General features: G+C 41.3%; 45 protein-coding genes and 1 pseudogene. 24 read left to right on the top strand and 22 right to left on the bottom strand.

Annotated elements, in window-relative coordinates:
* Positions 1-9 precede the first annotated feature (9 nt).
* The 5 genes from V7K60_RS14935 to ssuD form a co-directional block, all read right to left on the bottom strand.
* Positions 10-957 carry a D-2-hydroxyacid dehydrogenase gene (locus V7K60_RS14935; protein ID WP_334926658.1) on the bottom strand — a complete coding sequence of 316 codons (948 nt, stop codon included), beginning with the start codon at positions 955-957 and terminating at the stop codon, positions 10-12.
* Between the two features lie 121 nt (positions 958-1,078).
* Entirely contained in the window at positions 1,079-1,582 is a 504-nt protein-coding gene (locus V7K60_RS14930; protein WP_334926657.1) for a GNAT family N-acetyltransferase, read from the bottom strand.
* A gap of 453 nt (positions 1,583-2,035) precedes the next feature.
* Positions 2,036-2,806, bottom strand: coding sequence for an ATP-binding cassette domain-containing protein (locus tag V7K60_RS14925; RefSeq protein ID WP_334926656.1), 771 nt, complete (start codon positions 2,804-2,806; stop codon positions 2,036-2,038).
* Between the two features lie 100 nt (positions 2,807-2,906).
* Positions 2,907-3,731 (bottom strand): ABC transporter permease subunit, encoded by an 825-nt coding sequence (locus V7K60_RS14920; RefSeq protein WP_334926655.1) that lies wholly within the window; start codon positions 3,729-3,731, stop codon positions 2,907-2,909.
* Between the two features lie 95 nt (positions 3,732-3,826).
* The gene (gene ssuD / locus V7K60_RS14915; protein WP_334926654.1) at positions 3,827-4,975 is read right to left on the bottom strand and encodes an FMNH2-dependent alkanesulfonate monooxygenase; all 1,149 of its coding nucleotides are present in this window, start codon (positions 4,973-4,975) and stop codon (positions 3,827-3,829) included.
* Positions 4,976-5,467: 492 nt separating this feature from the next.
* Between ssuD and V7K60_RS14910 the strand changes: the two genes are divergently transcribed.
* From V7K60_RS14910 to V7K60_RS14880, 7 genes are all read left to right on the top strand, one after another.
* Positions 5,468-6,178, top strand: a complete 711-nt coding sequence (locus V7K60_RS14910) for a TVP38/TMEM64 family protein (protein ID WP_334926653.1) — start codon at positions 5,468-5,470, stop codon at positions 6,176-6,178.
* A 107-nt stretch (positions 6,179-6,285) separates the two neighbouring features.
* Positions 6,286-7,293, top strand: coding sequence for a glycosyltransferase family 2 protein (locus V7K60_RS14905; RefSeq protein ID WP_334926652.1), 1,008 nt, complete (start codon positions 6,286-6,288; stop codon positions 7,291-7,293).
* Positions 7,294-7,673: 380 nt separating this feature from the next.
* Entirely contained in the window at positions 7,674-7,901 is a 228-nt protein-coding gene (locus V7K60_RS14900; protein ID WP_334926651.1) for a hypothetical protein, read from the top strand.
* Between the two features lie 514 nt (positions 7,902-8,415).
* Complete coding sequence (locus V7K60_RS14895) at positions 8,416-10,251, top strand: iron uptake porin (RefSeq protein WP_334926650.1); 1,836 nt, start codon at positions 8,416-8,418, stop codon at positions 10,249-10,251.
* A gap of 533 nt (positions 10,252-10,784) precedes the next feature.
* Positions 10,785-12,407: an FAD-binding protein gene (locus tag V7K60_RS14890; protein ID WP_334926649.1), complete on the top strand. Its 1,623-nt coding sequence runs from the start codon at positions 10,785-10,787 to the stop codon at positions 12,405-12,407.
* Positions 12,404-12,733, top strand: coding sequence for a ferredoxin family protein (locus V7K60_RS14885; RefSeq protein ID WP_334926648.1), 330 nt, complete (start codon positions 12,404-12,406; stop codon positions 12,731-12,733). The genes V7K60_RS14890 and V7K60_RS14885 overlap by 4 nt, the downstream gene beginning before the upstream one ends.
* A gap of 161 nt (positions 12,734-12,894) precedes the next feature.
* Complete coding sequence (locus V7K60_RS14880) at positions 12,895-13,953, top strand: ABC transporter substrate-binding protein (RefSeq protein WP_334926647.1); 1,059 nt, start codon at positions 12,895-12,897, stop codon at positions 13,951-13,953.
* On the opposite strand, the gene V7K60_RS14875 is transcribed toward V7K60_RS14880, so the two are convergent.
* Positions 13,950-14,339, bottom strand: coding sequence for a hypothetical protein (locus tag V7K60_RS14875; protein ID WP_334926646.1), 390 nt, complete (start codon positions 14,337-14,339; stop codon positions 13,950-13,952). The two genes, V7K60_RS14880 and V7K60_RS14875, sit on opposite strands and share 4 nt — an antisense overlap.
* A gap of 67 nt (positions 14,340-14,406) precedes the next feature.
* Here V7K60_RS14875 and V7K60_RS14870 point away from each other — a divergent pair, with 67 nt between their 5' ends.
* The 10 genes from V7K60_RS14870 (at position 14,407) to V7K60_RS14825 (ending at position 27,281) form a co-directional block, all read left to right on the top strand.
* Positions 14,407-15,897: an amidohydrolase family protein gene (locus V7K60_RS14870; RefSeq protein WP_334926645.1), complete on the top strand. Its 1,491-nt coding sequence runs from the start codon at positions 14,407-14,409 to the stop codon at positions 15,895-15,897.
* Between the two features lie 124 nt (positions 15,898-16,021).
* Complete coding sequence (locus V7K60_RS14865; protein WP_334926644.1) at positions 16,022-17,509, top strand: amidohydrolase family protein; 1,488 nt, start codon at positions 16,022-16,024, stop codon at positions 17,507-17,509.
* A gap of 175 nt (positions 17,510-17,684) precedes the next feature.
* A complete protein-coding gene (locus tag V7K60_RS14860) occupies positions 17,685-18,866 on the top strand; it encodes an acyl-CoA dehydrogenase family protein (protein ID WP_334926643.1) in 1,182 nt (393 codons plus the stop codon).
* 86 nt (positions 18,867-18,952) lie between these two features.
* The gene (locus V7K60_RS14855; RefSeq protein ID WP_334926642.1) at positions 18,953-19,774 is read left to right on the top strand and encodes a class I SAM-dependent methyltransferase; all 822 of its coding nucleotides are present in this window, start codon (positions 18,953-18,955) and stop codon (positions 19,772-19,774) included.
* A 311-nt stretch (positions 19,775-20,085) separates the two neighbouring features.
* Positions 20,086-21,192 (top strand): aliphatic sulfonate ABC transporter substrate-binding protein, encoded by a 1,107-nt coding sequence (locus V7K60_RS14850; protein WP_334926641.1) that lies wholly within the window; start codon positions 20,086-20,088, stop codon positions 21,190-21,192.
* Positions 21,193-21,228: 36 nt separating this feature from the next.
* Positions 21,229-22,092 carry a TauD/TfdA dioxygenase family protein gene (locus V7K60_RS14845; protein WP_334926640.1) on the top strand — a complete coding sequence of 288 codons (864 nt, stop codon included), beginning with the start codon at positions 21,229-21,231 and terminating at the stop codon, positions 22,090-22,092.
* A 283-nt stretch (positions 22,093-22,375) separates the two neighbouring features.
* Entirely contained in the window at positions 22,376-23,566 is a 1,191-nt protein-coding gene (locus tag V7K60_RS14840) for an aliphatic sulfonate ABC transporter substrate-binding protein (RefSeq protein WP_334926639.1), read from the top strand.
* A gap of 87 nt (positions 23,567-23,653) precedes the next feature.
* Complete coding sequence (locus tag V7K60_RS14835) at positions 23,654-24,742, top strand: sulfonate ABC transporter substrate-binding protein (protein ID WP_334926638.1); 1,089 nt, start codon at positions 23,654-23,656, stop codon at positions 24,740-24,742.
* 213 nt (positions 24,743-24,955) lie between these two features.
* Positions 24,956-25,993 (top strand): aliphatic sulfonate ABC transporter substrate-binding protein, encoded by a 1,038-nt coding sequence (locus V7K60_RS14830; RefSeq protein ID WP_334926637.1) that lies wholly within the window; start codon positions 24,956-24,958, stop codon positions 25,991-25,993.
* A 244-nt stretch (positions 25,994-26,237) separates the two neighbouring features.
* Positions 26,238-27,281, top strand: coding sequence for an aliphatic sulfonate ABC transporter substrate-binding protein (locus tag V7K60_RS14825; protein ID WP_334926728.1), 1,044 nt, complete (start codon positions 26,238-26,240; stop codon positions 27,279-27,281).
* A 22-nt stretch (positions 27,282-27,303) separates the two neighbouring features.
* Here V7K60_RS14825 and V7K60_RS14820 read toward each other — a convergent pair whose 3' ends face one another.
* The gene (locus tag V7K60_RS14820) at positions 27,304-30,342 is read right to left on the bottom strand and encodes a hybrid sensor histidine kinase/response regulator (protein WP_334926636.1); all 3,039 of its coding nucleotides are present in this window, start codon (positions 30,340-30,342) and stop codon (positions 27,304-27,306) included.
* Between the two features lie 501 nt (positions 30,343-30,843).
* Here V7K60_RS14820 and V7K60_RS14815 point away from each other — a divergent pair.
* Positions 30,844-31,128 carry a hypothetical protein gene (locus V7K60_RS14815; RefSeq protein ID WP_334926635.1) on the top strand — a complete coding sequence of 95 codons (285 nt, stop codon included), beginning with the start codon at positions 30,844-30,846 and terminating at the stop codon, positions 31,126-31,128.
* A gap of 190 nt (positions 31,129-31,318) precedes the next feature.
* Positions 31,319-33,517, top strand: coding sequence for a CHASE2 domain-containing protein (locus tag V7K60_RS14810; RefSeq protein WP_334926634.1), 2,199 nt, complete (start codon positions 31,319-31,321; stop codon positions 33,515-33,517).
* 36 nt (positions 33,518-33,553) lie between these two features.
* On the opposite strand, the gene V7K60_RS14805 is transcribed toward V7K60_RS14810, so the two are convergent.
* Positions 33,554-35,293 carry an NB-ARC domain-containing protein gene (locus V7K60_RS14805; RefSeq protein WP_334926633.1) on the bottom strand — a complete coding sequence of 580 codons (1,740 nt, stop codon included), beginning with the start codon at positions 35,291-35,293 and terminating at the stop codon, positions 33,554-33,556.
* Between the two features lie 200 nt (positions 35,294-35,493).
* On the opposite strand from V7K60_RS14805, the gene V7K60_RS14800 reads away from it, so the two are divergent.
* Positions 35,494-36,051 (top strand): calcium-binding protein, encoded by a 558-nt coding sequence (locus V7K60_RS14800; protein WP_334926632.1) that lies wholly within the window; start codon positions 35,494-35,496, stop codon positions 36,049-36,051.
* Between the two features lie 444 nt (positions 36,052-36,495).
* Here V7K60_RS14800 and V7K60_RS14795 read toward each other — a convergent pair whose 3' ends face one another.
* From V7K60_RS14795 to V7K60_RS14785, 3 genes are all read right to left on the bottom strand, one after another.
* Positions 36,496-37,479 carry an RNA polymerase sigma factor, RpoD/SigA family gene (locus V7K60_RS14795; protein ID WP_334926631.1) on the bottom strand — a complete coding sequence of 328 codons (984 nt, stop codon included), beginning with the start codon at positions 37,477-37,479 and terminating at the stop codon, positions 36,496-36,498.
* Positions 37,480-38,120: 641 nt separating this feature from the next.
* Positions 38,121-39,851 carry an ATP-binding protein gene (locus V7K60_RS14790; RefSeq protein WP_334926630.1) on the bottom strand — a complete coding sequence of 577 codons (1,731 nt, stop codon included), beginning with the start codon at positions 39,849-39,851 and terminating at the stop codon, positions 38,121-38,123.
* Positions 39,852-40,095: 244 nt separating this feature from the next.
* Positions 40,096-40,890 carry a glutathione S-transferase gene (locus V7K60_RS14785; RefSeq protein ID WP_334926629.1) on the bottom strand — a complete coding sequence of 265 codons (795 nt, stop codon included), beginning with the start codon at positions 40,888-40,890 and terminating at the stop codon, positions 40,096-40,098.
* A 748-nt stretch (positions 40,891-41,638) separates the two neighbouring features.
* On the opposite strand from V7K60_RS14785, the gene V7K60_RS14780 reads away from it, so the two are divergent.
* The gene (locus V7K60_RS14780) at positions 41,639-42,505 is read left to right on the top strand and encodes a fasciclin domain-containing protein (protein WP_334926628.1); all 867 of its coding nucleotides are present in this window, start codon (positions 41,639-41,641) and stop codon (positions 42,503-42,505) included.
* 76 nt (positions 42,506-42,581) lie between these two features.
* Here the strand turns inward: V7K60_RS14780 and V7K60_RS14775 are convergent, their stop codons facing one another.
* Together V7K60_RS14775 and hemL are read right to left on the bottom strand one after the other, a co-directional pair.
* Positions 42,582-43,502 (bottom strand): polysaccharide deacetylase family protein, encoded by a 921-nt coding sequence (locus V7K60_RS14775; protein WP_334926627.1) that lies wholly within the window; start codon positions 43,500-43,502, stop codon positions 42,582-42,584.
* A 723-nt stretch (positions 43,503-44,225) separates the two neighbouring features.
* Positions 44,226-45,524, bottom strand: coding sequence for a glutamate-1-semialdehyde 2,1-aminomutase (hemL, locus tag V7K60_RS14770; RefSeq protein ID WP_334926626.1), 1,299 nt, complete (start codon positions 45,522-45,524; stop codon positions 44,226-44,228).
* A gap of 229 nt (positions 45,525-45,753) precedes the next feature.
* Between hemL and hisIE the strand changes: the two genes are divergently transcribed.
* On the top strand, positions 45,754-46,404 hold the full coding sequence (gene hisIE, locus V7K60_RS14765; protein ID WP_334926625.1) for a bifunctional phosphoribosyl-AMP cyclohydrolase/phosphoribosyl-ATP diphosphatase HisIE: 651 nt from the start codon (positions 45,754-45,756) through the stop codon (positions 46,402-46,404).
* Between the two features lie 110 nt (positions 46,405-46,514).
* Here hisIE and V7K60_RS14760 read toward each other — a convergent pair whose 3' ends face one another.
* Positions 46,515-47,789, bottom strand: a complete 1,275-nt coding sequence (locus tag V7K60_RS14760) for an MFS transporter (RefSeq protein WP_334926624.1) — start codon at positions 47,787-47,789, stop codon at positions 46,515-46,517.
* Positions 47,790-48,260: 471 nt separating this feature from the next.
* On the opposite strand from V7K60_RS14760, the pseudogene V7K60_RS14755 reads away from it, so the two are divergent.
* Positions 48,261-48,452 (top strand): annotated as a pseudogene (locus V7K60_RS14755) (DUF2811 domain-containing protein); the annotation flags it as partial.
* A 671-nt stretch (positions 48,453-49,123) separates the two neighbouring features.
* On the opposite strand, the gene V7K60_RS14750 reads toward V7K60_RS14755, so the two are convergent.
* Entirely contained in the window at positions 49,124-49,843 is a 720-nt protein-coding gene (locus V7K60_RS14750) for a response regulator transcription factor (protein ID WP_334926623.1), read from the bottom strand.
* Positions 49,844-50,492: 649 nt separating this feature from the next.
* On the opposite strand from V7K60_RS14750, the gene V7K60_RS14745 reads away from it, so the two are divergent.
* On the top strand, positions 50,493-51,119 hold the full coding sequence (locus V7K60_RS14745) for a CPP1-like family protein (RefSeq protein WP_334926622.1): 627 nt from the start codon (positions 50,493-50,495) through the stop codon (positions 51,117-51,119).
* 155 nt (positions 51,120-51,274) lie between these two features.
* Here V7K60_RS14745 and V7K60_RS14740 read toward each other — a convergent pair whose 3' ends face one another.
* The 7 genes from V7K60_RS14740 to V7K60_RS14715 all read right to left on the bottom strand — a co-directional run bounded on the left by V7K60_RS14740 (position 51,275) and on the right by V7K60_RS14715 (position 57,183).
* A complete protein-coding gene (locus V7K60_RS14740; protein ID WP_334926621.1) occupies positions 51,275-51,967 on the bottom strand; it encodes an HAD family hydrolase in 693 nt (230 codons plus the stop codon).
* 197 nt (positions 51,968-52,164) lie between these two features.
* A complete protein-coding gene (locus V7K60_RS14735; RefSeq protein ID WP_334926620.1) occupies positions 52,165-52,713 on the bottom strand; it encodes a hypothetical protein in 549 nt (182 codons plus the stop codon).
* A gap of 246 nt (positions 52,714-52,959) precedes the next feature.
* On the bottom strand, positions 52,960-54,042 hold the full coding sequence (gene hppD, locus V7K60_RS14730) for a 4-hydroxyphenylpyruvate dioxygenase (protein WP_334926619.1): 1,083 nt from the start codon (positions 54,040-54,042) through the stop codon (positions 52,960-52,962).
* A 106-nt stretch (positions 54,043-54,148) separates the two neighbouring features.
* Positions 54,149-54,853 carry an SDR family oxidoreductase gene (locus V7K60_RS14725; RefSeq protein WP_334926618.1) on the bottom strand — a complete coding sequence of 235 codons (705 nt, stop codon included), beginning with the start codon at positions 54,851-54,853 and terminating at the stop codon, positions 54,149-54,151.
* 81 nt (positions 54,854-54,934) lie between these two features.
* On the bottom strand, positions 54,935-56,086 hold the full coding sequence (locus V7K60_RS14720; protein WP_334926617.1) for an NYN domain-containing protein: 1,152 nt from the start codon (positions 56,084-56,086) through the stop codon (positions 54,935-54,937).
* Between the two features lie 8 nt (positions 56,087-56,094).
* The gene (locus V7K60_RS35280; RefSeq protein ID WP_442944404.1) at positions 56,095-56,217 is read right to left on the bottom strand and encodes an IS1/IS1595 family N-terminal zinc-binding domain-containing protein; all 123 of its coding nucleotides are present in this window, start codon (positions 56,215-56,217) and stop codon (positions 56,095-56,097) included.
* A gap of 186 nt (positions 56,218-56,403) precedes the next feature.
* Positions 56,404-57,183 carry a phosphate ABC transporter ATP-binding protein gene (locus V7K60_RS14715; protein ID WP_334926616.1) on the bottom strand — a complete coding sequence of 260 codons (780 nt, stop codon included), beginning with the start codon at positions 57,181-57,183 and terminating at the stop codon, positions 56,404-56,406.
* Between the last annotated feature and the right edge of the window lie 488 nt (positions 57,184-57,671).

Genomic DNA, 57,671 nt, shown 5'->3' with positions numbered 1-57,671 from the left:
TTTAATCATTTAGTATCCTGCTTTTTTATCTACTACATTTCGTAAAGGCTGACCAGCTTGGTAACGCTTTAGATTGTCGATAAATAGAGCTATTGAACGCTGTTGGCTTTTAGGTGAATGACCGGAAGTATGAGGTGTGATAAAGATGTTAGGAAGTGACCACAAAGGACTTTCTGGTGGTAACGGTTCGGAGTTAACTGTGTCTAACGCTGCACCTGCAATCCAACCTTCTTTGAGCGCTTTTATTAATGCCGATTCATCGATTACGCCACCGCGAGCAATATTAATTAGGTAGGCATGATTTGGGAGCGATCGCAATACAGATTCATCAATAAATTCTTTTGTTTCTGGAGTTAGGGGTGTTGCAATAACTACATAATCAACTCCTGGTAGGAGCGATCGCCATTCATCAGCACCCACTACTTTATCAAAATTTGGTAGCTCTTGGGGATGACGGCGACTGCCAATAATTCTTAAGCCGAAGGGTTTAGCACGTGCGGCAATTTCTTGACCAATACCACCAGCGCCAATAATTAGCAAGGTCGCATCTGTCAACTCTTGGATGGCAAAGCCTCTTTTCCAGTGACGTTCTGCTTGTAAAGCATATAATTCTGGCAGGTGTTTGGCATGAGCCAGTATATAAGTAATTACAAATTCTGCGATCGGAATTCCATGCACTCCCGCCCCATTTGTGAGAATAATATCTCTTTGCAAATAAGTTGGTGTCAGAATGTGATTCACCCCTGCATTTGGTGCATGATGCCAATGCAGTGCAGGTGCTGCTTCTAGTACTTTATGCAGCGTCAGACTTCTGGATAAAAACCAACTGAAATAAACTTCAGCATCGCTAGCATCGCCGTCTAAATTTCCTTCAATATCTACGCTGACAACTTCTGTATCAGGCGGTAAATGAGGCTTAATATCAGCAATGAGATCGAGCGGTAAAATCAGCTTCATTGTAGATTACCTCTTCTTTCTTTACAGGGCTATTTTTAAAAATTGTCTCTGGTTGATTAAACAAATTAAATGTCTTTTTTCTTAGTCTAAATCATGATATTTAGTAGAAATTAAAATTTTTTTATTTAACCTGTAAACGCATAAACTCCAGATCAAAATATTGATGATTAGATTTATATGCCATTTCCTTTATTCCATATATTTCAAATCCCAATAATAAATAAAGTTGTTTTGCTGAAAAATTACTTTTAACAATATCAAGTAATAATAGTTCTACCTCGTTAATAGCTTTTGCTTTTTCAATTAATTCATTTAATAATAATTTACCTATACCTTTTCTTCGATATTCTTGTTGAACATACATACTACTAATATATGCTTTATGCCTGAGTTTTATTCTTAATTCTTGGTGAAATGCAACTATTCCAATTAACTTTTTATCCTCAAAGCAGCCCAAAATAAAGTTATTATTATTTTCTGGTATTCTATCCCGAAATTGTTCTGTCATCTTAACTTTTTCTTCAGAATACGATGTGCCAAATGAATCTGGATTTTTATATAAAGCTTCTAATCTGATCTGTCTATAATCTTCTGCATCATGCTTTGTTAATTTTTTAACTATCATTAAATTAAATATAAATAATAGATATTGATGTTTATTTCAAATAAAGCTATGTATCTTCATTATTTAGTATGCTAAATCGGTTTCATAAAAAGCATGAAATCCATGCTAGGCATCAATAGCAGTTGTTATTACTAGTATTTTATACTTATGCGCGAAATTTAGGCTTCTAACCTAGATTTTAAAGTCAAGTTCTGATACTTAGCTAAAAATTCAACATAACAGGTACGGAAGATCCAAAGCTATATAAGTTAACAATTATTATGTTTTACTTTGTCTAGTTTGTGAATATAGAAAAAATCACCCAGAACCGCAGAGAGGAGAGTTATTTTAAGTATTCATAAATAATTTTCGATTTCTATAGCTGCTTTTTAAGAGGAAGTTTTAATCTCGAAGTAGCCTATTTTACCGCAGCTACCTCAAGCATGATATTAATCAACTAATGAAAGCTAAATCTTAACTACTCAACTGCAACAATTGATTAGTTGGCTGAGTACCTTCATGGCTCATTACTCGCTTGAGAATTGCTTCTCTGACATTGACAAACACTTCGCTACTTCGATCTCGGGGGCGTGAAAGTTTCACAGGCAAATCCAGAGTAACCTGTCCTTCTTCAATCAGTATCACTCGGTCTGCCAACGCCACAGCCTCTTCTACATCGTGAGTAACTAAAAATGCAGTAAATCTTCGTTCTTGCCATAAGTTTTCAATCAAACCCTGCATCTCTAATCGAGTTAGAGCATCCAATGCTCCTAAAGGTTCATCTAGCAACAACAAACGGGGCTGACTGACTAAGGCTCTCGCCAATGATACCCGTTGCCGTTGTCCTCCAGACAAAACAGAAGGCCACTCATCAGCCCGATCTTTGAGTCCGACTTTATTGAGTGCCCACAAAGCTTTTTCATGCCAATTACCTTCTAAGCCCAACCCCACATTCTGAACAACGCGCTTCCACGGCAGCAAACGAGAATCTTGAAACATCATTGTTACGAAGCGGCTGAGTTTATGCAGTGGTTCTCCATCCAGCAGTATTCCACCTGAAGTTGCTCTATCTAATCCTGACACCAGACGCAATAAGGTACTCTTACCACAACCACTTCGTCCGACAATAGCGACAAACTCACCTGCTTCAACTTCTAAATTTAACGAGTTTAAAACATTTTTCTTACCAAAAGCTTTCGTCAAATCCAAAATACTTAGTTGTGTACCCTGTACATTTGAACTCACTTGCAAAATCTCCTTTTTAAGAACAACTGGAATTTAATTATTTGATGAGACGTTCAAGAAAGCAAACCACATTCTTTAATTCTGGTGAATTTAGCATTTATCACTTTTGATAATTGGGGTTCCAAGCCAGGAATTTTTTTTCTAATCCTCTAGCAATAGCATCTGCTAATTTACCTAGTAGTGCATAGATTACAATACTCAAAACCACAACATCAGTTTGCATAAACTCACGGGCATTCATTGCCATATAACCAAGACCGGAATCTGCCGCGATCGTTTCTGCCACAATTAATGTCAACCACATAATCCCCAAGGAAAAACGGACACCAACGAGAATCGAAGACAAAGCTCCTGGAAAAATGATTTGCCACAGAAGTTGTGGTGTTTTTAATCCATAGACTTTTCCCATTTCAATCAGTCCAGGGTCAACACTGCGGATTCCATGAAATGTATTGAGATATAACGGAAAAAATACCCCCATAGATACTAGAAATAATCTGGCTTGATCGCCAATCCCAAACCAGAGAATCACTAGCGGAATTAATGCCAAATTAGGGATAGTACGGAGCATTTGCAGGGAACTATCCAATAACTTTTCTGCTACAGGGGAAAAGCCATTAAGTAATCCTAAACCGAACCCAATACTGCCACCAATTATAAAACCAGATATCGCCCGCCCAGCACTAATGCCTATATTTTGGAACAATTCTCCGGTGGAGGCTAGTTTTATGGCTGTAGCGATTACGCCACTAGGGGCTGGTAAAATTCTGGTTGAGAGTAAACCCGTTCTGGAAGCAAGTTCCCAAAGTACTAGAACTAAAACAGGCACAATCCAGGGAACTATTTTTTCGATTTGCGGGTTTTCTAACACCTCGCTTAGGGATATATGATTGTTGCTTTTGGTACTTTTAAAAGTAATAGTCATGGAATTTGGTATTTTAAATTGTTCCAAAGGATAGAATCTAGAAGCATCACCAACGTAATTCGTAATTTGCTATTTAGTTACGAATTACGAATTAGTCATGAGGCACTCGTTAGTTGTTTAGCAAATTTTTCATTGGCGACGATTTCACCAATGGGACTCAAAACTGGTGGCGTTAAAGGTGCAGATTCACTTTGCAAAGGTAGACGGGGAAATAATAATTCAGCGGTGCGATAGGCTTCTTCTAAATGGGGATATCCAGAGAAAACGAATGTTTCTATGCCCAAATTGTGATATTCCAGCATCCTAGCGGCAACGGTGTCAGGATCTCCAACTAAGGCCGTACCAGCACCACCCCGCACCAATCCAATTCCTGTCCACAGGTTAGGGCTAATCTCTAAGGCTTCTCGACTACCACTATGTAGTTGACTCATGCGCCGCTGCCCTTCAGAATCAGAATGAGCTAAGTCTTTCTGAGCTTTTGCGATCGCATCGTCATCGACATACTTAATTAGCTCATTGGCAGCATCCCAAGCAGATGACTCGGTTTCTCGCACAATTACATGTAAGCGAATCCCAAAACGGACTGTTCTACCTTGTTCAGCCGCCAATTTTCGGACTTCGGCAATCTTTTGGGCAACTTGTTGTGGAGGTTCACCCCAAGTCAGGTAAACATCTATATGTTTAGCAGCAACCCGCTTGGCAGCAGCAGATGAGCCACCAAACCACAAAGGCGGATAGGGTTTTTGAACTGGTGGGAATAAGAGCTTACCACCTTTAATATCCAGGTAGTTTCCTTTAAAATCGACTGTTTCTCCACTGACAATACCCCGCCAAACTCTGAGAAATTCATCGGTTAAATCATAGCGATCGTCATGATTAAGATGCAAGCCATCTCCAGCCAGCTGCACAGGATCTCCACCTGTCACTACATTAATTAACAATCTTCCTTTAGAAATCCGGTCAAATGTTGCTGCCATCCGTGCAGCAACACCTGGGGAAGTAATTCCTGGACGAATTGCCACCAGAAATTTCATCTGCTTAGTGACAGATATGAAAGCGGCGGCAGTTATCCAAGCATCTTCACAAGAACTCCCTGTGGGTAACAATGCGCCCGTGTAGCCTAAACTATCCACAGCTTGGGCAATTTGTTGTAAATAATCAGGTGTGACAACACGAGAGCCAATATCTGTGCCTAAATAGCGTCCGTCATGAGATCCAGTAGGAATAAACCAAAGAATTTGCATTTGTATCAAGCAGGGTACAAGGATATCTTATACGGTAGATCGATCAAATTGCCGTAGTTTATAGTCAGCATTTTACAGGAAATTATTTAAAACGCCAGTATAGATTAACGATTCATAAAGAAAACTGCCCACAAAATAGATGTTATTATGCACAATCCCGATAATCATGACACTTTTTTTGCAACAATGACTGTCGTGAAGAATACAAGTTTTGTGTCAATTACCCACATTGTTGCGACTTTGAAGTGTTCACTTCTGGTTTCATCGACACAAGCCTTGCTAGCTTGCACTTTCTAGGTCTGTGTTTGGATAAAGGTTATGATTGCTGATGACTGGACTCCTTTAATACATAACAGCAGTGTGGTAACACTACGAATTTATCAAAATTAATGTGTTGGAGTACTAGTTTCCAGAACCAAAGTTTTCAAGAATTAATTAAAGGGTAAGTTTAAGAAAGATGGGTTGGGTTACAAAAAAAGTAGGAGTATTCTGGTGTGGAATTTGAAAGCTGGTATCTTGCTACTCACACTGAGTTGCATCATTGCAACTGGTATAGCAGTATATCTTCTTGGCGGCATTGAACCAGCACAAATCCAAGCATTGCTGAAATCTTCTGGGATCTGGGCACCTATTATTTATATTGCTTTGTACGTTGTGGCAACTATGTTAGTTTTGCCCTCAACAGTGCTTAATTTGACTGGAGGTGCAATTTTTGGCCCTTGGCTGGGTACTGTCTGGACTAGTGTGGCAGCAGTCATTGCGGCAATAATTGCCTTTGTTTTTACTCGGACTATTGGACGCCAAACAGTTGCAAAACGATTAGCTGGACGTTGGCAAGCTATGGATGCTGAGGTGCGTCGTGGAGGGCTTTTCTATATGTTTGCCATCCGATTAGTACCGATCATGCCCTATGGTTTGGTCAACTTTGTCGCTGGACTAACTTCGATCGGTTTTAAAGATTATGTTCTTGGTACAACACTTGGTACTGTTCCTAGTGTCTTACCTTTTGTACTACTAGGTAGTTCTGGTCTGAAGGCAGTGAATACAGGCGATTTTTTGCCGCTAGTACTTGCATTAGGCTTAACTGGAACGCTGGTAGCAGGGTCTACTTGGTACCGCCATCGTCGGACTTTTCCCAAAAAAGCTGTAGAAAGTCTTAAAAAATCAGACTCTTCAGATAACATCAATCCGAAGAATAAATAAATTATGAGAATGAAACTTGAGTCTTGCTAGGTATACTGTGAACCAAACCTTTACGATCGCAAGCAGTTTGTTAGCTTGGCTGTTCAAAAATTAAACCATATTTCTAAATGCTACCAAAGTATTCATTCATTGTTCCAATTTATAACGAAGAAGAAATTATTCCAGAACTATACCGTAGACTGAGTGCAGTAATGAATCGGATGGATGGGCTTGTCGAATTAATTTTAATCAATGATGGTAGCCGCGATCGCTCTCTACAATTACTGCGAGACCTTCATCAAAAAGACCCACGCATCTGCTATCTGAGTTTTGCTCGTAACTTTGGTCATCAAATTGCAGTTACTGCTGGTCTCAATTTTGTCCGAGGTCAAGTTATCGTCATCCTTGATGCTGATCTACAAGATCCACCAGAACTAATTCCCGACATGGTTGAAAAATGGCGACAGGGCTATCAGGTCGTCTACGCTCAACGCACTCAACGCCTTAAAGAAGGATGGTTTAAGCGTTTTACTGCCTATTTCTTTTATCGCATCCTTAAGAAGCTGGCAGATGTAGAGATTCCTACTGATACTGGTGATTTTTGTCTAATAGATCGGCAGATTGTAGATATTCTCAATTCTATGCCAGAACGCACCCGCTATATTCGTGGTCTGCGTTCTTGGGTTGGCTTTCAGCAAACAGCAATTCGGTTTGAGCGCAACCCCCGCTTTGCTGGGGAAGTTAAATACACTTTTAGTAAATCCTTAGCCCTTGCTATCAATGGTCTAGTGTCCTTTTCAATAGTGCCACTGCGGTTATCAACTTACTTAGGGTTAGTAGCGGCGGCGGCAGCTATCTTCATGGCTTTATTAGTCTTGTATTGGCGTCTTTTTGTCCCCCATTCGCCTTTAACCGGGTTTACGATTATTTTGATGGCAATTTTCTTCCTCGGATCTGTGCAGTTAGTCAGTGTTGGCATCTTAGGCGAATATATAGGGCGTATCTACGAAGAAGTTAAAGCCAGGCCTCTCTATACTTTGGCAGAGGTAGGTGGTTTTTATCACAAATCCTCTAACTCAACGAGCAATTCCGACAAACTAGATAATTTAGAAGATCCTAAAAAGCCCTCACCCTAAATCCCTCTCCCAAGCTTGGGAGAGGGACTTTGAAATTGGCTCCCCTTCTCCAAATTTTGGAAGAAGGGGTTGGGGGATGAGAGCGAATTTTGCATTTGTACAAGAAGTCTATTCGTTTTTACTGACTAACTATAGCGGTTCTCGAATGGAAGCAATACACTTTGACCTCACTTCCATTCCTCTCTCCTAAAAGGCTACGGTGTATACACAAGTCTCAAATAGCTTACTCACCTGGTTTTTCGCGTCAGTTTTACCCTACCCTAACCCTCCCCGATGCATTGGGGAGGGAACAGGATTTTTTATTTCCCCCTTTAGAAGGGGGGATTAAGGGGGGTAATTTGACTTGTGTATACACGGTAGCTCCTAAAAGGAGAGAGGCTTTGAATCTTGCTCCCCTTCCCTGCAAGGGAAGGGGCTGGGGGTTAAGTCTGTATTGGACTCAAGCAAGAAGCGCTATATTTCCGGCGATGTCTACGACGGGCTACGCCTACGCAGTTGCTGGAATTGACTTAACCAAGAATTTTGACATATTTTCGCCTTATGGAAAAATACTAGGTCTTGCATTGTACCAAGCTCTATGCAAAGATAATTCTACTAAAGTACGGTAAGTCGATAGAACTATCGTAATTAAATAGTGATTGATGCTGTCAAAATATAGCTGATTACAAAATAGTGTTTTCAACTAATGTTAATTGGCAAACAATCACTTGCATCCAAATCAAGCTTTAGTCAATGTCATTAGCCATTGATGAACTTTGTACAGCATAACCCAAAAAAACGGCATTAAGATGTCTCAGAAGTATCAGTTTACATAGCGTGTGGTTGAGTTTCCCTTAAAAGAATAGAAGTCTTTACTAAGGCAGTAAGTGTCTCATTCAAGACGTCACTAGGATTCTTTCAAGCGTCAGAACTCTAGTTTTCTGCGAATTTTGGATTGTACATTCAACGACTTAGTACTGAATTCGATATTTATTAGATGCTTGTGCTTTGATTAGTAGCAAAACCTTTGCTAAATCTGTGTTCTAAGCGGTTATAAAAAAATTAGAGCAAGGATTTTTAACGGTTTTTCTGTCTAATTGAGAGCTAATTTATTCATCTTTAAGGTTGAGGAGTTAAGGAGTCATGTCAAATTTTCGCTGGAATTATAGATCCATAGTGTTTCTACTTTCGTTGCTAGATATTCTAGCTATCCTAGTTTTTTATCCAGCCAAAAGTCAGGCTGAACTACCTAAATCTGATGTATCTACTATTGAAGTAGAAGAGAACAAAGCTCCAGAAACAGTTGTCAATCAAACAGTAAATACTTCAATTCCACCAGCCACTGGTAAAAAAGCTCCAAACGAGCTTCAAGATCGAGTGACACCTTTCTCGCAATTGTTGCAAGCTACACCGCCAACTAACCAAAAAGCCCCAAAGAATGGAGCAGGGCAAGTTACATCTGTCTCACAACTATCAGATATTAAGCCGACAGACTGGGCATTTCAAGCATTACAGTCTCTAGTTGAGCGCTATGGTGTAATTGCAGGATATACAGATGGTACATTTAAAGGTGATCGCTCTCTAACGCGCTATGAATTTGCAGCTGGGTTGAATGCAGCTTTAGATCGCCTCAATGAACTAATAGCGACTTCAACAACAGATTTAGTCAAACGCGAAGACTTAGATACCATCAAAAAACTACAAGAACAATTTTCTCCAGAACTCGCTCAACTTCGGGGACGCGTAGATAGCTTGGAAGTACGAAATGCGAAGTTAGAATCAACTCAGTTTACGACCACAACCAAACTTATAGCTCGATCTCAGATTGTCCTTGGCGAACTTATAGCAGGCAATAACGTCGTCACTAAGAGACCAGCACCTCACAATGTCACACTTCAAGGCTCAACTTCTTTACGGTTAAACACCAGTTTTAACGGTAAAGATTCACTAGGGATAACAATAGGAGGTGGAAATATTGAATCATTGGGACAAGCACCACCTACTCCGCTAAATCCAACAGGTGGATTATTGGGAACTTATGAGGGGAGAACTGCTGATAACTCCAGTATTACTTTTCCACGCAATACTATTATTCTCAGTGGTGTTCGCTATCGGTTTCTACCTTTTCCAAATACTCAAGTCAACATTTATCCCTTGTCTGACGGAGCTAGTGAGATAGGTCTTTCTGGTCCGGTTAACCCATATTTTGAATCGTCTTCTGTGACTGGTGCTAATGGGATTTCACGATTTTCACGGCGGTCTTTGGTCTATAACTATGGAGATAGCGGCCCCGGAATTGCCATACTCCAGGGATTAGGCAAACAGGTTCAATTCGGGATAGCGTACAGCGCACCAAACGGTGGTAATCCCACACCTAATAACGGCTTATTTACAGGCAGATATTTAGCTTTAGCACAGTTAATATACTACTCCGGTAATCGGAATTTTCGGGTAGCTGCAACTTACGTTAATACCTATAGTCCACCAAATACCATAGGTTTTAGCGGAACAAATTTCGGCCCAGCAGTCGGGAGTAACCTGGTAAACAGCACCGTGCCTGGAGTAGCAACTCTAGGCAACCTTTATGGCCTACAGGCGTTCTATCAAGTTAGTCCCAAGTTGGCAATCAATGCGTGGGTAAGTTATGGGGTACACCGTTATTTAGGACGCGGAGATGCTGAAGCTATGGATTGGGCCGTAGGACTGGCATTCCCGGATCTTTTTAGTGAAGGTGCTTTAGGGGGGGTTTTAGTTGGTATGGAACCAAAACTCACCAGTCTTAGTAATAATGTAAATTTGGGAAAAGGTCTAGGACAAGCTGACAGAGATACTTCTCTGCACGTTGAGGCATTCTACCAATATAAAATCGGAGATCATATTGAGGTTACGCCAGGTGTGATCTGGATTACTGCACCTGATTCGGATGCCAGCAATCCTGATAGTTTATTTGCTTGGATTCGTACTGTCTTTAGGTTTTAACCGAATGGCACTCCCCGGACTGAATAAAAATTTTTACATTTGTTTAATTAAAAGTCCGGGGATTCTTGAGTCTTAAGGGAGCGATCGCCCTTAACCCACGAAGAGACACGTTAGCGCCGCAAGACAAAGCCTAATCAAATTTTGCGTCTCTACTATCTAGACAATACCGATTAGAAAAATTTATCAAACTACGGTACACTTATCGAAATTAAGTATTTTATGAACGAAAATTGGAAAATCACATAAAAGACGGTAAAAAGCAAGTTATTCAGAAAAATAACTCCGTTGATTTTACATAAATTTACGTTTGAAGTTGTTTGGTAAAATACTTGCTTTTTATCGAAAACTGTGAAAGACTCTATTATACTATAAACTACGGTTTGTCGATAAAGATAAAGTACTTAAATAGTATCAAGCTAGTGAGAACCAGTATTAAGGGATTCACAATTTCTGGATTTTTAAATATTTATTTTGCAGCATGGATGGGGTGAAGACTTGATGCTTAAAACTTTATAGATGGGGGGAAATGGTAGATGCTGAAGACGTTAACAAACGATTTTGAACTCGACTTAGAAGCAGATGTGCTTGTAATTGGAGGTGGGCCAGCTGGAACTTGGGCAGCTTGGAGTGCTGCATCAAGTGGAGCTAGAGTTGTCCTGGTAGACAAAGGATACTGTGGTACGACTGGATGCGCTGCTGCATCTGGTAATGGTGTGTGGTATGTGCCACCAGATCCAGAAGCACGGGAAACAGCAAAGGCGAGTCGGGAATCGTTGGGTGGGTTTTTAGCTGATCGCAACTGGATGGATCGGGTACTGAATCAGACTTATATAAACGTCAATCAGTTAGCAGAGTGGGGTTATCCCTTTCCCACCGACGATGAAGGCAAACCCTACCGGCGATCGCTGCAAGGGCCGGAGTATATGCGGCTGATGCGGCGGCAAATTCAACGTGCTGGAGTCAAGATTTTAGACAACAGCCCCGCCTTAGAATTACTGGTAGATGACGATGGTGCTGTTGCTGGTGCAACAGGTGTAAACCGTCAGACTGGTGAAAAATGGATAGTGCGATCGCAGTCCACAATTATCGCAACAGGTGGCTGTGCGTTTCTCAGTAAAGCGTTAGGATGCAACGTCCTGACAGGGGATGGTTACTTAATGGCGGCAGAAGCAGGAGCCGAGATGTCGGGTATGGAATTTTCCAACGCTTATGGCATCTCCCCCGCCTTTTCTTCAGTTACCAAAACCCTGTTTTATAATTGGGCAACCTTTACCTACGAAGACGGTACTGTGATTCCGGGGGCAAGTTCTCATAGACGTTCAGTAATTGCTCAGACATTGCTGCAACAGCCAGTTTACGCCATTATAGACAAAGCGGCAGAATCAATGCGGGCATCTATGCGTTTAGCACAGCCCAACTTCTTTTTACCCTTTGATCGTGCAGGTATTGATCCATTTACCAAACGTTTCCCTGTCACCCTGCGCCTAGAGGGAACTGTGCGCGGTACGGGAGGAATTCGGATTGTAGATGAGAGTTGTGCCAGTTCTGTACGCGGACTCTACGCTGCTGGAGATGCCGCTACACGAGAACTGATTTGTGGCGGATTTACTGGCGGTGGTAGCCATAACGCAGCTTGGGCAATATCTTCTGGCTATTGGTCGGGGAAATCGGCTGCTGAATATAGACGTAGTTTGGGAGAACATAAAACTCAACGACAAGTTAAGGCTGTTGGAGAGGTAGGATTACAGAGTGGGAGCGATCGCTCTCAAACCTTGGCAACTGATGAAATTATTCAAGCAGTCCAAGCCGAAGTATTCCCTTACGAAAAAAACTATTTCCGTACAGAACAAGGCTTAACTGAGTCTTTGAGTAAGTTAAATCATCTTTGGCAAGAACTCCGCAGTAGCCAGGTAAAATCAGATAAAGAGCTAATCCGGGCGCGAGAAGCTGCGGCAATGGTAGCCACAGCGCGATGGATGTACAGCAGTGCCATTGAACGTAAAGAAACTCGTGGTATGCACAAACATCAAGACTATCCAGAACAAGATGCTAACCAGCAACATCACTTGATTAGTGGCGGATTAGACCAGGTTTGGGTGAAGAGTCAGCCGCTAAGTACAGAAAAGCCTTTATCTAAAATAGGAGCAGCAGTGTGATTGAGTTGGTCAGCGAATCGCGGTGCATAAAATGTAATATCTGCGTGAATATTTGTCCAACCAACGTGTTTGACCGTGTACCTAATGCGCCGCCAACCATTGCTCGACAGAGTGACTGCCAAACCTGTTATATGTGCGAATTGTATTGTCCAGTTGATGCTCTTTATGTGGCACCAGAAAGCGATGTGACGACTTCAGTCAACGAGGCAGAATTGGCAGAAGTTGGGCTACTGGGTAGTTATCGGGAAAACATCGGTTGGGGATACAAACGTACATCAACAGCAAAAGCCGATGAAACATTCCAAATTTTGAAGCAGATGAAATAGTAATGCAATGTGCAACTTATCCTTAGAACCCCACTTCCATTCCTCTCCCCCACAGGGAGAGAGGCTTTGATTCTTGCTCCCCTTCCCTTCTAGGGAAGGGGTTGGGGGTTAGGTTGGAGAGAAAGTTGCACACGGCGTATAGTACGGCGGAGAAAAAAGTCATGCTGTCGTTTTCAGTAGTAACAGGTTCTATCAGTAAAAATAAACTTACTTGCAGATTATCAACCTCAGTGGCTTGTGTTCTACTGCTACTAACTACAGCATGTAGCCAAGGCGAAACTAAATCTGCTCAATCTATTGAGGCTGTTAATGTCAATAACGCTGTTGCTGCATCCAATAACATTGCTACCCTACGAATAGGTTATGTAGGTAGTTCAGAACCGACAGGACCACTTGGTTGGGCAAAGAAAAAGGGAATTTTAGATCGTCAGTTGCAAAAAGCGGGATTTAAAAATATTACTTTTGCAAGGTTTCCTAACGGGCCGGATCTAAATGAGGCGCTTGTTGCAGGGCAATTAGATGTTGGCTCTTTAGGCGATACACCAGCCATAGTTTTGAGAGCAAGGGGTCAGGAAACACGACTGCTGCGGATTACTCAATTTAATACAACCGCCTGGTTAGTGGCGAAAAAGAATGGGCCGCGATCGCTTGCTGAACTTAAGGGTCAGAAAATAGCTACCCAAAAAGGTTCTTATATGCATCGATACCTACTGGGTCTATTAGCTGAAGCTAAAATTGCCAAGGATGTAAAAGTTGTTCACTTAATGACTACTGAGGCAAAAGCGGCTTTAGAACGTGGTGATGTAGCAGCTTATGCAACCTCAAGCGATTTGGGGCCTTATTTGAAATCACAAGGGTTTCCAGTGATTGATTCTTCGGCGAATCATAAAGGTCTGTCAGGGACATCATTAGTTGTCGCAACCGAAAGCTTTCTGGCTAAACAGCCTGATTTTCCCCAAAAATTTAATGCAATTCTCACAGAAGCAGCCAAGGATTTAAAAGCTAATTCTGAAGAATATTATCAGTACCACGCCCAAACTACTAAATATCCCATTGAGATCATCAAAGTATCGTTACCACTTAAACAGATATCAGAAGAACCATTACCAGTCGAAGGTGTGAAACTTTTAGAGGGAACAAAGAAATTTTTAGTCTCGCAGGGTTTAGCAAAGTCGGACTTTAAATTAACAGATTGGGTTGTGAACAAACAACAGCGTTAATTTCTATCAGCGATTCCAAATGCGGCAGTAGAAGAAGCAAAGAGAGCAGAGGAGGTAGGAATCAGTAACTTTTCTGAGCAAGAAAAACAAATTTTTGTAATTAAGTCTTTCAAAGGTGCAACTTCCAGGCTCAAAAGCTCAACTTCCAGGTTCAAAGGTGCAACTTCTAAGCTCAGAGGCTCAACTTCCAAGCTCAAAGGCTCAACTTCCAAGCTCAAAGGCTCAACTTCCAGGTTCAAAGGCTCAACTTTCAAGCTCAAAGGCTCAACTTCCAGGTTCAAAGGCTCAACTTTCAAGCTCAAAGGCTCAACTTCCAGGTTCAAAGGTGCAACTTCCAGGCTCAAAGGCTCAACTTCCAAGCTCAGAGGCTCAACTTCCAGGTTCAAAGGCTTTCTGCATCCCTCCTAGCTCCTGCCTCTTGACCAATCTATTTGAAAATTCAGGTAAAATGCTATGACTATTGCACTAGATCGTCCACAAAAAACTAAGTCGGCTCAAATTCGGGAAAAACTGGGTTATCCGATCATTGACACTGATGTACATACCCAAGAATTTCCCCCAGCATTCTTGGATTATTTAGAGCAAGTTGCTGGAACTGCGATCGCCAAACGTTTTCAAGAACACTTACCCGGTGCATCTCGCTCTAAATGGTTTAAGCAATCTTGGGATGAACGCCGCACTTACCGCACCGCCCGCCCTCCCTTCTGGACTCGTCCCACCAATGATCCCCTAAATTTAGCCACCGTTAGTTTGCCAAAGTTGCTGCACGAACGCTTGCAAGAAGCAGGTACAGACTTTGCCGTTGTCTACCCCAACTTGGCAACGATGGCACCACACATTGGTAATGAAGAAATGCGGCGGGCTGTTTGTCGTGCAGCTAACACTTACCACGCTGATATTTTTCGCCCTTATAGCGATCGCTTAACACCCATTGCTGCCATTCCCATGCATACGCCCGAAGAGGCGATCGCAGAATTGGAATATGCGGTGAAAGTGCTGGGACTCAAAGCAATTCAAATCCCCGGACATATCCGCCGCCCGATTCCCGCCTTCGAGAAGTATGGCGAAGAAGTAGCCAACGAAGCCATTTGGATTGACACCTTTGGCTTGGATAGTAAATATGATTACGATCCCTTCTGGGCAAAGTGCGTAGAACTTAAAGTTGTACCCACCACCCACTCTTCCGGTATGGGCTGGATCAATCGGCGTTCCATTAGCAATTACCAATACAACCATATTGGTCACTTTGCATCGGCTGGGGAAGCATTATGTAAATCTTTATTCTTTGGTGGTGTAACTCACCGCTTCCCTACACTCAAGTTTGCCTTCTTAGAAGGAGGTGCAGCTTGGGGTGCTAGTTTGTACACCGATTTGATTTGGCATTGGGATACCCGCAATAAAGACCATTTGGTGGAAAATAACAATCCCGCCAATGTTAATTATGAAGAACTGCTAGAACTCTATACCCGTTATGGTGGTGAACTAGTACATGGTCGTTTGGATCAACTAGGTAGCGGTCTAGGTTTCCACGCTGACTTAGTATCTCCCCTAGAGCCAGGTGATTTGGATGAATTTGCTGTTGCAGGAGTTACCAAGCCAGAGGATATCCGCGATCGCTTCTTGAATCACTTCTACTTCGGTACAGAATCAGATGATACCCGTGTAGCTCAAGCTTTTAACCGGAAAGCTAATCCTTATGGCGACCGTGTTAAAGCCTTCTTGGGTTCTGATTCTGGTCACTGGGATGTACCTGATATTACTGCGATCGCAGCTAATACCTATTCAATGGTAGAACGCAAGATTATCACCGAAGAAGATTTGCAATATTTCCTGTCAATTCATCCCTTGGAGTTATACACCAGCCTGAATCGTGACTTCTTCAAAGGTACGGCTGTCGAGAAAACAGCAGATGAATTTTTGGCTGCGAAAGGGATTAGGGAGTAGACAATACGGTTCGGTTTAAGAGACGCGACAAATCGCCGTCTCTACAAAGGATTGATTCTTGTAAAGACGGCGATTTATCGCGTCTTTGCCAATGCCTATGAACATTTGATGAGGGTAAATTATCATGACGATCGCTCTAGACCGCCCACAAAAAACCAGGTCTGCTCAAATTCGGGAAAAACTTGGTTATCCAATCATTGACACCGATGTACATACCCAAGAATTTGAACCAGCAGTTTTGGATTATTTAGAGCAAATTGGTGGAACTGCGCTTGTCGAACGTTTCAAAGAAAATTTACCAGGATCTTCCCGCTTTAAGTGGTATAAACAAACTTGGGAAGAACGTTTTGCTTATCGCAGCAATCGCCCTAACTGGTGGGGTCGTCCCACAAAAAATACTTTGAATTTGGCAACCATTAGCTTACCCAAGTTGCTGCATGAGCGCTTGCAAGAAGCAGGTACAGACTTTGCCGTTGTCTACCCCAACTTGGCAACAATGGCTCCGAATATTGGCAACCAAGAAATGCGGCGGGCTGTTTGTCGGGCAGTTAACACCTATCATGCTGATATTTTCCGCCCTTATAGCGATCGCCTCACACCCATCGCCGCCATTCCCCTGCACACTCCCGAAGAAGGGATTGAAGAGTTGGAATATGCAGTGAATGTTCTGGGACTCAAAGCAATTCAAATCCCTGGTTACGTCCGTCGTCCAATTCCTGCCTTTGAAAAATACGGCAAAGAAGTCGCTAACGAAGTGGTTTGGATTGATAACTTTGGCTTAGATAGTGAGTATGATTACGATCCATTCTGGGCTAAGTGCGTAGAACTGAAAGTTGTACCGACAACTCACGCTTCTAGCCAAGGTTGGACAACTCAGCGTTCTGTCACCAACGCCCAGTACAATCACATTAATCACTTTGCCTTTGCAGCAGAAGCTTTATGCAAATCGCTGTTCTTTGGTGGAGTTACCCGCCGCTTCCCGCAATTAAAGTTTGCCTTCTTAGAAGGTGGTTCAGCTTGGGGTGCTAGTTTATACGCCGATATTATTTGGCATTGGGAAACGCGCAACAAACAACATTTGTTGTCAAATAACAATCCTGCGATTATCGATAAGGAAGCATTAGTAGAGTTGTACACCCGCTACGGTGGCGAACTGGTAGATGGGCGCTTAGATAAAATTGGTGACGGTTTAGGATTCCACCATCAACTATTGGCTCCAGAAGATCCAGGCGAACTCGACGAATTTGAACTAGCAGGAATAGAGAAGGCAGAAGATGTGCGCGATCGCTTCTTAAATCATTTCTACTTCGGTACAGAATCAGACGATACCCGTGTATCTCAAGCCTTTAATCGTGCAGCTAATCCCTTTGGTGACCGAGTTAAAGCCTTCTTAGGTTCAGATTCCGGTCACTGGGATGTGCCTGATATCACCGCCGTTACTGCCAACGCCTACTCAATGGCAGAACACGAAATCATTACCGAAGAAGACCTCCGCTACTTCCTCTCAATCCATCCCTTGGAGTTGTATACCAGTCTCAATCAAGACTTCTTCAAGGGTACAAGTGTTGAGAAAGCCGCAAACGAATATCTGTCATTAGTCATTAGTGATTAATCATTGGTCATTTGCAAAGGACAAATGACTAATCATTAATGACAATTTTTTACAACGTTCCATGTTCCATTTCCTCTGTTCACTTGTAGCGTGGGCCTTGCCCACTCTACATTTCTCCTAAATTCTGCGTCTGATTGCTACCTACTGCTGAAACAATACCAAGGATGATTTGATTATGGTGCTAGATATCACAAAACCAAAGGACTACATTGACCTAGCAACTTCTTTGTCCAAGGAACTTGCTCAATCCGCAGTTGAAAGGGATGCCCAAGCCGGAGTTCCAGAAGAGGAAATTAATAAACTGCGTGAGAGTGGACTGTTACCACTGATTGTACCTAAGCAATATGGTGGAATTGGTGCAACTTGGATTGATGCCTTAAAAGTTGTTAGAAAACTGTCAAAAGCAGATGGTTCAATTGGTCAATTGTACGGTAATCATCTCAACTTGACGGCTTTGGGTCACGTTTCCGGAACGCCAGCCCAAAAGGAAAAATATTATAGAGAAACTGCTAAAAATAACTTATTTTGGGCAAATGCAATTAATACAAAGGATACTAGGCTGAAAATTAACCCAGAAGGTGAGAATTTTCGGGTTAATGGTGTTAAAAGCTTTGGTACAGGTATTTCTGTTGCAGATTACCGGGTATTCTCCGCTTTAGAAGATGGCGTAGAATTGCCCTTCATATTCATAATTCCCAAAGACAGGGAAGGGTTAGTTTCCAATCAAGATTGGGATAATATTGGGCAACGTCGCACAGATAGCGGCAGTTATACATTTAATAATGTCTTAGTAGAGAAAGATGAGATTTTGGGGCCACCAAATCCCCATGATAGTGCCTTCTCAACTTTTCTTGGTATTATTGCCCAGCTAACAAAAACCAACGTTTTTCTGGGAATTACTAAAGGAGCCTTCGCCGCTGCTCGTGAGTACACTAAAACTACTACTAAACCGTGGATTACATCAGGTGTAGATAGTGCTACTCAAGACCCATATATTCTGCATCATTACGGTGACTTTTGGATTGAAATCCAAGCTGCGATCGCTCTAGCCGACCAAGCAGCCGAGAAGGTGCAAGCAGCATGGGAAAAGGATGCAGAACTGACTCATCAAGAGAGAGGAGAAGTTGCGATCGCAGTTTCTGCGTCCAAGGCATTAGCTACCCGTGTAGGTATAGATATTACCAACCGCATCTTTGAAGTTACCGGAACTCGCGCCACAGCAACCAAATATGGATTTGACCGTTATTGGCGGGATTTACGAACCTTTACTCTCCACGATCCTGTGGACTACAAATTGCGTGCGATCGGCGATTGGGTACTCAACGATCAACTACCTGTCATCACACAATATTCTTAAAGCATTGGTTATTTCTCTCTCCACCTTTATCCCCAAAGAAGCGATGAATCGCGTCTCTACTCACCAATCTAAAATCCAAAATTGATATGACTCAACTCAAAACACTTCCTACCTACGACCCAAGTTTATTTGAGGGAGCTGCTGAAGGCTATGCTCAATATAGAACCAAATACCCACCTGTTGTATTCGACAAACTAGCGGAAATATTTAATCTCAATGGTCAAGGACGACTCCTTGATTTAGGTACTGGCCCAGGATTAATTTCAATTCCTCTGCGAACCAGATTTGAGGAAGTTGTGGCGATCGATCCCGATCCAGAAATGATTGCAGAAGCCAAACGGCAAGCAGCAGCAGTCGGAGCAAATAATATTACTTGGTTAGAACAAGGAGCAGAGTTAATCGACTCTAGTTTAGGGACATTTAAGTTAGCCACTATTGGTAGAGCGTTTCACTGGATGGAACGCGAACTAGTGCTTAAACGCCTTGATGAATTGCTTACTGATGATGGTGGGTTAGCACTGCTTCAGACTAATGATAATCCTTGGGAAAGCAATTTACCTTGGAAACAAGCTGCTGTTGGAGTAGTAAAGAAATGGTTAGGTGAAGAACGCCGAACTGGACAACGAGGACAAGGGACTCGTAAGCCAGTCGATCCTCCCCATGAAGTTGTAATTGCCAATTCGGCTTTTGTTCGTCAAGAAACCTATGAAGTGCCATTTGAAAAATCTTGGACTGTCGATAGCTATCTTGGCTACTTATACACTACAGCCTTCTCTCTGAAAATTTTCTATGGCGATAACGCCCCAGCATTTGAAAAGGATCTAAGAGTTGCGCTACTAGCAGTTGAACCGTCTGGACATTTTACAGAAGAACTCAAATCTACAATCTTAGTCGCTTGGAAGCACTAGCAAAATTGAACACGAACAAGACAGAGTTTCACTCCCAAGTTTCAATCTTCCACTAGTACGACCCTGGAGTGGTATCTTCTCACTCCACTTACTAAATTTTCCCTTCTAACTATTAAATTTTCAGTTCCTCAAGTCGTTGCAGGGTGGGTAATACCCACTCTCTTTCCTAATTTGATTGATAAACTTTTAAATGTGGAAAAAATATTTATTGTCGTTTTGAAATAACTTAATAAAAAAGATTTTTTGTTTGTTTACATTGCAATTAATCATCATTGTTCTAACCACTTAGAGGGAAATCAATAAAATAACCCATGTCAGCTTTAAAAGGAAAGTTTGAATTCAGAAAAAGCCAGAGAATAACACGTCGTTCCTTGTTGTTTGCTCTGAGCTACTGCTTAATGCTATCAACAGCCCTATCGAGTTGTAGTGAAGCAAAAAATAACACTCAACAGTCGGCAACTTCGTCTGAACCCGTGGTTTCATCCAGCACTACAGAGAAGTCAACTGAGAAACAAGTAGTACGGATTGTACGTTCAAAACAACTTACCGCTTTAGCAGCTTTAGAAAAACAGGGTTCTTTAGAAAAGCGATTAGAGCCTCTAGGTTTTAAAGTGCAGTGGACTGAGTTTGCGGCTGGGCCACAACAGTTAGAAGCCCTGAATGCAAATGGATTGGATATCGCATCTACAGCCGAATCGCCTCCTGTATTTTCCCAAGCAGCAGGAGTGCCTCTTGTTTATCTAGCTACTACACACCCTAGTGGTAAATCTATTTCACTTCTAGTTCCTGCAAACTCTCCGATTAAAACTGTTAGGGATTTGAAGGGTAAAAAAGTGGCTTTTCAGAAAGCTTCTATTGGTCACTACCTATTAGTTAAAGCATTAGAAGATGCAGGACTGAAACTGAGCGATGTCAAATCAGTTTTTTTACCTCCAGCAGATGCAAATGCGGCATTCAGTCAAAATAAAGTGGATGCTTGGTATATTTGGGAGCCATTTGCTACTAGAAATGTACAAAATAAAATCGCTCGTGTTTTAGCAGATGGCGGGAAGTTGAGGGATACGGGCAACTTTTACTCAACCTCGCGCCAATTTTATCAGGCTCATCCTGATGTAATTAAAGTGTTTTTAGAGGAGCTAGAAAAGACAGAAATCTGGACTAAGGATCATCCCAAAGAAGTAGCACAACTGCTTGCTCCTGTAACTCAGCTAGATCCGCCGACTCTAGAAATAATGCATAAGAAATATGATTATGGGCTAGTACCAATTACCGAGAAAACTATTATCAAGCAACAGGAAGTTGCAGATAAGTGGTACAACCTCGGACTTATCCCCAAAAAGGTAAATGTTAGAGATGGCTTTTTAACGCCTGAAGAGTACACCAAAATTACTCCCTCTGACGTTCTAGCGAATAAGTAATTATCTGAAGAAAAAATTAAAGCACAGGAGAGTATTATGCCTACCTCGACTTTGACAAAGGTTAAAATTAGTGCTATCGATGCCCCTTTGGGAGCTATAGTTACCGATTTTGATGCCAGTCAAGCGATCGCACCTGAAGTTATATTACAACTTAAGCAAGCACTGCGCGATCGCCACATCTTAATCTTCAAAGACCAAAAGCTCTCCGATCAACAACTTTTGAACTTTTCTCTATACTTTGGCGCACTCTTTGTACCATCTGACGAAACTCCAGTATTGGCTTCTAAACCAGGAGAAACTCCGGTAGTGATTCCGATTTCCAACGTCGATGGTGGCTATACCGGTACTGGAGAATTAACTTTCCATTCCGATCACAAATGGACTCCTACGCCATCTAGTGGTTCACTTCTTTATGCGTTAGAAATACCTTCTCAAGGTGGAGATACTTATTGGTTAAATACCAATTTGGCCTATGAGGCATTAGATGAAGCCACCAAAGAAAGGATTGCAGATTTGCAGTTAATTACCTACAACCCATTTTTGCAAGATCGGAATGCACCCCGCTCTTTGTATCGTTTAGACAAGAATATTCCTTTAATCAGTCCAATCTTTCCCCATCCTTTAGTTAGAACACATCCAGAGAGTGGTAAAAAGCATCTTTACTTGGATGCTGCTACAGAAGTGGAAATTGTCGGGTTAGAGCCAGAAGAAGGATCTAAACTGATTGAACAGTTGAGACAACATCTAAATCAACCCAAATTCTACTACCAACACAAATGGTCTGTAGGCGATATTGTCTACTGGGATAATCAAGCTACCTTACATTACCGCCAAGCATTCAATCCGAATGAGCGACGAGTATTAAAACGGGTTAGCCTTGCAGGTAGTCGTCCCTTTTAGGATTTATAGCTCAGAAGATTAAGCTAATGGGCGGTTAAATATATATTTTATTGGTTAAGAGTCAAGAGTTATTCTAGATTTTTGACCAATAAAACTTGTCTAAGTATTAAATTCTATGCTTGTAAATCAAAATAGTAAAAAAATCTTTTTTATTTAAAAACAAGTGTTAATGAATACTTTCTTTTCAGACCGAACTTGATACACTCTAAACTGAAATTGATAGTTGTTAGCAGCTTATTAAAACGCTACAACGAAAATTATTAAATTTAAATAGAAAAATATTATGGGGCTTTTCAAATTTTTGCAAAGGCTAAATTTGTCTAGTAATAAACCACTACAATCAAAAATCAAAAATACCAGGATGGTATGTGAGTATAGCCTAAATACTAAACCTATAGAAGTCAAATATAAAATTGAGCCTAAATATATATCTTTATTAATCGCTGCTTGCACTTTCACTATACCAATGAGCATAGTTGGTTGCAGCCAAGAAACTAAAACTACTCAAAACGAACCATCCGTAATTAGTACACAATCTCAAAGTCAAATAGTTTCTAATACTTCACAAAAACAAGAGCTACGAGTTGTTTATTCTAAGCTTGGTTCTCTCGCAGTGCTGAGAAAGCAAGGAACTCTAGAAAAAAGTTTGGCAGCAAAGAATTTTAGTGTAAAGTGGCTAGAGTTTGCTGCTGGTCCACAAGCTTTAGAAGCGTTAAATGCTGGTTCCCTTGACATTGCAGCTACAGCTGAATCACCACCTATATTTGCTCAAGCCGCAGGTACACCTCTTGTGTATATTGCAACGACCCCATTTAATGGTAGAGCAGTTTCTTTTTTAGTACCAAAAAACTCTCCGATTAAAAGTGTTGCTGACTTTAAGGGCAAAAAAATTTCCTTTCAAAAAGCTTCTATTGCCCACTATGTTTTGCTAAAAGCGTTGCAAAAAGAGGGACTAAAATTAAGTGATGTAAAATCTCTTTTTCTCCCACCTCCAGATGCAAATGTGGCTTTTAGTCAGGGAGGAATTGATGTTTGGGTAATTTGGGAACCTTACATTACCAGAAATGTCCAAAAAAATCTTGGTCGTGTATTAATAGATGGACAAGGACTTCAGGATCTTGGTGGCTTTTATACTACCTCACGTAAATTTGCCCAAGAGCATCCTGAGATTATCAAAGTTTTTCTAGAGGAGTTTATTAAAGCTGAAGATTGGTCACAAAAAAATATTGATAAGTTAGCAGAACTTGAGACTGGTGACGTTGGTATTGATGTACCTACTCTCAAAACAATTCATAGTAAAGCAGTATATGGTCTGCTACCAATAACTGATGAAGTTGTTAAAAAACAACAAAAAATAGCTGATTTATGGTATGCACAAGGACTTTTACCAAAAAAGGTTAATGTCAAAGATGGAGTACTTACTCCAGAAGAATATGCAGCATTCACACCTGATTCAATTAAATCTAATAAGTAAATAATTGTAATCAACTTTAAAAACCTGAAAAATTTACGTTATTAGCTAATTTTAAATCAGTAGTTAATCAAAACTTGAGGTGCAAAAATGTTTAAAAGTTTCGTGAAATCTAAGACAACAGTTATCAGTAAATTTGCCTTGTTTACAATACCTGGTTTTCTAGCTTTATCTACTACTTTAATTAGTTGTACGTCAACTGTATCTAACACAAATACAGGAACTGTGCCGAAAGCAGAACCAGCAGGGGCTAAAACTATAACTTTTAAAACAAAGTTACTGCGAATAGGGTATCAAAGCTCTGGTGATTTAGTTAGAGTCAGAGGAGTTTTAGAAAAACGTTTGGAGCCTTTGGGCTTGAAAGTAGAGTGGTCACAATTTGCTCAAGGGCCACAACTTATGGAAGCGATGAATGTGGGCAAAATTGACATTGGTTCAGTTGGAGAAACTCCTCCGATCTTTGCCCAAGCTGCGGGTGCAAGAATCATCTATTTGGCTGGTAGAAGACTTGGCCCTAATTCAGGTAAAGGTAGTGCGATCGCAGTTCCTAAAGATTCTCCAATTAAAACTTTAGCTCAGATTAAAGGTCAAAAAGTAGTTTTTCAAAAAGGTTCTGCTTCTCACTATTTTATTATCAAAGCCTTAGAAGAGGTGAATCTAAAATATAGTGATATTAAAGTCTTGAGTATGCCCAATGTTGAAGCACGTGGTGCATTTATTCAAGGGACTATTCCAGTTTGGGTAACTGGCGATCCTCATTTAGCTTTAGTAGAAAAACTCCACGGTGCGCGTGTATTGAGAGATGCAACCAATATCGGTACTCCAGGCGGATACTATGTAGGAACACGAGAATTTACTAAGGGAAATCCCGAATTAGTTCGCATCATTTTAGAAGAAATTGAGAAAAATGGTCAATGGGCAGAAGCAAATCGTAAAGAAGTAGCCAAACTTATAGCACCAGTACTCAAAATTGATTTACCCATTCAGGAAATAATTTCTAGCCGTGCTACTTATCGTTTAAGAGGAATTACTCCAGAACTAATGCAAGCCCAGCAAAGTGTTGCTGATTTGTTCTATAACGAAAAAATCTTACCCAAAAAGATTGATGTTAAAGAAGCATTGCTCACGCCTCAAGAATATGCAGCTATTACTCCACCAACACTGATAAGTGAAAAGTAGAGAATAATCAGATATGAAGTTTGTTTCTTAAACAAACTTGAATACCAATTTATTAAAGACAAAAGGAGATTTGTTGAATTAGCAGAATCTCAACTTTTCATCATAAATTGGTGTTCTAGGAGGTTTAAATAACAACTTCCTATTATCTTACTTTCTTTGAAAAAGTAAGATTGACAACCTAAAAGCTAAAACTTACAAGGAAAATCACAACTGATGAACAAGTCATTTCAACCACAACGCCGTACAGTCTTAAAGCGTGTTGTCCAATATTCTGCATTGGGACTGTTTACTTTATTATCTCCCTTGGCTGGTAGCCTTATGCAAAGCACTCAAGCGGTGCCTGCCAAAGTAATTAACTTGGCTTATCAAAGTTCTGGTGATATTGTCAAGTCCAAAAAAGCTGTTGAGCCACGTTTCCAAGCATTAGGTATAAAAGTGAATTGGGTTGGGCCATTCGCAGCAGGGCCGCAATTGATAGCTGCGCTGAATAAAGGCCAGGTGGATATCGGTACTGTCGGAGAGACACCTCCAATATTTGACCAAGCCGCACGCCCAGGCCTCACCCCTGAAGTTGTCTATCTTACTGGACGCACGCCCACTGATGGTACAAACCAAGGTATTGTGGTGAAAGCTAATTCTCCCATTAAGAAAGTAGCTGATCTTAAAGGTAAGAAAATTGCTTTTCAGGTAGGGTCGAATGCACAGTATTTACTAACAAAAGCGTTGAAAGAGGTAGGGTTAAAAATTAGCGATATTCAAATCGTTGCTTTGACTCCAACTGAGGCCCGCGATGCCTTTATTCAAGACAAGGCTGACGCCTGGGTGGGTGGCGATCCCCTTTTAGCTGCTGTGGAAAATACTACCCAGATTCGGAATCTGAGAAATGCAAAAGGAATTAACACTCTCAACGGGTTTTATATTGGCAGGCGTGCATTTGTCACCCAAAATCCGCAATTGGTGCGAGTATTTTTAGAGGAAGCACAGAAGGTAGGAGAAGCGGCTGAAAAAGACCCAAGCGATTATGCCAAAATTTTAGCTACTGAACAGAAATTAGCTCCAGCAGTTGCATTAAAGGTGGCAAAGCGTCGTACTTATAAATTGAGAAAAATTACACCTGCGATCATTGCCGAACAGCAGCGCGTTGCTGATTTTTATTTTGCTGAAAAAGTCATCTCGCGTAAGATTGATATCAAACAAGCGATTCTTTCTGATCTAGAATATAAAGCGAGCATACCTGATAATATCAAGTAACGGTAAACAGGTAGAGGCAAGTTTATTCAGCTATTAACTTAGCTAGCTATTACATTGTAGCGGAAGTTTGCCTAACTTCAACAAGGGGCTTAACAAGTTGCTTAACTAACTTGTTAAGCCTATTGTCTGGTTAATTGAGATGGATGGTAGGTGGATTAGCAAAAACTGAGGAATAGGCGATCGCCAACCTCCTTACTGATGTGATTTGGGATTGACGATTAGTTTTCACTAAAATATTCCAATGATGAAAATACCATTTATTTCACAACGCCGCACAGTTTTAAAAAGCATTGTCCAATATTCTGTATTGGGATTGTTTACTCTATCAACTTCTTTAATAGGTAGCTTAGTAAATAACGCTCAAGCACAAAATAAACCTGGTTTTACTGCTAAAATTATAAACTTGGCATATCAAACTTCTGGAGATATTGTCAAAGTCAAAAAAGTTGTTGAGCCACGTTTTAAAGCATTGGGTGTGACTGTAAATTGGGTTGGACCATTTCCAGCCGGGCCGCAACTAATAGAAGCCATGAATGCAGGTAAGGTGGATATCGGCAATGTGGGAGAGACACCGCCAATATTTTCCCAAGCCGCAGGGATCACAGAAGTTATCTATATTGCCGGACGCACACCGAGCAAAGGTGAAAACCAAGGTATTGTAGTCAGAGCTAATTCTCCTATTAAGAAAGTAGCGGATCTTAAAGGTAAGAAAATTGCTTTTCAGAGGGGGTCGAATGCACACTATTTATTAGCAAAAGCCTTGCAAGAGGTGGGGTTAAAAATTAAGGATGTTCAAATTGTTGGTTTGACTCCATCTGAAGCCCGCGACGCTTTTATTCAAGACAAAGTTGAAGTTTGGGTGGCTAGTGACCCCTTTTTGGCTCTTGTGGAAAAAATTATTCCAATTCGTAATCTGAGAAATGCAGCAAGAATTAACACTCTCGGCGGCTTTTATCTTGGTAGGCGTCAATTTGTTACGCAAAATCTGGAATTGGTGCGAGTCTTTTTAGAGGAAGCAGACAAGGTAGGAGAATGGGCTGAAAAAAACCCAACTGGAGTTGCCAAAGCTTTTGCTCCCGAACTTAAATTAGATGTATCAATTTTAGAAAAGGTAGCACGCCGTCGTACTTTTAGATTGAGAAGACTCACACCTACGATCATTGCTGAGCAACAAAGTGTTGCTGATTTCTATTTTAAAGAGAAAATCATCCCCCGTAAGATAGATGTCAGGGATGCAATCCTTCCAACTCAACAATATCAAGCCATCACACCTCAACGTATCAAGTAACGGTGAACAGATAGAGGCAGGTTTATTCAGCGATTAAGTTAGCGATCGCATCTACTAACTCGCTTGGCTCTACTGGTTTGGCAATATGCTTGTTAAATCCGGCTTTTACCACCTGTCGAACGTTCATTTCTCCAGCATAGGCGGTAAGTGCGATCGCTCGAATTTGACCTCCCTGCTCTGCTGGCAGTGTTCTCAACTGTCGCATGAACATACATCCATCCACTTCTGGCATTCCAATATCACTTAAAAGTATATCGGGCAAGGATTGGGCTAAAGTAGCTAGAGCTTCATTTGCTGATGTTACTGCTGTCACATTTGCCCCATATTGCTCTAGTAAGAAGACAATAAATTCTCGCGTATCTGTATCATCATCCACTACTAAAATTTTGACACCATTCAAATTTGAGGATGGCTCAGAATTGCTATTGTCTTGTTTAATCTCTGATTGATTTTGGATTAACGGTAGTTTTACAGTAAAAGTTGCCCCCCGATCTTCGCCCTCGCTTTCTACCTGAACTGTGCCGCCATGCAGTTCGACTAAGTGATGGACGATCGCTAATCCTAATCCCAATCCACCAAATTTTCTGGTGGTGCTGCTATTTTCTTGGCGAAAATATTCAAACACGTAAGGCAAAAAATTCGGGTCGATGCCTTTACCTGTGTCGCTGACTTGAATGATTGCTGAGTTGGAATTTGACTTAGGACATGATGATAGTCGAATATCAACTCGTCCGCCTTCTGGTGTAAATTTAACCGCATTTGAGAGCAGGTTCCAAACAATTTGCTGCAATCGGCTGGAGTCTCCCAAAACTTGCCCCAAATTTGGTTCTAAGTTGATGTGCATCTCAATTGATTTAGCTTCTGCCGATAGCTGCACTGTTTCCATTGCTGCTGAAATCACAGATGTCAGATCGACTGGGTAGATATTCAAGCTGATTTTACCTTGTAAAATCCGGGAGATATCCAGTAAATCTTCAATCAGTTGAGCCTGTAACTTCGCATTTCGCTCAATAGTCTTCAGCGCTTGAGGAATTGTCTTTTCATCAAGCTTTTTGGTTTGGAGTAGCTTTGACCAACCTAAAATTGGGTTGAGTGGCGATCGCAATTCATGAGAAAGTACTGCCAGAAACTCGTCTTTAATCCGGTTGGCGTTTTCTGCTGCTTTCCGTGCGGTTTGCTCTGCCTCGTATAGGCGGGCACGTTCCATCGCTTGAGCGCATTGCTGTGCTAGTGCCAGCATAAAGGCTCGATCGTCTTGATTAAACTTCTGAATCTCGGTAAAAGCTAGAGACATTCCCCCGATAGCTCGTCCCTCGATGATCAATGGAATTGAAATCCAAGCACCGTAGTTGTACTGGGCGTATTCCTGAGGCAGATTTGAGTAACGAGCCACCCTTGTTTCAGTTGGCTTTTGCCAAATAGGTTGCTTAGTTCTTACTGCTTCTGCCAGTGGCGCGGGTGCATTAATCGAGAATAGACGCGATGAATCGACTATTTCTTGTTGATCGCCAACAGTTCGGACAATTTCTAATTCAGTGCCGTTTTTAGTCAGTAGTGCGACAAAAACAAAGCTAGCTCCCAAAGCTGCTATACCTTGCTCTACAATTACTTCAGCGACTTGTGTCGGAGTTAAAGATTCAGAAAGGGCAGCGGTAATGGTTTGCAGGCGGGTAGTGCGAGATGCTGCGTGTAAAGCCGCCTGTTGAGATTGCTGTGCTTCTCTGTAGAGTCGGGCATTATCAACAGCGATCGCTGCCCGCCCAGCCAACTCTTCAGCTAACATCAGGCTTTTGATGTCGTAGCGACGACCTGAAGAAGATACCAAAGTCATAACTCCCAACACCCGTCCCCGAAGGATCAGCGGTACACTCATACCAGATGTCGGATTTAGTTCTTGCAATATTTTCAAGTGACTGGCGTTGTGGGTTAACCCTTGGATCTGTTGATCAGAAATAAAATCAGTAATTTGTGATTTGCCTGTCCGTATTACCTTCGCAACACCTTCTGTTTGTGCCAAATCAGGCGGATAATTTTGTAACTGTTCTAGCAATTCTTGTTTTTGTGGATTGGCATGGGCTGCTGCAACCCGACGGACTAATTGATTGTCACAAATAATATCAACTAAGCACCAATCAGCGATTTCCGGCACTGCCAAATGCGCCAAACCTGCTAAGGTTGTCTCATAATCCAATGATGCAGCCAAAATCCCACTAGCTTCAGCGAGAAAACGCTGCTCCTGTTCCACCTGTTTGCGCTTAGTAATATCTCGTGAAGACGCTTGCATCTCTAAAATTTCTGGAGTTTGGCGATCGCGAATCGCTCGAACAGTTGTTTCTAACCAGATATAATGTCCCTCATGGTGACGCGCACGGTGAGTAATAGTATAAATATCTGGTAAATCGCCTTTGACTGAGTAATTTCTCGCAATTTCTACCAAATCGTCAGGGTGAACTAACTCATGGCTAGGATGACCGACTAATTCTTCTGGTTGATATCCCAGCACTGTGTAGCAAGCTGGTGAAACGTAGAGAAGAATTCCATCGACTGTATGGCGGGAAATAATATCAGTTGAATTCTCAGCCAGCAGCCGAAAACACGCCTCACTGTTGCGCAATTTGGCCTCAGCCTGTTTGCGTTCGGTAATATCGACGCACATTCCCACCCATTCGCGGATTTCGCCTATTTCGTCAAGTATGGGCACACCGCGTATATTCATATAACGGTATTCGCCGTCATGGCGCAGAACACGATACTCGGCAACTGCAACGCTGCGTGTCGGAAATGCCTGTTTCCAAATTTCCACCATCGAGGAACGATCTTCTGGGTGCAGTGCCTCAACCCAACCCCATCCTTTATATTGTTCGGGACTTTGCCCTGTGAACGCCTGCCAAGTTGGAATATCATCAACAACGTTGCCCCAAGGTGCTGCCCTCCAGACAATGGATGCGCTGGCCTCTGCTAGTGAACGGTAGCGTGCTTCACTATCGCGCAACGCAGCTTGCTGTTCGCTCAAATATTGCTGCAAATCAGTAACCTCTTGAGCTTTCAGGTTCTCACTCATTTTAAAAGTATTTGGCTAAAAGCGACTCGCCGGGTTCTCCCATCTTGTAGTATTTCTTCAATTTGTTTCATCGCCAGTGGTGAAGGTTGTATCCGTCCGTTTTACCATCGGTTTATAGTGTGGAATGAAACCCCTAACATCGTTGCCAGTTTTACCTGTGTAAATTTCAGGCACTGCCGAGTCTCACGAACCAACTGTGCAATCCTTAGCTGTTCGATTGCTGGCATAAGCTAAATATATTTTGATTTTTCTAATGCAATATAGCAGATGCTATAGCTCTAACTGCACCCATCTAAGGTTATAGAGGTTGTCAAGAAGAGGCAGAGGAGCAGGGGAGCAGTGGGGAAGAAGATCGCCTACAAGGGGCGGGGCTTGTACCGAAAATCATTTTTCTCCTCTGCCTCTCTGCTTTCTTGTAAGTTGGTGATTATGTATTACATCAACTATCATGCAAGCTATTTAAGCTAGTAATAGAATTGTTTCAATTCAGGGGATAAGAATATGAAGGTTTGGCTTGCCTGCTTTTTGGTGCTGTTTGCCTTAGCGGAACTGTTTGACTGGTTGCAAGAATTAAATCTGCCATTACCTATCTATATTTTGGGTGGCGCTTTTTTAGCTGTTGCTTCTAACTATGATAAAATCGTTGGCTCCTATTTTGCTGATTCAAGCATGGAAGCATCACTTGAACAACCTCAGTTAGATTCACTAACTCCATCTACTAATCCGATTTCTTTCCCAATTACCAGTCCTGTTGAAGATGTTCAAAAATCTCAAACAGATGATTAGCGCTTGTCTGATTCTATAGTTGAAACTGGGCGTAAGCTTGCTTTAAAAGTAGGAATACGTCAAAGTCTCTAACTAGCAAGTAAATTGCTACATTAATAGGAGCTTAGGTTAACTAGCTTTTAACCTATATTCCGAAAATTGACTTCTGCGCCTACAACATCTACCCAATTCAGGCTACCGCCTCAACGCCGTGATTAGTGGACTATTAGAAAAACTCCGTGTACCTTTTGTCAAAGTTCAGGATTCCCGTGAAACTTCTAAAAGCAAAAGCTGGCTGCAAATTACTTTTGTTACCAGTTTAGGAGTTACCGCCTTTATCTGGGGAGTTCGGGAACTCAAATGGTTACAGCCTTGGGAGTTAAGAGTTTATGACCAAATGTTGCGATCGCGGAAAGCAGAAGCACCCGATCGGCGGATTTTGCTAGTAAAAATTACTGATAAGGATCTCAAACGAGAGAAATGGCCCATATCAGATCGGACAATCAATCAGCTATTAAAGAAAATAGAGTCTTATCAACCGCGAATTGTTGGTTTATATCTTTTCCGACCAGAAGACAATAATTTGGCGGCTAATCTCCAAAATCAAGATAATATTGTCACTACCTGTTTGTTCAGCAGCTTGGGTAGAGATGAAATTCCCCCACCGCCAAATGTCCCTATAGATAATGTTGGGTTTAGCGATGTGGTTGCTGACAATGAAAACGACCAAATTCTCCGCCGTACTTTATTATTTGCTAACTCTACAGACAATAAATGTACAACATCATTTGCATTTGGTGCATTAATTGCAATTGATTATCTGGAAAAACAAGGTATTAAATATGATTTCACTAAAAAAGGAGATTTTCTGTTAGGCAAAACCCTATTTTTGCGTTTACAACCTAATTCCGGTGGCTACCAACATCTGGAGGCAGATGGCTATCAAATATTATTAAATTACCGTTACCCCAACAGCCTCGCCGACCAAGTAACCCTCACAGATGTTCTTAGCGGTCGAGTCAACCCCAGTTTATTCAAAGACCGTCTAGTAATTATTGGCACTACGGCAGCTAATCTCCCCCCAGGTGGCTTTTATACGCCTTACAGCGCTTTACCAGATCAACCAGCCAGAATGCCTGCTCTGTTTATTCATGCACAGATAGCAAGTCAACTGATCAGCACAGTGTTGGATGGGCGACCTTTGATTTGGTATTGGCCCGACTGGGCGGAACTTATTTGGGTATGGGGCTGGTCGCTATTAGGTGGTGTTTTAGCATTGCGGTGGCAAAATCCACTACTTTTGTTAGTGGTAGTAGGGATGACTTTACTTGGCTTAGTAGTAATCTGCGTTGCTTTGTTTTTGCAAGCTGGATGGGTGCCGTTAATCCCTCCTACTCTTGCTTTGGTGATTAGTAGTATCTGTGTGATTGCTTATACTAGCTACCAAAATCAGCGGCAAACTCAGGTGATTGTTCTGCAAGTTGAAAAACAACAAGAAGCGATCGCCCAATTAAATGTACTCTTAGAAGATAAAACAGCAATTCCCGACTCGTCTGTTGACTTTGTTGCCCCAATTGATTCACTAGAAACAAAATCAGGTGATTTGCTTTTGAGTGGACGCTACAAAATTTCTAAAACTCTTGGTGCAGGTGGATTTGGTCGGACTTATTTAGCACAGGATACTCAACGACCGGGTAATCCTACTTGTGTAGTTAAAAAGTTAATGCCAGCCCGTCAAGATACACGATTTTTGCAAGTCGCTCGCAGGTTGTTTCATAGTGAAGCTGAAATTTTAGAAACTTTGGGTAAACATGATCAGATTCCTGAACTACTTGCTTATTTTGAAGATGACCACGAATTTTATTTAATTCAACAATATATTGAGGGACATACCCTAAGCGAAGAATTACCACCTGTACAAAATATACAAAATGAATCATTTGTGATGGAAATGCTCAAGCAAGTTTTAGAAGTTCTAGAATTTGTTCATCAACATCGAGTGATTCATCGCGATCTCAAACCGACTAATATTATTAGATGCGTTCAAAATAATCGGCTGGTATTGATTGACTTTGGTGCTGTCAAATTGATGCAACCGCCGAGTAGTGAGCAAACAGAATTAGCGACAGTAGCCATCGGGACGCGGGGTTATGCACCTCCAGAACAATTTGCTGGTCATCCCCGCTTATGCAGTGACATTTATGCTTTAGGAATGATTGCTATTCAAGCCATAACTGGGATACCACCGCAAGAACTCCACCCAGATCCAGAAACGGGGAATGTGATGTGGCGACAAACAGCGCCAGTCAGCGAAGAATTAGCGATAATTTTAGATAAAATGGTTTGCTATCATTTTAGCGATCGCTATCAATCAGCCACCGCAGTTTTACAAGATTTAAAACGTTTTTAAACTAATTGAACTAGGAATTGGAGACAGGGACATGCATCAATCCACTTCTAGCGCTTCTAAAGTTTTTAAAGTTACTACCTCTGCTTCAGTCAACCCTGTCACTTTAGTAATAATCATGTTTTCATAAGTGCGGGCTGGTCTTAAAGTTTGTTGACGATCTGGACTCACCGCAACTGCCCAAACACGGTTTGAGTCTGCCTTGTTCCTGCGCCCTCTTATATCCTTATCCCATTCTCCATGCCTAAAAACTTCATCCCCTTGTGGATGGAGTTTTTCATTTTGGAGCTTTCTAACTAGTCTGTCAAGTTTATCCTCAAGCTGATCAGCAGAGCCAAGGGTTATTCGTAGTTGATTTAGGATAGGTCTTACAATCAGATGAATTTGACTATCGTGGATGTAGTCTTTTGCTTGGGCTTGCATCGAAGCATAAGTCAGCAGATATTGCGGTGATTCTGTTACGATTTCCTTGCAGACTTGCTCAATCAAGCACTTTGTCACATATTCCATCACCACAGGTTGCTGTGTGAATCCTCCAGTATTGCTTTCTATCAAGCTACGCCAGCGTAAAGATTCGAGGACTGACATTAACTTAGGCTTAGGCAATATTGGTGTGAAAGCTGTTTGCAATTCTGTCGAGGAAAGCTTGCCCCGATTAATTGCCAGCCAGTACATCACTTGCTGCTCAGACGTGGAGAGTCTTTTGAACTGTTGTTCTAGAAGATTGCCAATGCCCTGAAATACAGTTGTGCCTTCGGCAAAGAAGCAGGCGATGTTACCTTCATGTAAGTCCCGAATGGAAGTGGCGGCAATTTTCAAAGCTAGGGGATTACCAGCGTAACACTCGACCAGTTGGCGGGTTTCGTCCTCGGAGCCTGATAGCCCTTTGAGTTTCAGAATTGTTTGCCCGGCTACGACTTCTAATCCTGATAAAGCAAGGGTACGGACTGGCAAACCATCACCTTCCAAGGCAGCGACTTCAGTAGGTTTTTCCCGGCTGGTAAGCAGGACAGAGCTTTGATGCCCAGTTTCTCCTAATCGCCATAGAAGTTCGCCGTAGGGTTCGTAGCCCTCACGGTAACAGCCTGTCCCTTTACCCTGCTCCAATAATGTGTCGAAATTATCCAGAATCAACAAGCATCGATATTTGCGGAGGTAATCGATTAAACAAGTAATTTGCTCATAGGGGGAAGCAGACAATGTGGTAACTTGTTGATGAGAAAGGATTTTGATGCACTCTGTCACCTTGTCGTGAAAAAAAGGTGCGTGTCGGAGCGATCGCCAAATCACATATTCAAATTCTCCCTGCAATTGTTTTGCTAACTTCACCGAGAGCGCGGTTTTGCCCATACCACCCATACCTAATAGTGTGACTACACGAGCGCGATCTCTCACAATCCATTGGCTGAGGGTTTCTAATTCTGTAGTACGTCCATAGAACTGGGAAACGTCGATTGCTTCCCCCCAATTTGTATAGTTCGTAAAGGGTTGAAAGTTTAAGGTTGAGAAGGTGTTTATGTCCTGTTGTCGCTGTGCAGTTCGCTTCAGCACTCCTTGCAAGTTATTTTTGGTAACTTTTTCGCCCAAAGCTTGAGAGAGCGATCGCCATAATTCTGAGCCAACGTCTTTGATGTGACCTGGGTCATAAGTGACTGCTCGCGCCATTTCTAGATAAGTTTTCCCTTCCCAAGCGTAGCGAAATACAATCTCTTGCGTTCTCGTTAAGCGTCCTCGTTCCAATAATTGCTCGACTATTGCGATCGCTTCTTCAACCGTCATTTCTTTCGGTAGTAATACAGTCTCACTACAATATTCACACTATAAGCTTGATTTTTTGTCAAAAGTTTACGTAAATCTACGAAAAAGAACCCGACCTTTTCCCGACCTTTTCCGACCGACAAACTTGATACTAGCCCTTTAGTATCTATGTAAGATTCAGAGCGAATCAAGAATGTAACCAAATTATTGAGGGCAAAGACATGGCTGATTACTACTTCGGCACAAGTGGAAATGATTATCAAAACTACACTGGTTCAGAAAGTTATTTTGCTTATGGTTATGAGGGAAATGATACCATCTATGGCAATACTAACGACGATTACCTCTATGGAGATGGTGGCAATGACTACCTATATGGTTACACAGGTAACGACGTCTTATACGGAGGCTCTGGTAGTGACAACTTATATGGCGGAGCTGGTAGCGATACTTTATACGGTTCTAGCTCAACTGCCTACAACAGTTATGAATATGATGTCTTAAATGGTGGCGATGGCTTCGATAGGTTTGTTTTAGGTACATCCTATGACGGAAACTATTATCAGGGAGTTGGCTACGCTACGATACAAGACTACAATCCTGCGAATGACTATATCCAACTGAAAGGAAGTGCAAGTTCTTTTTATCTTGGTACTGCAAATTATGAGGGAACTAGTGACCTTGATACACTCATATATCAGAATGATGGTGACTTGTTGGCAGTAGTTCAAGATCAGACTAATGTACAGTTAACCAGCTATTATTTTACCTTTGTCTAGTCCTACTACAGTTGGGAAATAACTCTACAGTTACAAATCTTTGATGACTTTAGAGCAACGCAATTTTAGCTCGCTCCTCAGCTTTATTTATCTGAATTTACACTTTTGTATCTACAACCAAGGAGGTTAAAAATCCACTTGCGAGTGGAGCATTCCAATTGTAGAAAAAAGTTTGATCACTCTAATTCTCCTAAGAGGTTCTTTGTAAAGTATTATTGCTAACATCTGAGCCTCAAAAACCTAACCCTCATTCCCTACTAGTGAATGGGGGTTTCAAATTCAAAGCGTTTTGACCTTTAAACTGATAAAAAATGAGCAATAAAAAATTTGCCTAAGGGGAAGCAAGCAGACATTTTTCTGGTTTTCAGCAAAAAAATCGCCCCCTGAATTCAGGAGGCGCATCACCAAGGTGGTGTAGAGACGCGAAATTCCGCGTCTCTAGTTTTAGCTAGCAACGTATTCTTTGACATTGGCACGACGGCGACGCAGATGAGCCAAAGCTTGATGCTCTAACTGACGGACACGTTCGCGGCTGAGATTTAATCTCTCTCCGACTTTTGCCAATGACATTTCATTACCATCTTCTAAACCAAAGCGCAGGGCTACAACTTCTCGCTGTTGCGGCGTTAGTTCTGCTAGCAAGTTGTTCAAGTCTTGGCGTAAGAATTCCTGGTTGGTATAATACTCTGGTGATGGGCCATCATCTTCGAGCATTTCTTGCAACTCAGTATCCTGGTTTTCACCAACTCGCACATCCAAAGACACAGGTTGACGAGCCATATTCAGATACTCACGAATCTGAGTCGGTTCTAGTTCCAGTTCTTTGGCAATTTCAGCCGGAGTCGGCGATCGCCCCAAGGTTTGAGCCAACTCGCGCTGCACTTTTTTGATTTTGTTCAGTTTCTCGGTAATGTGGATCGGTAAGCGGATGGTACGACCTTGTTGAGCGATCGCACGAGTAATTGCTTGGCGAATCCACCAGTAAGCGTAAGTCGAAAACTTATAACCCCTCATTGGGTCAAATTTCTCTACACCCCGCTCTAATCCTAGTGTTCCTTCCTGGATTAAATCCAGAAACTCCATATTCCGCTTTTGGTATTTTTTGGCAATAGCGACGACCAAGCGCAAATTCGCTTCGATCATTTTTTGCTTTGCCCGCTTACCTTGTGCCACCGTTTGTTGCACATCGGTTTCCGATTGTTGAACGTGATCGGCCCACTCTGACATCTCCGGTTCGCGTTGCAACTTCTTCGCCAAAGCTTCCTTGGCGTCAATCAGCTTCATCATTTGTTGCACTTGCTTCCCAAAGACAATTTCTTGTTCGCGGGTTAGCAGTGGTACGCGACCAATTTCTCGCAGATAGGTTCGCACCATATCAGCCGTGAATTTGGTGTTGAGGTTTTCCGTTTGGGTATTGACAGTAGGCATTGGTGCGATGTCCTCTACTTCGTAAAGATAATGTATGTTTTATTACTAAAATGGATGGAAAAAAGTAGTACATCTATCACGAAATATCGGGAGCTACCAAAATCAATTAATTAATTGATACAGCCGTTGTTAAGACGGTAAGCCCCCAATGATAGGTTCCCCTACCTTCCCTAAATTTTCAATCTTTTATAAGCACGCTGGTTATTTTGGAGAATTCTTCTCTTGGACAGTTACTAACACCGATCGGCAAAACCGAAGTCGGTATGAGTTCTACTTAACTTATGATACGATAAATCAGGCAAATAGTAAACTATCTTAAGATAAAACCTATGATTATAATTCAAAAGCAGTCGTTATAGAAAGATTTTTTAAATTTCCTTAAAATTACTCACTACATCTATAGTGACGCCAAAAACCCCTCTTCTGTTGCCGAAAACTAGCCGGATAACCGAACTTAATTTGCTGTGACAATGGAGGGATGTCACGAATTAGTCATTAGTCACTTGTACTGAGCGTAGTCATTGGCACAGCCTCTCCAAGAGTTGTATTGGTCATTTGCAAAGGACATTGAGGCACCAGCGGCTACTCTCCGAGTTCTCCAACAGAATACCCACAGGGTAGGACAACTGACAAATGACAATCTAAAATCCAAGGTCAGCTTTGGCTAGTTCAGCAGCAGCGAATACTTCTGCGTCAGGTTTTTCTTCCCAGGCTGGCTCACCAATTTCTGCGTAAAAAGTTGCGTCGTAAGGACGGGTACGCACTACTACGGGCATAGGAACGGCGTGACCCAAAATTAAGGCTTGTTGCTTCGAGTCTAGCTTTGCTAACACCGATCGCAGTCCGCTACCACCAGATACACCTGTAAAAATTGCGTCAATGTCTTTTTCATCATTCAGCAAGGCGGTAATGCGAGTCCCAATTTGCGACATAACTTCATTATCTATACCTGATGGACGTTGATCAACTACCAAAAGTGTGACAAAATATTTTCGCAGTTCGCGGGCTATAGTTCCAAAGATAGTACTTTGTACAATAGCCGGGTCAAGGAAACGGTGCGCCTCTTCAATGGTAATCATCAATGGCGTTGGGCGATCGCTAGGATTTTTGCTTTGCAGGAATTTGTCTGCTTTCTTGACATAATGCTCATGAATACGCCGGGTGATCATATTCGTCACCAACATATAAGAGAGCATATTAGACTGGGAACCAAATTCTATCACAACATTCTTCCCAGATTCCAGGCATTGCACAATTTTACTAATATAATTCTGGGGGCAAACTGCTCGCATATACTTCAAGCTATCCATCCGCAAGAGTTTGCGCTGCAATGCCATAATCGAGCCTTTGTGTCCGCGTTTCTCGTCGCAGAACATCTCGATTTCTTCGTTAGTCATATTCAGCAACTGGACAATCCAAGACTTGCCAAACTCGCTATACAAAATATTGGCGTTATCTAAGGCTGCATCAGAGAGTCCTAAATCTCGGCTACATAACTTAATATCTTCAACTTCTATTTGCTCATAGCTCAAATAAAGTTCTTGAGCATCACGCACACCCCGACGCTTTGTTGATTCTGGGTCGAGGGTATAAACTTCCACTTTACTAGGAAAAAGTTGCTTTAAGCCTTTAACTGTATTGACATTCTTACCTTCTGCAACGGCTTCCCAGCCATATTCAGAGTGCATATCAAAAATCAAGTTTACTGCCGCATTTTTACGGATAACGCCAGCTAAAAGTAGCCGTGTTAAAAAAGATTTACCAGTACCAGATTTCCCAAAAACCCCATTACTCCGTTCCACGAAGCGATTTAAATCGATACAAACTGGCACATCCATATCCAAAGGTTTACCGATGGAAAAGTTGCGTCTTTGGGGGTCATCTTCCCAACCAAATACCCGGCGAAAATCGTCAACACTTGCTTCGTAAACTTGACTAAAGTGACTAGGAATAGTTTTAACAGGCAACAATTCCATTGTCGTGCTGGTTTGTGGCACAAATGAAGCTAAACCCGTCACCGATGGGAGGAAAGGATTTGCTGATTTGCCATTTGTTGGGGAGAAAGATTCTTCAGTTTCGGGAGTGAACATCAACATCGGCGCGAGGTTGATAGTACCATAAGTACCACTTCCGGCTAAAACATCTCGTAAAAAAGTGTCTTCCCAACTGGGGGGATTAGCAATAATTCGGGCATTAGCAGCTCCCAATGCTACATCTGTCAGCATACAAAAAAAACGCGATCGCATCCCTTGCACAACAAGAAACTTACCCACCCGCATATCTTCTACAGAAATATCAGGATGCAATCGTACTTCTAAACCTTCAGTTAGAGAACCTTGAATGACCGAACCTAATGGCTGTGCCGAATTCATCTAATTAATTACACAATTGTTGGTGCGAGGTCTTATGTTGAATCTTAATTGCATAAGGCAAAAGTTGCGAATTTGTCATTTGTATTGAGTTATTCTCTCTCAATGCCCAATGCCCCATGATGGCAGTTGCTCCACTTGGGGAAACCCCAGACGCTCGCAGACTCGCTAACGCTGCGCTATCGCTTTTAGCGTCTCCCTTTGGGAGAAGACCGCACTGCCTCCCCCATGCCCAATTCCCCATTATCTAATCAATCTGAATCGAAGTTGGCGCACTTCCCGTTGATGGAGTGGTACTAATTAAAGGTTTGCGGAATTGGGTGTAAAGGCGATCGCGCCAGCTAAAGAATGGTTCATAATCTATATTCTCGGCAAAGATTGGCAATCCTTTACCTCTGATAGAAGCTGGTAAATCCAGATAGGGGCTAGGAGGAAACTTGAGCAATATCGATAAGCCAGCCACCGCTAAGTCAGCTAAAGTCGGCTCATCTCCTGTTAAATAAGGACTATCTGCCAATAATAACGTCAAGGCTTCCAAGTCTTGTTTTAAAGATGCGATCGCTGACTTGATCACATCTGGGCTGTAACCGACGCCAAAACCCAACACTGTCAGTAAGTCACTAGGTACTCCTTGAACCAGACTTTTAAATATATCTGGTGTTGAAGTGGGTAATAAAGACTTGCGGAAATTTTGATCTTGACTTATGGCAGCAAATAGTGCTTTGCGACCTTTAATGCCTATGGACTCATCCGCCCATTCTTCTATTAATAAAGTTAAACCTCGTTGTTTAGGATCTTGCGGTATTATGGGGCGATCGGGATACTCTAAGTCTAAATACTTAGCTATTTCCGTAGAATCTGCAATATATTTATTACGATCCTTTAATACTGGCACTTGTTTTTGACCAGTCAGCCGGAACAGTTCTACCTGTCCAATCCCAGGTGTTACCTCTATTTTGCGGTAATCTAGTCCTTTAAAATCTAGAATTAGGCGCACTTTCTCTGAGTATTGAGAGAGTTCCCATTGGTATAATTCCAGCATGTGTTCTATCTCTTGTAACTGGTCAACTTATTAACTTTACAATTGTATCTTTAGTTTAAGTAAATTTTATTGGTATTAGTTAGTTAATTGTTTATCTTATTGACATTAGAGTTTAACTAATCTCTGATTTTTGGCAAAATTATCGATTTTAAAAAATATTGCTTTCTGATTGATTAAAATATTGAATAACTAAGTAATTTAATTCAGCATATATATAAATATAAACCTAACTCCTTATTCGTGCGTCTTCAACAGTTACTTCAATTTTTGTCACCGTTAGCCTACGTTAAAATATTTCGGTAATTAATTTCTATGCTTTTGCTAAATAATCAATGGTCAATTCTGAGATATAGCCTTCTTTCCTATGTAATTTATGATTTATGAATCAACTATTAATTTACGTACAAGTTTGTATATAAATTGTCTATTTAAATATAATCTTTTTCCGAAGCTCATTCTAACTCATAACTTGTAGATATGAGATTTTCACACTTCCTTAGAATTTACGTGACACCAAGTGGGGCTTTTTAACTCATTTTCGTGTGATAGAGAAAATTTACTCAATTTACATGAAATATATGGTAGATATATTTCATACTTATCAGTTTGGGTGGAGGTTAAACATTTTACCTCATTAGCACAAACTCTTCTAGAGAAAAATCTTACTTCCCTCTTGAGTTAGATTTTGTGCATAGCAAAATGTTATAAATCTTTATGTAATCTGTGGACAAAAAGAAAAACAAAATTTATGAAGACAAATTACAGCAAATTCCTGACCACGTTGGTAGGCATAGCGGGATTTACTAGTTTCAGCGTCCTCATTACTTTACCATCTGATGCCAAAGAGCCACTAAATCATAACCCCAGTATTTTCAACGAAGCCTCCTATAACCAGGGTCAACGCCTTCAAGCAAAGACTCAATACACAACTGCTGAGGCTGTTTCCCAAATAGAAAAGGGCAATACCAAACGCAAATCGGTAGCACAGAATAGTGGTGGAACGCTAAATCCCAAACCAAGTATTTTCAACGAGCCTCCCTATAACCGTGGTGGTGGTAGTGTGACACCTAGTGAACCCACACCCCCTAATGAACCTACACCCCGCATCCCACGTACTATCCCACAAACTCAACCTACCACACCACCAACTCAGACACCGACTACAACTCCACCAGGGCCAGGGGCAAGCGACAATCAAGGCAAAAACTTGTTAGCGTTGGCAGAATCAAACGCTTCCTTTACCACCTTAACTAAGGCTTTGAAAGCAGCAGGATTGGCTGGAGCTTTGCAAGGCAAAGATAACTTAACTATTTTTGCACCCACAGATGCAGCTTTTGCCAAGTTGCCACCAGATGCTTTGCAAGAATTGTTAAAACCAGACAACAAAGAAATATTGCTGAAGATTTTAACTTACCATGTGGTGGCTGGTAAGGTATTGTCCGCTGATTTGAAGTCTGGCGAAGTTAAAAGCCTTGAAGGCGGCACAATCAATGTAAAAGTTGATCCTGCTACTGGTGTTACCGTCAATGATGCTAAAGTCACACAGGCAGATATCACAGGTAGTAACGGCGTAATCCACGCAATCGATCAGGTGATTTTACCTCCTGACATATAGTTGTAAGGTATCAGCACAACTGGCAACATAACTAGATTGGCATAAAGTATTAATACGTGAAAATTCCGTTCAGATGTTAATTTTGGACGGTTTTTTTGTTTGCAATCAGTTTTTGATCTTTATCTTGCATTTCTAAAAGTTCAGGAATAGTAACAAACTTATAACCCTGTTTCCGAAAGTTGGCAATAATTTCTGGTAAAGCTTGCACAGTTTTAGAGCGATTACCACCACCATCATGCATTAGCACAATTCCACCTGGCTTGGCCCTCCTAAACACATTATTAATTAATTTTGGTACAGCAGGACGTGAGTAGTCTACAGAGTCAGATGACCAGAGAATGATGGCATATTTGCTATTTCTAGCGTAACTAGCTACCCCATTGTGCATAATTCCCCCTGGTGGTCGAAATAAATTTGTTTTAATCCCTGCTACTTGATAAATCAAGTCTGCTGTGTGGTCAATTTCATAGGCAGCTGCTTGTGGATTCAAGAATTGATACCAATGATGCCAAGTGTGATTACCAATTACTTGACCCTCAGCAATTTCCCGCTTCACTAAGCCTGGATAATTCTTCACGTTTTGCCCAATCAGAAAAAATGTCCCTTTTATCTGATTTTTTTTGAGAATATCCAGTACTTGCCCGGTACTCTCAGGCCATGGCCCATCATCAAAGGTGAGCGCAATTACTTTCTGTTCGGGAGTAAGTTTTGCCGCATTAACTATTGCTCCTTGAAAACGCTGTGGCACAGTATATGAAAAACCTTTTGTTTGTACTTGTTGCTGCCAACTTCTAAGCATCATCGCTTTTAGTTCTTCAATCTTCTGCTGAATTCCAACTTTGCTTGGTAGATTGTTTACATTTATATTCTCTGTACTTTGAGCATTGGAGGAGCTTGATTTAATAAGCATCATCATGCCACAACTAACACTGCCACTCAAGACAAGCAACGTAACTAATATTTTTTGCAGACCAAAAAATGACTTATTGTCGTCCACTTCATAGCTCCTTCAAGGTCGAACCATCTTTTTTTTACAATACTTATGGCAGCTTTTTATACTCTGGTAAGCCTTGCCATACAAGCTACAGTTATGATTGGTATATTTTTTAAAGTTAGCTCCAACCCTGACTCTGAAAAAATACTTTACCCGATGGATAATCTAATATCTATAAGCAAAACCCTCAGCATGAAGGTGAGAACCTTCTTATGCATTAATTTTTATAACCTATGGGGTTTGAGGGGAATTTCAAGAACTGTAAAAGGCAAGTAAAATAATTTGTAATTAAGTTAAGTTTTGCAACGGAGATCGAGACAAGAGCCACAAAACTTGCCACTTCTTAGTTGCGAGGGACTTAACCCCCTATAATTTATTAATCCTGCCTGATTAACTATGAATCTTAATCTAGGCTAAATATTGCATATTCTATTGACGAAGCCATTGCGAAATGATGACGAAGATGTGACCTTCCTTGAGTAATGACGGTAGAGAGCAAACCTGTTAAAAAATTTCTTTGATCCCCAACCGCATAAGACGATTGAACACCATTAACTGCTGAAAATTTTGCAAATAATGCTTTAGAGTGAGTCCGAAAATTCCGCACGCTTGTTTCTGTCTCAAAAAAGGGACTTCCTATAAATCATCCATTTTGTGGGGCAAGATGCCCACCCCACAAGAGTTAACAGGATACTTTTTATTTGGAAATCCCTTACCCTTAATAGGTTACAGGTTAGACATTACATCCCGTGCAACTGCTAAAGTCTGCTCAATGTCTTCTTCTGTATGAGCAAAAGACGTAAACCCAGCTTCAAATTGAGAGGGTGCTAAGTAAACACCGCGCTCTAACATCCCGCGATGGAAGCGTCCGAATTTGGCTGTATCAGACTTTTTCGCATCTTCGTAGTTATGAACTGGGCCAGCAGTAAAGAATAAGCCGAACATAGCGCTGATTTGACCCCCGCAAGCTGCATGACCAGTTTCTTTGGCAATTTGCAGCAAACCATCTGCTAGCTTTTTAGTAATCCGTTCAAGAGACTCGTAAGTACCTGGCTTTTGCAGCAATTCTAAAGTCTTAATACCAGCAGTCATCGCCAAAGGATTACCAGAAAGAGTCCCAGCTTGATATACGGGGCCGGCAGGCGCAACCATTGACATAATATCTCGACGACCACCATAAGCCCCTACTGGCAAACCACCACCAATCACCTTACCCAAGGTTGTTAAATCGGGAGTGACGCCAAATTTTTCCTGAGCGCCACCGTAAGCAATGCGGAAGCCTGTCATCACTTCGTCAAATACTAATAACGCTCCATACTCGTGAGTCAGTTCCCGTAACCCTTCTAGGAAGCCAGCGTCAGGTGCAATAAATCCAGCATTGCCAACGACTGGCTCAAGAATGACACCAGCAATCTCGTCGCGGTTTTCTTCAAATAAAGCTTTGACTGCTTCTAGGTCATTGAAAGGTGCAGTTAGAGTGGTGCTAGTTGCTGCTTTAGGTACTCCCGGTGAGTCTGGCAAGCCAAGTGTGGCAACACCAGAACCCGCTTTTACTAGAAACGTATCGGCGTGTCCGTGGTAGCAGCCTTCAAATTTGATGATTTTGTCTCGGTTGGTGAAAGCCCGCATCAGCCGCAAAACTCCCATACAGGCTTCAGTTCCAGAGTTAACAAATCTGACCATTTCGATGCTAGGAACGGCATCGATGACCATTTCTGCCAAAACATTTTCTAGAACTGAGGGAGCGCCGAAACTGGTGCCTTTTTCTAAAGCTTCATGCAACGCTGCAATTACTTCTGGATGAGCATGACCGCAAATAGCTGGGCCCCAAGTGCCTACATAGTCTATGTATTTATTGCCATCTACATCCCAAATATATGCGCCTTTAACACGATCAAAAACGATGGGTTGTCCGCCTACAGATTTAAAGGCACGAACTGGAGAACTGACTCCTCCGGGCATGAGATTTTGAGCAGCGGCGAAGACTTCTTGTGATTTTGTTGTTTTAATTGTGGTATTTACCAAAGTTCTCTCCTAACAGTGGGCAATAAAAAGCTCTATCTTAGGATAGGGTCAAACACTGCTTAGAATTTCTATCCTATAAAATTAGCGGAACCAAAAAAATAACATTATGTTATGCAAGTCCAATGAAGACTTGACTTTAGATATTTAATTCCAAAAAATATATCAGCTAGCCTATTCTGAATGGTATCGTGAATCCATAAATTATTCTCATGAGAGCAAACTAGCTGGTATGTCTTCTAACGATTCGCGATCGCTGCATTACACTATCCCGGTTGAGAAAATTCGCTACGATGAACGGGGTCTAGTGCCTGCAATTGTCCAAGACTATCTAGATGGTACTGTCCTGATGATGGCGTGGATGAATCAGGAGTCGTTACAAAAGACTTTGGAAACTGAAGAAACTTGGTTTTGGAGCCGTTCCCGGCAAGAATTGTGGCACAAGGGAGCGACTTCTGGGCATATCCAAAAAGTGCAAAGTATCCGTTATGACTGTGATAGTGATGCGCTCCTGATTGGGGTAGAACAATTAGGAGATGTTGCCTGCCATACTGGAGAGCGCAGTTGTTTTCACCAAATAGAAGGTAAAATTATTGCACCACTGGGTGATACATTGTCGCAATTGTTTCAAGTAATATGCGATCGCCGCGATAATCCTACTGAAAGTTCTTATACCTGTAAACTATTTGCAGGTGGCGATAACAAAATTTTGAAAAAGATTGGTGAGGAAACCGCTGAGGTGGTAATGGCTTTTAAAGATGATCAAGAAGATGCGATCGCAGGTGAAGTGGCTGATTTGCTATATCATACTTTGGTTGCCTTAGCTCACCATCAAGTTGATTTAAAATCTGTATATCGCAAGCTCCAAGAACGTCGTCAGTAGAGCGAAAAAAACAACTCTCGTACCAAAAGAGTGCTGAGTAAAAAAAGCAATAATCGCGCTGGCTCAACGCCCAGTTACCGCTAACAGCACTCCTGAATGTGAGAATTAGATCACTCAGCCAAAATTCGATTCAGGTACTGTAAAATTACCACAGTGATCGCTACACTCAAGCTGAAGCATAGCCATAAACTATTAGTAATATTTTGTGGTTGATCTAATGCCCATCCACCCAAGGGATGACCAATAAAATATCCAATAGCCCAGCACAAAGCGTTGATGGAAAAATAAACCCCGCGTTGATTTTTCGGGGCTAACTCAGTCACTAAAGAGGCAGCAGATGGGGTATAAGAAACAATCGCCACAGCAAATACTCCTAATGCCAATGTTACCCAAAGCAGATGATGAGATGGGGCAGTGCCGCTTACCCAAATGAGGCCGAAACCAATTGCCCAGAAAATGGCAGAAACAGTGAGTGCAAGTGTGTGAGAGCAACGTTTTAAAATGCTGGTGACAGGCAACTGACAAATAATTGCGAACACTAGATGCCAAGCAAATAGTCTGCTAATGGTAGTTTCAGCAAATCCCTTGGCGGTACTTTCGACAAGGACAAAGTTTTTGAAGTAAAGCGGTAGGGTGCTGTGGATTTGAGAAATATAGATTGTAAAGAATATATTAACTGCTATGTAGACCAGGAAACGGCGATCGCTTAATACTGCCATCCAAGCAGCAAAATGTTCTGTCTTTTCAGATTCCTCTATCTGCTGTTGTTCAGTTTCAGCAATTCCCACATAGACAACTCCAAAAAATACCATAAAAGAGATGGCATCAATCACAAATAGCCATCGATAATTCCCAATTATCGCGATCAAAAACCCAGCCAGCACAATTCCGATCGCTAACCCAAGATTATCAGCTAGTCGAGCGATCGCAAAAGTTTCCCGGCGATTGTCAATTTGGCTAGCGTCAGCAACCACAGCTTCAGCCGCAGGCCAATAGAAACCTATCCCTAAACCGCTAATCAAGCTACCAATTACCAAAGAAGTGAAATTATTGGTTGCAGCTAAAACTAGAGAAGCAATTGCTGAAATCGCCGTCGCTAGCAACAAAGTGCGGCGGCGTCCCCAATATTCAGAATCAGCCAAAGAACCACCTGCAATCCGCCCTGCAATGCCGGAAATCGAGGCGCTACCCAAGGCTACCCCAACACTGGTTGCAGATAAACCAAGTTGATTGACAAAAAATATGGGCGCATAAAACAGGGTAAAGCCGGTACCAACTTCCGAGAGAAATCTACCAATTGCGAAAATCCAGACTTGGGGATGTATCGAGGGCAACCACGATGATGACTGAGATTGAGAAGCTAATTTCATGAGTTTAAATGTCATAGTTTGATGACATTTTGGTAATTCTTATCATTGGCTACTATTTTCCTCACTTATTCCACAGGGTTTCCACAGGGATTTTAGCAGTTTTCCACAGGTGCTATACGAGCTAATAGGCTTCTTGCTGTCTTACTGGGGATTGTTAATTACAAGTAGCAAAGAAGTTTAAGGACTGAGTTTTTATGAAGTAAAGTAACAAAAAATCGACTTAAATCCCGATTCTTTCGTTCACATTTATTTTTTATACAATCGTTTTTAACATTTCGCAGCATTGACAAACCCACCCCCTCTTGGCGCACAATGATGCGGCTTGCTTTTATAATCCTGTTCAACCGTTGGCATTAAATGTGTAAAATATATTACCACCAGATGCCAGCGTAGATTGTCGGGATAGCGAAAGAGCGTGTGAAGCCCTAAACCGCTTTACCGCAAGCAACTTGTCCCTCTTGATTATCCTCATAGGAGGAAAATCTCATGAAATCAACGGTTAGTATCTTTACAGAAATTCCTGAAACACTCCACGAATCCTTAAAAAACTACTTAGAAACCCATCCCGATTGGGATGAAAACAGAGTATTGACGGCGGCGCTATCATTATTTTTACTCCAAAATGGAGATAGCGATCGCCGTGCTGCGCGAGTCTATCTGGAAACTTTGTTTCACCACTCCACAGTAGAAATGCCCTGTACCGACTCACCAGCAACAGCTAATTTACTAGACACCCCATAGGTACTGGTATGAAGGGCGTTATTCCCCTATTTATTAATGGGGCACGGCATACCGTGCCCTATTAACGGGATTTTAAGCTAATAGCGATCGGCAATATTACAATAAAAAAGATCGGTAGATTCCGATCCATAAAAAAGTTCTAATAATTTCTCTTGTTGCCAAAAGTAGTTGGTAATAGGGCGGAATTTACCTTTGTTTTCAGTCTCCGACTGGGAATACCTATTTTGAGGCTGCCGCTTCCCTGACTTACAGCAGCAGCCCAATGATTAGCATTTCCAGACAGAGGCTAGAAACGGGGTTTTAAGGGGACTTTAGCTGAAGTTGACTACCAATGCACTAGCTATGTACCCGATGAACTCCAATCTAAGCACCGTTATATTTACCAAAACGGTAACATACCAAGAAATATTTTCCAGTAGACTCTCTCCCCTGTCCACTATCTTAAATAGATAGATAAATAAATATCTCAAATAACTCTTTGGTCTGTATTTGAGGAATATCTATTTATTTTGATTGTCTAAATTTGTCTGTTACTAAAGCCAAGAGAATTCACCAACTACTACCCCAAGAGTTTATAGTCAAGAGTTAAAAAACTCTAGACTATAAACTCAGGATTTGCCTTCCAAGTGCTGGGGGTGAGCAGCAGATTCAAACTTATAACCTACGCCACGTACAGTTTGAATTAATGCTGGCTGACTAGCATCAATTTCAATCTTCTTGCGAATTTGGCCAATATGTACATCTACAACCCGCTGGTCGCCGACATATTCATAGTCCCACACCTCTTGGATTAGTTCTGCCCGCCGCCAAACTCGACCTGGATGACTAGCTAAAAAATGCAATAAGTCAAATTCCAGAGCAGTTAAGGGTACTGCTTGGTTATTAAGTGCTACCTCCCGTCGCACTGGATCAATCATAAGTTTTTCAAATACCAAACGTTTCTGCTCGGCCGTAGTTATCACTCGCTGACGCCTCAAAATAGCTCCAACTCGGACTTCTAGCTCTCCTAGCCCAAAAGGCTTGGTGAGATAGTCGTCAGCACCTTTAGCAAAGCCGCGAATTTTATCAGCTTCGTCAGCACGGCTAGTCAACATCAAAACAAAAACACCATTACGACTTTGCATCTCTTGGCAGAGGTTAAACCCTGTGACATCTGGTAAATTCACATCTAGAATCACCAAATCAGGGTTAAATTGCTCAAATAGAGTTAAGGCTGTCTTTCCATCTTCGGCAGCCTCCACCTGATAGTTCTGCTTAATCAAAAAGCGTTGGATTAAATTCCGAACCGCAGGGTCGTCGTCAACAACAAGAATCTTGGCAGGAGCCATGACCATTACTTTGCACAAAAATTCGTAAGATTAACAAGAGAGTTGCGTAAAAACGCAGTTGCCACTTTGGGATTAACTAAGAATCTACATGGCTACGGTATAAGAATCCTGATCGTTCAAAAATAAATACTCTAATCAGGATTATGGGCAATGAGAAGGCGAAACTTCTATTAGCCAACAGTATATAAGCGCTCTGACTTTAACTGCAACCGTTCTTGATAGCAAGACACCTTCTTGATCCCAGTTAGGTGGTAACTTAAAACGTTTCAATTTTAAATCGATATGTGGATATATACCACAAGCGATTATTCAGTATAATTAAAAAAAACTCTTTTAGGGCACAGTAAGTTGCCAAATTTGAAACAGTAAAGTTGATTTTTTCATAAAAACCATGAATTTTAGGTACTCTCCGTTCAAATTCTAGATTAAAGCTAGAATTAGACAACGACATGAGGGTATACACGGAGTTATAACGATATGTTAAAGTGACTATAGTTGAAATTACAAAGTCGATCAAACTAACCCGTGCTACTATCCTGGTAGGGCATATAAATAGGTCGAGACTTTAGTTTCGATCAAAATAAGACCTAAAGCTGTTTTTTATTCGATAAAAGACTGCCGCTGACTGAGGCTGAAGTAACAAACTCCCATGAGCGATCAAAATCCCTACGAAAAACTTGGGGTATCAGAAGAGGCTAGCTTCGATGAAATTCAGGATGCTCGTAATCGCCTATTCGAGCAACATAATGGCGATGCCAAGCATTTAGAAGTGATTGAGGCGGCTTACGATGCGATTTTAATGGATCGCTTACGGATGCGCCAGGAAGGTAAAATCAAAGTCCCTGAGCGGATACGGTTTCCAGAGTTGCGAGTGCAATCGCCTCCTAAAGAAAGTCCAACCCCTCGCGAGCAGTCACCTGCATGGCTGCAACGGATGCTGGATCAGCCAACGCCTGCGGATATACTCTTACCAGGAGCTTGGTTTCTCGGTTTGAGTTCTATTAGCCTGTTCTATCCAGAGGGAGGCGATCAGATTTTGCAGTTAGCATTGGTGGTTGGTGTAGGCACTAGTATTTACTTTCTTAATCGTAAGGAAGGCAAATTTGGCCGAGCAGTTTTGTTCACCCTGGTCAGTTTAATAATTGGCCTAATCGCTGGGGGACTAGTTGCTAGCTGGCTCTTACCACAAATATCATTTATTAGTCTGGAAACGAATCAGTTCTCTACTGTAGTGACGTTTATATTGTTGTGGTTAATTAGTAGTTTTCTACGTTAAACCACTCCTGTAAGCAGGTTTCTATAAAGAAGACATAGTTTATATGTGTTCTTCTGAGATAAAAAAGTCAGGAGTCAGAATACCTATTCTGACTCCTATTTTAATTTGCAACCCGAATGCTGATTAATTAAATCTGTTGCAGCTACAGAGCCTTTTTAAACAAGGTGTTTAGCTTTTAGAACTATATCTACAGCAGCGCTAAAATCCTTAACGATTAAGTCGGGGTGGTAAATTTCTAGTTGGGTGCGATCGCGAATTCCAGATTCCACAGCCATCACCTTAATCCCATAATTTTTAGCTGCGGTAATATCGGCTTCTGTATCCCCCACCATCCAGGTATCAGCAGACGGGGGCAATTCTTTTAATGCCCTAGCCATCAACAAGGGCTTATCTTCAATATCGCGAGTTTTAACGTAGTCGTTAGTCAGGCAATAACAACGATTTTCTGGGAAAAATCTCCCTAAATCGTGTTTTTGGAAGGCATAATCTAGTTCCCGAAATCGGCGCATCGTCATCACTGCCAAATCAATTCCAGCTTGTTGAATTTTTAACAATGCATCCACAGCACCAGGGGCGAGAGTGTCATAGTGAAAGTAAGGTTCTGTATGCACTGTTTGCCGCCGCAACTGGGCGAATTCTTGGGCTTGGGCTTCGTCTAAGCCAGAATTTAAGGCGATTTGTTTTTCAGGAACCCGCGATCGCTTTAACTGCCAAAATTCTGCTTTCGGAAGTTCTTGCACTACTTGATCTGGGCGACGGGTTTTATCTAAGCAGAATTGATAAACGCGGTAGTACCGTTCGGAAACATCAATAATTGGGCCGTCGAAGTCAGTAATCAGTCTTAGCATCGGCGGAAAATGTTAATTTTTATTAAAATTATCTCAGATGTATGGCTATTTTTGGAGACTATCAAGTTTAACTAAGGGTTTTTTTGTAAACTCTTTTTAAGAAAGTATCGACGATGACCTGGAGGAAAATCTTCTAACTCTCCAAAAACTCGGATCGAGCAGATAATTCCTTTCATGAGCTTACCCTACGCTCATATCTATACCTGTAAACTCCAGTTATGTACGCAAAAACCCATGATTTTTTGTTCAGGATTATCTTCTAGAGATTCTTCTGCACCATAGAAGGCAATACCTTTAACATGAGATGATTCAGAAGGATAATGCATTTCATCCCCGCTATCATATTCAAGTTCAAGATACTCGCTTAAATCCGAAACCTTAGAGCCGATTTCAAATTTATCAAAAAACTTTCCTTGGTAGCCCTCAAACACAAAAATCTCGAATAGAATATCATCTGAATTGAATTCAATAAGTACAATCCTGTCTTTATAATAGAAAACTTTATGTCCATCTAACTTCTCAGAATCTGAGCAGATTTTCTGACAGATCCAGCCATCCGACTTAGATAAAGCTTCGTTGATATTAATTGATTTCAATCCTTTTTCTCTCTTCTCTCTTTCTTCTTGGAGATTGACAACCAGATTAGGTTCGCTAAGATCAGGTATTGATGAAAGATGTTGTCCAATACTAAATCCTGCTGCGGAAACTCCAGGGATAATTTCAGCCCACAAATCAAGTCTGGCCATTAATTTGTCTCCTCTCCAATAACTTTAAATTCTTTATCATTAGAGACTATTTATAAAGTAAATCTTTAGATGACTAGACGACGTAGCATAATACGAGTCAGAACGGCATATATGGCAGCCTCACTCATGGCGTATATTGCTAATCTCTAATCTTGCCTACATTGAAATCCTGAAGTTGCTTATCTACAAAATCAACTTCTTTGGAGTCTGGCTGAATTTCAATTGATATTTTGTACTCAGGCATCATTACAAAGTACCGCGTTTGATTTGTTCGCTTTCAATAGCTTCAAATAAGGCGCGAAAGTTACCTTCGCCAAAACCTTGAGCTTGGAAACGGCGTTCAATAAACTCAAAGAAAAATGTCGGCTGTTCAAAAATGGGCTGAGTGAAAATTTGCAGTAGTAGGGGCGCGGTTTGTTTTGTCCCTACGGGAGTATATTCTTGCCAGTCCACCAAAATTTCCTGTTGAGCGATCGCTTCTAATTCTAAGGGTGATAGTGTAAGTCCTGGTCGCTGTTTTAGTTGCGAGTAGTAGGTTTGGGGAACCGAGAGTAAAGATAAACCACTGGCACGAAATTTAGTGATCGCACTCACAAGATTAGTCGTCCGCAAGGCAATATGTTGAATTCCTGGCCCCCGATTGACATCTAGAAATTCCTGAATTTGAGAATTCCTGGAAGCTGGTTCATTAATTGGCAATTGGACGCTACCGTTATGTGAAACCATCACCTGGCTGTGTAAAGCAGAGCGATTGGTTTTAATTTTAAATGCCTGCTGGGGTTGAAAATCTAGGATTTTCTCGTACCAACCCACAGCACGCTCTAATTCACCAACTGCCACGTTCAGCACTATGTGATCTATGGCGGTAAAAGTGTTGTCATTTGTCATTTGTTCTTCGTCATTTGTGTTAGTTACAAATGAAGACGGACAAATGACCAATGACCTTTCTATCAAAGTATGAGTCAATCCACCCCAGGCGGCAATTTTGCCACATTTGATGAACGCCGTACCTACCTGGCGTTCCTGGATGGGTTGTAGGATTGTAACACCATGTTTTTGAGCTAGGGCGATCGCGCCTTCGACATTTTCGATAGCAAAAGCGACATCTGCCACACCAGGTGGATATTGACGCAGAAACTCAGCTACTGGACTTGTAGGCAACAGTGGTGAAGACAGAAAAAAGCAGACATCACCATTTTTCACCACTTCTGTACAAGTGTGAAATGAACTGATGCGATCGGCTACAGCTTGAAAACCAAGATGGCGTACAAACCAATCCCGCCACACTTTGGCGTCTTCTACATAGAAATGAACGTGATCAATTTTCATAGATATTGAAAATCAAGCATAACAGTTTATATATCTGTAAATTTTGCCTTTTTTGCTAGATTTTCACGTCTTTCCTAAGCAATAATTATATAAGCTTACTCCCACTCTAAAAAAACAAATGACTATCAGGTTGAATGTTAATTTCCATTGGCACTGCTTGCGGTTCGGCAGAAAGGGCAAAGAAAATTGCATTGGCAGCAGTTTCAGGACTGAGCATTTTTTTTCGGTCTACTTTTAGGTTGACGTTATCCCAAAAAGGAGAATCTACCCCACCAAAGTAGAATAGCGTGAACTTGATACCAAAACGCTTGAGTTCCTCTGCCATGCACTTGCTAAAACCGACAACACCAAACTTAGAAGCAGAATAAGCTGCTGCCATCCCCATCGAATGCTTGCCTAGAATTCCTACCACATTACAGATGTAACCAGACTTGCGCTTTTGCATCTCTTCAGCAGCCGCCTGAGTGGTGTAAAAACTACCTTTTAAGTTGACATCTAACATCTTGTCTAAATCAGCGGGTTCCAGGCTGTTGTAGGGCTTGAGTATACCAGCACCAGCTGCATTCACTAAAATATCAATTTGACCAAACTCAGCGATAGTCTTTTCTATCAAAGTATCTACCTGTTGAGGGTCAGTAATATCAGTGGCAACAGTCAAAACTTCTCCTGGTAAATCAGCAGCCAGTGTGGTTAAACGAACTGTATCTCTGGCAGCTAGTACCAACCGAACTCCGGTAGGCGCAAGTTTGTGTGTTAAAGCTGAACCAATACCACCAGTAGCACCGACAATAACAACAACTTTATCCTGCATTGTATTATTTACATTTCTTTACATCTTTTTACATAATACAGAATTACAGGCTCAGGTTGTAGGTAGACATCTAGAAAGTATCTATTCAGAGAGTAGCGGCGTTACTTCATATTCCTTGCCACTCGCCTTTAATGTAAATGTGGGAGATGATTCTAAATATTTGGTAAAATTGAAACCTAACTTTAATTTTTTAATAATTGAATTAGGAGATTCTCCGGTTATTCTCCGTAACTCTGAGCCTAGCTTAGACACAGATAATTTAGTTTGGGGAGACTTTATTTGTATATCTTGAATGATTTTTAATAAGAATTTATCTAATGTTTTTTCATTAGGAATTTCCGCAGTATCTTCTTTTTGTTCTTGAATAGATTGTGCAGATGACTTATCTATAACAGGTATTATTTCCTGAATTTCTGGTTGTTTTGTATTATGTTTAATATTGATATTGGCACTTTCTTGAAATAAAGCTGCAATAGTTGCTAAACTGTGTAATCGAGTATTGATTAAATTTTGTTCATTTTTCATTAAATCTTGAATTTGCTCAACCACTTTTTCCAAGGATGGGACTTCTGTTGCCATTGCTAAAGAATAATGAGTTAATTTGCCAGTATTTCGGTTTTCTATATGCAAAGTTTGCCCTTGTCTGCGTACCCAATAGACAATTAATCCTTGGTTTTGGAGTTCGTTGCAAAGGTGAATTAAAATTCCATCGTTAGAGCAGACTAATATTTCTTTAACTGTTGGATAAGAGCGTGAAACACAAGCACCGAAAGCGATCATTTTTGCATCAGCACTATCCTTACCCTCTGGCACGTGGACAAGTTGATAGCCACGGTTATATAGTTCAATATCTTGCTTTCCAATACTTGGATTTTTCCAGTTAGTAAATGCCATTTTAAATTGGAGAGGATACTTGCAGACACTAGCTAAAAATAATTCTGAATTAATATCTACTTTTAAGTTTTCTCCATCCAAAAGTAGAAGTGATATTCCTGTTTCTAATTGATGTTTTATTTCAGTTGTTTGTTTAATTTTTTGGATAAATTGGCTGAAAGTAGCAGATTCTAACCAACTAGGCGATAATATCGTTTGCAGCAGTTGTTCAGCTAATGTCAAACTAAAAGAGCCAAGACTTTTCTCTGTAATTTTTTCTTCTGGCAGGTTTTTTAATAAAGAAAGTTCTGTCGTTTCAGCCGTAGATACTTTAGTATGTCCGTTGCTGTTAGCAAGCAAGTCAGTTTCTAAGGAACGAGAGAATGAAGGCTCAAGGAATTGTTTACCACAATTTTGCAGAGGTAACTTTGCTTGTCATTCCGACGACCATTTTTATGATATGAAGTAGATTCGCACCGGGGACATTTCATTTTGTGATTCAGGTGATCTAGAGCAAATACTTGTCTTTAAATATATAGTATAAAAAAATACTGTCAATATCAGATCGGATTGCCCAACACCAGAAAAACTTAAAGCAAGCGGAAATTCAATTTAACCCCTTACTTTTGCTTGCACCATGTAGTAACCCTCTGAATAGCGAGAATTTAAGAAACACTTCAACAGACGCGAGCAGAAACATAGTCGCGCGTGCGAGAATCCACAGGGTTAGTAAAGATTTTATTTGTAGTACCAAATTCAACCATTTGAGTAATACGATTTTCATTACTATAAAAGAAAGCGGTAAAATCACATAGGCGAGTAACTTGCTGCATATTGTGAGTAACAATCACAATTGTCAACTCAGAACGCAAGTTATGGATCAAATTCTCAATTTTCATACTACCCATAGGATCAAGACCTGTACAAGGCTCATCCATCAAAAGAACATTCGGCTTGACCGCTAAAGCACGGGCAATACATAATCTTTGCTGTTGACCGCCAGAAAGCTCTAAAGCAGATTTGTGCAGCTTATTTTTCACTTCATCCCAAAGTTCGGCAGCTTTGATGGCAGATTCAACAATTCCATCTAATTCTACTTTCGGATGCCAGCCAACTAATTTCACCCCATAAGCAACATTATCGTAAACGCTCATGGGAAAAAGATTTGGTTTGGGAAAAACCATACTAACTTGGCGACGTAAGCGATTGATATTGACACGACGCTCATAAATACTCTGCCCAAAAAATTCTACTCTTCCTTCAACCCTCACATCTCCTTCTAATTCACTCATGCGATTTAACGATTTAAGAAAAGTAGACTTCCCACAACCACTAGAACCAATAATTGCCGTGACTTGGTTTTGATAAATATCCATTGACACGCCTTCAACTATCTTTTTAGTTTCGTAATAGAAGCTGAAGTTTTTGACTCTGATGGCTGGAATTAGTTTACTCATATTCTCAAAACGTATGAAACAAAACTTGACAAACTAAAACAGTACAAATCAGCAATGCTGTTTTACTATGTTACTCCCAAAAGGATATATTCATGGAACTTACGTAGCTATACAGTAGCCATGCAGCAAAGAAAGTGTTACTAGATATTTGTATCAAGGCTGTGTTTCAAAATGTATCTTTTACAGACTTTTTATACCCATCTTTTGCAGCTTGACCTATATACCATCCTTGCTTATGAAAAAGGATTAGGTCTAGTTCGATTTAAAATAGTGACGTAGAAATCAAAATACGAATATCATACAGCAGATTTCAAGTTGGTAAGGTACACAAGCAAAGTCTGTAACCCAGATATAAAGGGTGTTTTACTCCTAAATTCTGAATTTCCCTGTATATAACCCTCTTTTGTTACCTTCGGGGAAGAAAAATAGGAGAAGATTAGCTAGCTATAGAGAAATGAATCGGAGAAGCTCGAAAACCATTCATCAAT

This window comes from Nostoc sp. (assembly GCF_036917555.1).
Lineage (GTDB): Bacteria > Cyanobacteriota > Cyanobacteriia > Cyanobacteriales > Nostocaceae > Nostoc.
This window is presented reverse-complemented; position numbering and strand designations above follow the sequence as displayed.

What these genes read in the sequence shown, in the direction of transcription:
- V7K60_RS14725 (WP_334926618.1), bottom strand. Translation starts at nt 54,853, where the DNA reads ATGCAGGATAAAGTTGTTGTTATTGTCGGTGCTACTGGTGGTATTGGT.
- V7K60_RS14715 (WP_334926616.1), bottom strand. Translation starts at nt 57,183, where the DNA reads ATGAGTAAACTAATTCCAGCCATCAGAGTCAAAAACTTCAGCTTCTAT.
- V7K60_RS14880 (WP_334926647.1), top strand. Translation starts at nt 12,895, where the DNA reads ATGCTGTCGTTTTCAGTAGTAACAGGTTCTATCAGTAAAAATAAACTT.
- V7K60_RS14920 (WP_334926655.1), bottom strand. Translation starts at nt 3,731, where the DNA reads ATGACTATTACTTTTAAAAGTACCAAAAGCAACAATCATATATCCCTA.
- V7K60_RS14825 (WP_334926728.1), top strand. Translation starts at nt 26,238, where the DNA reads ATGAAAATACCATTTATTTCACAACGCCGCACAGTTTTAAAAAGCATT.
- V7K60_RS14830 (WP_334926637.1), top strand. Translation starts at nt 24,956, where the DNA reads ATGAACAAGTCATTTCAACCACAACGCCGTACAGTCTTAAAGCGTGTT.
- V7K60_RS14850 (WP_334926641.1), top strand. Translation starts at nt 20,086, where the DNA reads ATGTCAGCTTTAAAAGGAAAGTTTGAATTCAGAAAAAGCCAGAGAATA.
- V7K60_RS14865 (WP_334926644.1), top strand. Translation starts at nt 16,022, where the DNA reads ATGACGATCGCTCTAGACCGCCCACAAAAAACCAGGTCTGCTCAAATT.
- V7K60_RS14780 (WP_334926628.1), top strand. Translation starts at nt 41,639, where the DNA reads ATGAAGACAAATTACAGCAAATTCCTGACCACGTTGGTAGGCATAGCG.
- V7K60_RS14870 (WP_334926645.1), top strand. Translation starts at nt 14,407, where the DNA reads ATGACTATTGCACTAGATCGTCCACAAAAAACTAAGTCGGCTCAAATT.
- V7K60_RS14890 (WP_334926649.1), top strand. Translation starts at nt 10,785, where the DNA reads ATGCTGAAGACGTTAACAAACGATTTTGAACTCGACTTAGAAGCAGAT.
- V7K60_RS14760 (WP_334926624.1), bottom strand. Translation starts at nt 47,789, where the DNA reads ATGACATTTAAACTCATGAAATTAGCTTCTCAATCTCAGTCATCATCG.
- ssuD (WP_334926654.1), bottom strand. Translation starts at nt 4,975, where the DNA reads ATGCAAATTCTTTGGTTTATTCCTACTGGATCTCATGACGGACGCTAT.
- V7K60_RS14785 (WP_334926629.1), bottom strand. Translation starts at nt 40,890, where the DNA reads ATGCTGGAATTATACCAATGGGAACTCTCTCAATACTCAGAGAAAGTG.
- hisIE (WP_334926625.1), top strand. Translation starts at nt 45,754, where the DNA reads ATGTCTTCTAACGATTCGCGATCGCTGCATTACACTATCCCGGTTGAG.
- V7K60_RS14805 (WP_334926633.1), bottom strand. Translation starts at nt 35,293, where the DNA reads ATGACGGTTGAAGAAGCGATCGCAATAGTCGAGCAATTATTGGAACGA.
- V7K60_RS14750 (WP_334926623.1), bottom strand. Translation starts at nt 49,843, where the DNA reads ATGGCTCCTGCCAAGATTCTTGTTGTTGACGACGACCCTGCGGTTCGG.
- hppD (WP_334926619.1), bottom strand. Translation starts at nt 54,042, where the DNA reads ATGAAAATTGATCACGTTCATTTCTATGTAGAAGACGCCAAAGTGTGG.
- V7K60_RS14795 (WP_334926631.1), bottom strand. Translation starts at nt 37,479, where the DNA reads ATGCCTACTGTCAATACCCAAACGGAAAACCTCAACACCAAATTCACG.
- V7K60_RS14790 (WP_334926630.1), bottom strand. Translation starts at nt 39,851, where the DNA reads ATGAATTCGGCACAGCCATTAGGTTCGGTCATTCAAGGTTCTCTAACT.
- V7K60_RS14735 (WP_334926620.1), bottom strand. Translation starts at nt 52,713, where the DNA reads ATGGCCAGACTTGATTTGTGGGCTGAAATTATCCCTGGAGTTTCCGCA.
- V7K60_RS14840 (WP_334926639.1), top strand. Translation starts at nt 22,376, where the DNA reads ATGGGGCTTTTCAAATTTTTGCAAAGGCTAAATTTGTCTAGTAATAAA.
- V7K60_RS14855 (WP_334926642.1), top strand. Translation starts at nt 18,953, where the DNA reads ATGACTCAACTCAAAACACTTCCTACCTACGACCCAAGTTTATTTGAG.
- V7K60_RS14800 (WP_334926632.1), top strand. Translation starts at nt 35,494, where the DNA reads ATGGCTGATTACTACTTCGGCACAAGTGGAAATGATTATCAAAACTAC.
- V7K60_RS35280 (WP_442944404.1), bottom strand. Translation starts at nt 56,217, where the DNA reads ATGAAATGTCCCCGGTGCGAATCTACTTCATATCATAAAAATGGTCGT.
- V7K60_RS14820 (WP_334926636.1), bottom strand. Translation starts at nt 30,342, where the DNA reads ATGAGTGAGAACCTGAAAGCTCAAGAGGTTACTGATTTGCAGCAATAT.
- V7K60_RS14740 (WP_334926621.1), bottom strand. Translation starts at nt 51,967, where the DNA reads ATGCTAAGACTGATTACTGACTTCGACGGCCCAATTATTGATGTTTCC.
- V7K60_RS14815 (WP_334926635.1), top strand. Translation starts at nt 30,844, where the DNA reads ATGAAGGTTTGGCTTGCCTGCTTTTTGGTGCTGTTTGCCTTAGCGGAA.
- V7K60_RS14745 (WP_334926622.1), top strand. Translation starts at nt 50,493, where the DNA reads ATGAGCGATCAAAATCCCTACGAAAAACTTGGGGTATCAGAAGAGGCT.
- V7K60_RS14895 (WP_334926650.1), top strand. Translation starts at nt 8,416, where the DNA reads ATGTCAAATTTTCGCTGGAATTATAGATCCATAGTGTTTCTACTTTCG.
- V7K60_RS14905 (WP_334926652.1), top strand. Translation starts at nt 6,286, where the DNA reads ATGCTACCAAAGTATTCATTCATTGTTCCAATTTATAACGAAGAAGAA.
- V7K60_RS14835 (WP_334926638.1), top strand. Translation starts at nt 23,654, where the DNA reads ATGTTTAAAAGTTTCGTGAAATCTAAGACAACAGTTATCAGTAAATTT.
- V7K60_RS14845 (WP_334926640.1), top strand. Translation starts at nt 21,229, where the DNA reads ATGCCTACCTCGACTTTGACAAAGGTTAAAATTAGTGCTATCGATGCC.
- V7K60_RS14860 (WP_334926643.1), top strand. Translation starts at nt 17,685, where the DNA reads ATGGTGCTAGATATCACAAAACCAAAGGACTACATTGACCTAGCAACT.
- V7K60_RS14930 (WP_334926657.1), bottom strand. Translation starts at nt 1,582, where the DNA reads ATGATAGTTAAAAAATTAACAAAGCATGATGCAGAAGATTATAGACAG.
- V7K60_RS14935 (WP_334926658.1), bottom strand. Translation starts at nt 957, where the DNA reads ATGAAGCTGATTTTACCGCTCGATCTCATTGCTGATATTAAGCCTCAT.